Below are 56,332 nucleotides of genomic sequence, written 5' to 3'. Positions count from 1 at the left end.
ATGCGACCCAGGGCTGGCACAAGCTGGTGGCTGATGAAGCCGAACTGGCTGGTCTGCCCGACAGCGTGCGTGCCGCTGCCCGCCAGATGGCCGAGCTCAAGGGCAAAGAGGGGTGGTTGTTCACCCTGGATATCCCCTCTTACCTGCCGGTGATGATGTATGCCGACAACCGCGAGCTGCGCGCCGAGATGTACGAAGCCTTCACCACTCGTGCCTCCGATCAGGGCCCCAATGCGGGCAAGTGGGACAACTCCGCCATCATGAGCGAGCTGCTCACCCTGCGCCGCGAACTGGCCCAGCTGCTGGGCTTTGCCAACTATGCCGAGCTCTCCCTGGCCACCAAGATGGCGGACAAGACCGAACAGGTGGTGAGCTTCCTCACCGACCTGGCGGCCAAATCCCTGCCACAAGGCAAGGCCGAGCTGGAGGAGATCCGCGCCTTCGCCGCCGAGCAGCATGGTCAGAGCGAGCTGGCCGCCTGGGATCTCGCCTACTACGCCGAGAAGCTCAAGCAGCACAAGTTCTCCATCTCCGATGAGCAGCTGCGCCCCTACTTCCCCGCCAGCAAGGTGGTGAAGGGGCTGTTCGAGGTGGTGAAGCGGGTGTTCGGCATGAAGGTGCGCGAGCGCCTCGGCATCGACACCTGGCACCCGGACGTGCGCTTCTACGATATCTTCGATGCTGACGACGAGCTGCGCGGCAGCTTCTATCTCGACCTCTACGCCCGCGAGCACAAGCAGGGCGGGGCCTGGATGGATGTCTGTCTGGGTCGTCGCTACCGTCAGGATGGTTCGCTGCAAAAGCCGGTGGCCTACCTGACCTGCAACTTCAACGGCCCGGTGGATGGCAAACCGGCGCTGTTTACCCACAACGAAGTGGTCACCCTGTTCCATGAGTTTGGCCACGGCATCCACCACATGCTGACCCGCATCGATGTGGCCGGTGTCGCCGGTATCAACGGCGTGGCCTGGGATGCGGTAGAGCTGCCGAGCCAGTTCCTCGAGAACTGGTGCTGGGAGTCTGAGGCGCTGGCCTTTATCTCCGGCCACTACGAGACCGGCGAGCCGTTGCCTGCCGATCTGCTGGAGAAGATGCTGACCGCCCGCAACTTCCAGGCGGCGATGCAGATGCTGCGCCAGCTGGAGTTCGCCCTGTTCGACTTCCGTCTCCATCAGGAGTTTGATCCGGCCAATCCGGCACAGCTTCCGGCGCTGCTGGATGAGGTGCGCAGTCAGGTAGCTGTGATGACGCCGCCAGCGTTCAACCGCTTCCAGCACAGCTTCTCCCACATCTTCGCGGGCGGCTATGCGGCGGGCTACTACAGCTACAAGTGGGCCGAGGTGCTCTCTGCCGATGCCTTCTCCCGCTTCGAGGAGGAGGGGATCTTCAACCCGGCCACCGGCCAATCCTTCCTGAAGAATATTCTGGAGAAGGGGGGCTCGAAGGAGCCGATGGAGCTGTTCCGAGCCTTCCGTGGCCGTGAGCCCAAGGTGGATGCACTGCTGCGACATAGCGGGATCGCCGCCTGAGATTCCTGACCCGCCGTCTGTGTGAGTTTCAAGCAGGTACACTGTTTTGCGGCATAGTGGGATCGAGTCGTGATTTCTGCGACAAAAAGGGACCTTTTGGTCCCTTTTTTCAAGGCTTTTTAATATCTTGCTGATTGCATATTTGCACTGCTCACAGCTCTTCAGTAGAGTCGTGTTCTAACCTTCAAGGAGAGAAAGCCACTTGCCATGAGGCGAGCACTCGATTCCGTCTATCAAATCATCTCAAGTCTGGCTCATTCGAGCGGCCAGGGATATTTCGATACCTTTGTGAGTGAAATCGCCGCTGCTGTGATGGCTGATGTCGTCCTGATCGCCAGCAGGGAATCAAATGCTACCCACCTGACGGTTCAAGCTGCCCATCCCTCCTCTCTTGACCCCGATACCCTGACACTGCCAATCACTGACTCTCCCGATGCCGTTACCTGGCAGGAGGGGGAAGCCTGGTTCAGCGATCGTCTGTTGCAGCTGTTCCCCGCGATGCCGCTTGCCGATGCGTGGCAAGCCCAGGCCTACGCCGGGATCGCCCTCAAGGATGCGGATGGCGAGACCATAGGTATCTGCTGCCTGCTCTATCGTCAGCCGCAGGCCAATATGACCAAGGTGATGGGGCTGCTCCGGTTGCTGGGGCCGCTGGCCGGTCGCGAACTGGCGCTGATGCTGCAACGCCAGCTGCCGCAACTCTTGCCTGATACCCCCCATGTGCTGCAGAGCATGCTGTTTCAGGCCCCGGTGGGGATCGGCAAGCTCGATCTCACCGGCCGCATTCTCTGGGCCAACCCGGCCATCGAGAAGATGTTGGGCTATCCCCTCGACGAGCTGCTTCATCGCTCCATCTCCGACATCAATCACCCGGAGGATTGGCAGCGCAGCCTTGAGTGCTACGAAGAGATCCGGCGCGGCGAGCGCAGCAGTTTCACCCAGGAGAAGCGCTACTTCTGCAAGGGGGGCGAGATCCTGTGGGGGCGGGTGACTGTCACCCTGATCCGCGACGAGCAGCAGCAGCCGGACTACCTGATGGTGCTGCTGGAGAATATCGATCCCCTCAAGCGTCATGCGGAGCAGCTCAAGCTCTCTCACCGGGTCTACGACAACCTCTCCGAAGCGATTCTGGTGTGCGATGCCGACAGCCGCATCATCTCGGTCAACCCGGCCTTCGAGCAGATCACCGGCTACAGCAGCGACGAGGTGCGGGGCCAGCGTCCCAGCATGCTCAAGTCCGGGCTGCACGATCAGACCTTCTATGCCGACATGTACCATGCGCTGGAGCGAGTGGGGGTGTGGCGTGGAGAGGTGTGGAACAAGCGCAAGAACGGCAAGCTCTATCCGCAGCAGCTGATGATCAGTACCCTGCGCGAAGCCGGAAAAATCCAGCAATATATCGCCATTTTCAGCGATCTTTCCCAGACCAAGGTGGCCGAGCAGAAGATCGCGACCCAGGCCAACTACGACAACCTTACCAGCCTGCCCAACCGCTGGCTGTTTGGCCGCTGCCTCACCCGCTTCTGCGAGCGGGGCGAGCGCTTCGCGCTCATGGTGCTCGACCTCAACAACTTCAAGGCGGTAAATAACAGCATGGATCACCATGCTGGCGATGCCCTGCTGCGAGAGGTGTCGGATCGACTGGTGAGCCGGGTGCGCACCGAAGATCTGGTGGCCCGCATCGGTGGCGATGAGTTCGCGTTTCTGGTGCCCGGCATCGTCACCCGCCGTCAGGCCGAGGTGTTTGCCAAGCAGGTGATCGGCAGTTTCGCCCGCCCCTTTATGCTGGCTAACCAGCACCTCTATGTGACCGCGACCATCGGCATGACTCTCTGTCCGGTCGACGGCAGCGAGAGCGACGAGCTGCTGCGCAACGCCGAACAGGCGCTGTTTGCGGCCAAGCGGCAGGGACGGTTGCTCGGTGCCTACTGCTCATCCATGCGGGAAGAGGTGCGCCAGCGCCACCAGATGCAGCAGGATCTGGCCGAAGCGATCAAGCTGGAGCAGCTGACCATGGCCTACCAGCCCATTTGGGACAACCGCAGCGGGCGGGTCGCCAAGCTGGAGGCGCTGGTGCGCTGGTATCACCCCCACTGGGGGCAGGTATCCCCTGCCGAGTTTATTCCGCTGGCGGAAGAGGCGGGATTGATTCAGGGGCTGGGTGCGCTGGTATTGTGGCAATCGTGCCGGGATCTGGCGCGGTTGCAGCAATCCGGCTTCCCTGATCTGCAGATGTCGATCAACCGTTCCACCATGGAGTTCCAGACCATCGACCCCGAGGCGAGCGAGTGGCTTAAGGTGATCCAGCACTTCGGGCTCGATCCTGCCGACATCGTCATCGAAATCACCGAATCTCTGCTGATGGAGAGCAGCGATCAGCACAGAGTGCGGATCGATGCCCTGCGCGAGGCGGGCTGCAAGCTGGCCATCGACGATTTCGGTACCGGCTACTCGGCCCTCAACTATCTGCGCACCTTCCCGGTAGATCTGGTCAAGATCGACCGCTCCTTCGTGCGCCATATCCCCTTCAATGAGCAGGATCGGATGCTGCTCGACGGCATCATCAACATAGTGCACAACCTGGGCATGCAGGTGGTGATCGAGGGGGTAGAGACCCGCGAGCAGCTCAACTTCCTCTGCCAGAAAGGGTGCGCTTTCACTCAGGGTTATCTGCTTAGCCGCCCGCTGGCCTATGACGATCTCATTGATTACCTCGCTCTCAACCGTCAGGGGATGAACCTCACTGTCGTGAGCTGATCCACCGCTTCTGTTATCATGGCTGCTTCTGTACGTGCCATGAGTCTGTCTCCTATGCCCCATATTCAGGTTTTCAGTGAAGTCCCCGCCCGTGATGGTGAGCTCGACGCCCTGCGTTTACGCCTTGCCGACGTGGAGTTTCCGGCTCCGTTTGCGCTGGTACTGACTGAAGAGAGACTGGAGCTGCGCAAGCTGGATGAACCCAAGCTGGGGGCCGTCTATGTGGACTTCGTGGAAGGGGCGGTGGCGCATCGCCGCAAGTTTGGCGGCGGTCGCGGTCAGTCCATCGCCAAGGCGGTGGGGCTCAAGGCCGGAGCCACTCCGACCGTGGTGGATGCTACCGCCGGGCTGGGGCGCGATGCCTTCGTGCTCGCCTCCCTCGGTTGCAAGGTGACCCTGATCGAACGCAGCCCCGTGGTCGCTGCCCTGTTGCAGGACGGGCTGGCGCGGGCGGCACAGGATCCCGAGATTGGCCCCTGGGTCAGTGAGCGGATGCTCCTGCTGCAAGGCCCTGCGGTGGACAATCTGCTGGCGCTGCCGGAGCGGCCCGAGGTGATCTACCTCGACCCCATGTTCCCCCACAAGCAGAAGTCAGCGTTGGGGAAAAAGGAGATGCGGGTGTTCCAGTCGCTGGTAGGGCCGGATCTCGATGCGGATGCCTTGTTGCCTGCCGCGCTCAAGATGGCTGATAAGCGGGTGGTGGTGAAGCGGCCGGACTACGCCGGCTGGCTCAACGAACAGAAGCCCAGCATGGCTATCGAGACCAAGAGCAACCGCTTCGATGTCTATGTGATGGCGGCGCTGGCGGCGAGTTAACAGCCGGTGCGAGTTGCGGATGCAAAAAAGGAGGGCCAACGTCATGTTGGCCCTCCTTTTTCGTATAGGATTCAGTTGGTTGGCGCGAAGCGGATCAGCTTTTCTTCCCCTTGCCAGTTCAGGCGCAGGGTCGCCAGTTCTGCCAGACTGAGCCGCTCGCCACTGTGCAGGAGCAGATACTCGACCCCTTCGCTGGCTTCGATAGTGCGGATCTTGTCATCCCATTGGCGATCATCGCGGCTGGTGAGGGTCACCGGCAGTTGCCAGCTGGCAGCAATTTCGAGCCAGTCGTAGAGATCGCAGCTGATGGGTTGATAATCCGGCATGATCGGCTCCAAAAAAGGCAGGTTGCTGAGTCAGGCTTCCTGTACGCGGGTCGGCCAGCCCATCTTCTGCTGGCGTTCCACTTCAACGCGCAGCTCGCTGGCGCGCAGGTAGTGTTCATCCATCCAGCCCTTGGGCAGGGTCAGGGTCAGTGACTCCTCTTCTGCCTGCAGGGTGAAGCTGGGCACTGTGCCCTGAGTACGGCGCATACAGAGGATCAGCGCGATGCGCAGGATACGGGCCAGCCGGATCGCCTGACGACCGGTGACGGCACCCTGTTTCTCCAGTGGTTCCAGCTTGAATTCGTCCCGCTGGTTGAACAGCAGGGCCGACAACAGCTTCTTTTGCGCAGGGGTAAAGCCCGGCATATCGATGTTGTCGATGATGTAGGCGGCGTGTTGCGGCGCCTTCTTGTATTCGATACAGAGGCCGATCTCGTGCAGCAGGGCGGCATAACGCAAGATCGGGCGACCGTAGCGTTTGGAGAGTCGCCAGGCCGGTTGCAGCTGGTTGAACGCCTCGACGGCGGTATCGCGCACCCGTTCGGCGTGCTCTTTATCCAGCTGATAGCGGCTGATCAGGCTGTCGGCGGTGCGATCCCGGGCATCACAGTCGTGATTGTTGCCCAGCAGACCGTAGATCAGTCCTTCACGCAGGGCGCCACCCGCGAGGGTCATGCTCTCGATATCGAGGGTTTCGAAGATGGCAATCAGGATGGCGAGGCCGGAGGGGAACACGGTCAGCCGCTCGGCCGCCAGTCCTTCCAGTTGCAGCCGGTCGAGCTTGCCGCAGGCGATGGCCTGACCCATCAGTTCCTGCAGTTTCGGCAGGGTGACCCGTTCGCTCTTCCCTTGCGCCAGCATGATCTCTTGCAGCGCCTGCACCGTGCCGGAGGCGCCGACACAGGTACGCCAGCCGAGGGCGCGGTAATCTTCCGCCACCTTCTCCAGCACCGCCTTGGCGGCAGCAATCGCCTGCTCGAAACGGGCTTCGGAGAGCTCGCCATCACCAAAGTGATTGTTGAGCCAGGTGACGCAGCCCATGTGCAGGCTGTTGAGCAGTTTTGCTTCGCTATGTTCGCCGATCACCAGTTCGGTACTGGCACCGCCGATGTCGATCACCAGCCGGTTGCCTTCCCCGGCAGAGGTCCAGGAGACCCCTTCATAGATGGTCTTGGCCTCTTCCTCGCCCGAGATGATCTCGATGCTGTGGTTGAGTACCCGTTCCGCTTCGCTGAGGAACTCATCGACGTTGGTGGCAAGCCGCAAGGTTGCGGTGCCCACCACCCGGATATTGTCGGCCGGAATGTCCTGCAACTGTTCGGAGAAGAGACGCAAACAGTCCCAGCCCCGCTCCATGGCGGCACGGCTGAGACGAAATTCCGGATCAAGCCCTGCTGCGAGGCGAACCTTGCGCTTGACCTTGGCGACGGTGCGCAGGGCACCGGCGACCTCGCGCACCACCAGCATATGAAAGCTGTTGGAGCCGAGGTCGATGGCGGCATAGAGAGGCGAGTTGTGCAACGGGCCTGTCCTTAGCTCTTGCGCGGCGGACGACGACGGTTGTTGCTGTTGCCACCGCCCTGACGATCCCGCATGTTGCGGTTCACCGGCTGACGGTTGCGGAACACCCGTTTCGGCGGGGTCACGTCATCCAGCAGCGCTTCGCGATCATATTTGCTGACCGGAATGGCGTGGTGGATGTACTCCTCGATGGCCGGCAGGTTGAAGGCATAGTCTTCACAGGCCAGGCTGATGGAGTGACCGCTCTTGCCGGCACGACCGGTACGACCGATACGGTGTACATAGTCTTCGGCGTCGTCGGGCAGGTCATAGTTGAAGACGTGGGTCACGTCAGGGATGTGCAGACCACGGGCGGCCACGTCGGTGGCGACCAGAATATCGAGCGCACCCTTGGTGAAATCCTCGAGGATCTTCATCCGCTTCTTCTGTGGCACATCACCGGTCAGCAGACCGACGCGATGGCCGTCGTTTTCCAGCCAGGCATGGACGTCTTCACAGACGTGCTTGGTGTTGGCGAAGACGATCGCTTTTTCCGGCCACTCCTCTTCCATCAGGGAGAGCAGCAGCAACATCTTGTCTTCATTGGAGGGGTAGAACAGCTCCTCCTTGATCCGCACGCCGGTCATCTGCTCCGGCTCTACCTGCACATGTTCCGGGTGGTTCATGTGTTCGTAGGCCAGCTCTTGCACGCGCAGGGAGAGGGTGGCTGAGAACAGCATGCTCAGACGCTCGGTCGCGGGCGGCATGCGGCGGAACAGGAAGCGGATGTCCTTGATGAAGCCCAGATCGAACATGCGATCCGCTTCGTCCAGAACCACAACCTGAATGTTGCTCAGATCGATCACCTTGGACTTGAAGTAGTCGATGATGCGGCCGGTGGTGCCGATCAGGATGTCGACGCCCTGCTCCAGCACGGCCAGCTGCTTGTCGTAACCTTCGCCACCGTAGGCGAGGCCGAGTTTCAGGCCGGTAGAGGCGGCGATGCTGTCGGCATCGTTATAGATCTGTACTGCCAGTTCCCGGGTGGGTGCCATGATGATGGCTCTGGGTTGATTAACCAGACGGGGCTTGGTCAGCGGGTGAGTCAGCAAATAGTTGAATGTCGCGGCCAGGAAGGCAATGGTCTTGCCGGTTCCTGTCTGGGCCTGACCGGCGAGGTCATGACCTTCTACCAGCAGTGGCAGAGACAGTGCCTGGATGGGCGTGCAATAGTGAAATCCCTTTGATTCCAGACCAGCCAGAACTTCGGGTTCGAGGCCCATTTGGGCGAATTTGTCGGTCGTTAAGTGTGTTTTGCTCATGGCGGTAGGTTATCAGGTTAGGCTTGCAATAATAAACAGGATCATTTCAAATAGGGCAACTATTGCCTTTGTTGATATGTCAATAAAGCCTTAATTACTGACTGGAGTTGGAGATGAGTGACAAGATTGTTCAGCTGAGCGATGCCAGCTTCGAGGCAGATGTAATCAAAGCCGATGGCGCCGTTCTGGTCGACTTCTGGGCCGAGTGGTGTGGTCCGTGCAAGATGATTGCCCCGATCCTGGAAGAAGTTGCCCAAGAGTACGAAGGTCGCGTGACCGTAGCCAAACTGAACATCGACCATAACTCTGATACTCCGCCCAAGTACGGCATTCGTGGTATCCCGACCCTCTTGCTGTTCAAGAATGGCGAAGTGGCAGCGACCAAGGTCGGTGCACTGTCCAAGACTCAGCTGAAAGAGTTCCTGGACGGCAACCTGTAATAATTAAAGAGGAGCGCATTGCAATAATGCGCTCCTTGTGTTTTATCACCTAGACGCTCATCCCGATTGGTGCTAGTTTATCGCTCGTTTGCTAACCTTTTTGCCTGACTCTTTGCTAACCACAGCCTGGCAATCAAATCCGATCAGCATCAATCCAGCAGACTGTCTCCTCATTTCAATCCTTGCTTACAGACTTTCACCACTATGAATCTGACTGAATTAAAGAACACTCCTGTGTCCGAGCTGGTCAAGCTTGGCGAATCCATGGGGTTGGAAAATCTGGCTCGGGCGCACAAGAAAGATATTATTTTTGCAATCCTCAAGGCGCACGCCAAGGGTGGTGAAGATATCTTTGGCGACGGTGTGCTGGAAATCCTGACCGATGGTTTCGGCTTCCTGCGCAGTGCAGACGGCTCCTATCTGGCAGGCCCTGACGATATCTACGTCTCCCCGAGCCAGATCCGCCGCTTCAACCTGCGTACCGGCGATACCATCTCCGGCAAGATCCGGCCACCGAAAGAGGGCGAACGCTACTTCGCACTGCTCAAGGTCAATGAGGTCAACTACGACCGTCCGGAAAACTCCCGCAACAAGATCCTGTTTGAAAACCTTACCCCCCTGCATGCCAACGAACGTCTGCGTATGGAACGGGGTAATGGCTCTACCGAAGATATTACCGCCCGTGTACTGGACCTGGCTTCCCCCATCGGTAAAGGCCAGCGCGGCCTGATCGTTGCGCCGCCCAAGGCCGGTAAGACCATGCTGCTGCAGAACATCGCCCAGAGCATCGCCTACAACCACCCGGACTGTGAACTGATCGTTCTGCTGATCGACGAGCGTCCGGAAGAAGTGACCGAGATGCAGCGCATGGTGAAAGGTGAAGTGATCGCTTCCACCTTTGACGAGCCGGCTTCCCGTCACGTTCAGGTTGCCGAAATGGTGATCGAGAAGGCCAAGCGTCTGGTCGAGCACAAGAAAGATGTGGTGATCCTGCTGGACTCCATCACCCGTCTGGCCCGTGCCTACAACACCGTTATCCCGTCATCCGGCAAGGTACTGACCGGTGGTGTGGACGCCAACGCCCTGCACCGTCCCAAGCGCTTCTTCGGCGCCGCGCGTAATGTTGAAGAGGGCGGCAGCCTGACCATCATCGCCACCGCACTGATCGATACCGGTTCCAAAATGGACGAGGTTATCTACGAAGAGTTCAAGGGTACCGGCAACATGGAACTGCACCTCTCGCGCAAGATTGCCGAGAAGCGCGTCTATCCGGCCATCGACATCACTCGCTCAGGCACCCGTAAAGAAGAGCTGCTCACCTCAGGTGACGAGCTGCAGAAGATGTGGATCCTGCGCAAGATTGTCCACCCGATGGGCGAGATCGACGGTATCGAATTCCTCATTGACAAGCTGGCGATGACCAAGACCAACGACGAGTTCTTCGACGCCATGCGGCGCCAGCAGAAGTAAGTCCGGTCAGAAAATGACGAAACCGCGGCCCTGGTCGCGGTTTTTGTTTATCTGTTTTCCGGTCGCCCTAGTAGTATGAGATCCCGATGTCACATGGATGGAGACGTCATGAAGCCTGTTTTCTGGTTATTGCTGGGGTTGCTGAGTGCAATGCCAGCCTGCGCGCAAAGTGCTCCGATCGCGGTGGCAGCCGAGACGTTGCAGACTCACCAGCGCTATCTGGCGGGCCGTCTGCAGGAGGGGCAATTTGCAGCCATCGACTCTCTGCTGGCGACCCTGAGTCGCGAGCGGCGGGAGTTCCTGCTGTTGCAGCTGCTGCGGGATATTCCCGCTACCTCCCCTGCATCCCCTGCGTTGCAACAGTGGGTCGAGGCTCAGGCCGACAAGGCACCCGAGTGGCTCATGGAGCAGCAGGTCGACGGTTTTCTGGTGCAGCAACCTGTCTATGATTTTGCCGCTCGCGCCCGCCAGTTGCTGGGGGAGTGGCAGCTGCAATCACTGATGCAGCGCTATCGGCAGCAGCTTGCCCAGGGCAGCTTCCAGCTAAAGTCCATCTACCACAGCAGTAACCCCGATCTCGCCATGCAGCAGCAAGCCCTGTTGCTGGCCCTCGACACCTTGCCGCAACCGATCTGGATGCGGGAGGCGCAAGCGCTGGCCAGCCAGAATATCTATCTGCCCGACAATCACCTGTTGTTCCATCTGTTGCAGCGCACCGGCGAACCGGCGCTCTATAGCATGCTGTGGCGGCGGCCGGCAGATCAGGATGCGCTGCGCGCACTCTCCACCATTAACCGCTTTCATCACGGCAGTGCCGCAAGTGATCTGCTGATTGCCGCCAGTGGCAACGAGGGGTTGAAGGGGGCCGCCCTGCGTCAGCTGAGCGCGCTCTCGCCCTTGCCGCCGCAAGCCCAGAAATACCTGCTGGCGGAACTCTCCAACCGCCAATACGGGGCGCTGGTGGCCGGTCTGTTGATGGAGGTTGACGAGCCCCAACTGCTCTCTGCGCTGGCCAGACGCCTCGGCCAGCGTGATATGCCACCCATTGCACCGAGTCTGCTGCCCGATTCGGGTACACCCGATGGGCAGCCAGGGTTATAATGCGTGACCTCCTGAACCCGGTTGGGAACTTGCATGAAATACAAGGATTTGCGTGATTTCATCGCGCAGCTGGAACAAAACGGACAACTCAAGCGTATCACCCGCGAGATAGATCCCTATCTGGAGATGACCGAGATCAGCGACCGCACCCTGCGTGCGGGTGGCCCGGCTCTGCTGTTCGAAAATCCCAAAGGCCACACCATGCCGGTGCTGACCAACCTGTTCGGTACCCCGGATCGGGTTGCCATGGGCATGGGCCAGCCCGATGTGGGCGCCTTGCGTCAGGTCGGGGTCTGGCTCTCCTATCTCAAGGAGCCCGAGCCGCCCAAGGGATTCAAGGAGCTGATGGAGAAGCTGCCGATCTTCAAGCAGGTGCTCAACATGCCGACCAAGCGACTCTCATCCGCCCCCTGTCAGCAGGTGGTGCAGGAGGGGGATGCGGTCGATCTTGACCAGATCCCGATCCAGCACTGCTGGCCCGGCGATGTGGCGCCACTGGTCACCTGGGGCCTCACCATCACCCGCGGCCCCTACAAGAAGCGGCAGAACCTCGGCATCTATCGCCAGCAGAAGATCGCCAAAAACAAGCTGATTATGCGCTGGCTCGATCACCGTGGCGGTGCCATCGATTTTCGCGAGTGGCAGGAGGCCCATCCCGGTGAGCGATTCCCGGTAGTGGTGGCACTCGGTGCCGATCCGGCGACCATTCTCGGCGCGGTGACGCCTGTGCCGGATACTCTCTCCGAATATGCCTTTGCCGGTCTGCTGCGTGGCAGCCGTACCGAGGTGATCAAGGCCATCAGCTGCGATCTGGAGGTGCCCGCCAGCGCCGAGATCGTGCTGGAAGGCTATCTTGAGCCGGGTGAGATGGCGCCGGAAGGTCCTTATGGCGACCACACTGGCTACTACAACGAGGTGGACGAGTTCCCGGTTTTCACCATCACCCACATCACCAAGCGGCGCGATGCTATCTATCACAGCACCTACACCGGCCGTCCGCCCGATGAACCGGCGGTGCTGGGTCTGGCGCTGAACGAGGTGTTCGTGCCGCTGCTGCAGAAGCAGTTCCCCGAGATTGTGGACTTCTATCTTCCGCCGGAGGGGTGCTCCTACCGGATGGCGGTGGTGACCATCAAGAAGCGTTACCCGGGCCATGCCAAGCGGGTGATGCTGGGGGTCTGGTCCTTCCTGCGTCAGTTCATGTACACCAAGTTCGTGGTGGTGTGTGACGACGACGTCAACGCCCGCGACTGGAAGGATGTGATCTGGGCCATCACCACCCGTATGGACCCGGCACGGGACACCACCTTGATCGAGCACACCCCGATCGACTATCTGGACTTCGCCTCGCCGGTCTCCGGCCTCGGCTCCAAAATGGGGCTGGATGCAACCAACAAGTGGCCGGGCGAGACCAATCGGGAGTGGGGTCAGCCCATAGTTCAGGATGAGGCGGTGAAGCAGAAGGTCGATGCCATCTGGGATGAGCTCAATATCCTCGGATGAGGCAAACATGACAGCTTTGCTGCAAAAAGTGATGCGATCCGCACTGATTTGAGTATTCTCGACTGACGGGGCCAGGGCTGCTGGTCGTCACTCCATAGTGAAACAATGAGCGAAGCGGGCCGAGCGAGCCCGCCACAAGGACAAGAATGCAACGTATCAAATGCCGCGTAGAGGAACTGCGCGAATATGTCGACACCATCTGGCATGTGGCCCTGACGCCGCAGCAAGCGATCAGCTTCAAGCCGGGCCAGTATCTGCTGGTGGTGATGAGCGATTCGGACAAGCGCCCCTTCTCCATCGCCAACTCGCCGACCCGCCCGGGCGTGCTGGAGCTGCAGATCGGCGCCACTCCCGAGAACGCCTACGCCGGTCAGGTGCTGGCCCGCATGCGCGAGCAGGGGGAGATCGAGGTCGAATTGCCGGCTGGCAAGGCGTTCCTGCGCGATGAATCCCCCCGTCCACTGATCCTGATGGCGGGCGGCACCGGTTTCTCTTACGCCCGCTCCATCCTGGAGTACCTGATCGACACGGGCAGCAAGCGCCCGGTGTTCTTCTACTGGGGGGTGCGTCAGGCTCACTGGCTCTATGAGCTGGAGCAGATGCAGCAGTGGGAGCGTGACTATGCGCCGCTCACCTTTATCCCGGTGGTGCAGGAGCCTGACGCTGACTGGACCGGCAAGAGCGGCCTGGTGCACAAGGCGATCATGGATGATTTCGTCAGTCTCCACGACTACGACATCTATGTCGCCGGCCGTTTCGAGATGGCGGGTGCCGCGCGGGAGGAGTTCAAGATCCTTGGCGCCGAGCCGGAGCGCATCTTCGGTGACGCCTACGAATTTATCTGACGGGATCCCCGTCTGGATGACGCAGCCCCCGGTTTTGCCGGGGGCTTTTGTTTTTGTGGCTGCCGCAGTGCCTGATCGTACCGAATGGTTGGATTATTGCGGCGTTATCCCATTATTTTTCAATATTTTGGCTATGAATGGCTACTAATCGAGCCTAGCTGATGGCATCTTTGTGGGGGATTGACAAGAGCATCCATAGAGCAAGCACAAGGAGGCGCAGTGTTGAGTGAAGAGGGCAGGGCATCTGCGGAGGATGACAGGGGAGAGACCGGCTCTGTCGAGCGGGTCGCAACGCAGATCCCGTCCCCTCATGGCGGTGAAATGGCCCGTTTGCAGGCAGAAATCGCCGCTTTGCAGCATGCAAACGGTCTGTTGCAGGAGAAGCTCAATGCCGCCCTCGATGGCACCGGCATCTGTCTCTGGCAGGGCACTATTCCTACCGGCGAGCTGCGAGTCTTCAATCTGCAGAACTTTCAGGCCGGTGACATGGCCCCTCATTTCGATCAGTGGAGCGCCAAGCTCCATCCCGACGATCGCGCCCATGCCATGGGCAGCTACTTTGCCCACCTTGAGGGTAAAACCCCCTTCTATGAAGCCGAATACCGCACCATCAATCCGCAAGGCGAGGTCACCTGGCTGTGGGATAGGGGACGGGTCGTCGATCGGGATGGATATGGCAAGCCGCTGCGGATCATGGGCTCCCATATCGATATCACCCAGCGCAAGGCTTATGAGCAGCGACTGGCGGAGCGCGCCAACAGCGACGCGCTGACCGGCTTGCTCAACCGGCAGGGGTTTGGCAAGGCGTTTGCCCAGCTACAGCCGCAAGGGGCGGGGGCGCTGCTCTTTATCGATCTGGATGATTTCAAAGGGATCAACGACCAGCTGGGGCACGCTTGCGGCGATCTGGTGTTGCAGCAGATGGCGGATTGGCTGCGCCTTATTATGCCTGGCTCGGCGCTATGTGGCCGTTACGGCGGCGACGAGTTTGTGGTGCATCTGCATCGGGATGTGTCGAGCCATGGCCTGGCACAACTGGCCGACGCCCTGATCAGCCGGATGCACGGCTATGTGCCCAAACCCGGTTGCCCGCAACGGGTGGGGCTGAGTATCGGCATCGCCCTTTGGGGGGAGGAGCCATTGAGCTTCCGACAGGCATTGGAGGTGGCCGACCGTGCCATGTATGAGGCCAAGGCACGCGGCAAGCGGGCCTGGTATCTGCTTCAGGTGTGATGTTTTTTACAGGTTCAATACAAAGCAAAAACCCCAGCCGAGCTGGGGTTTTTGTTATTCGCCTTTGGCGCCGAGCTGCTGCTCGAGCTGAGCCAGCTTGCTTTCGAGGGCGGCCAGTTTTTCACGGGTACGCAGCAGCACCTTGGTCTGCACGTCGAACTCTTCGCGGCTGACCAGATCCAGCTTGCCCAGCTGGGCTTGCAGTACCTGACGCATCTTCTTCTCGGCCTCTTCACCCATGCTGCGAATGCCGGGCGGCAGGGAGTTGTGCACCTGCTTGGCGATCTCTTCCAGTTTCTTCGGGTCGATCATGATGTCCTCCTTAAGCGTTGGTGGACATTCTACCGACAATTCCCTCACTTTGCCGAGATCGCGGCGGCTTTTTAGTCGTGATGGTGCCCGCTGGCTGGTCGGGTCTGGTGATGGGGCTACAACTGCTACCCTTGCGCCCCTTTGTTAACCTGAAACCATGACATGCACCACAAAGCTGAGCCAGAACTGTCCGGCATGAGTCTTATTTGGTGTTGGTTTTATGTTAACGTTTTGCAGTCGAGGTCGTGATGACCCCGTTGGCTTGTGATGGATAACAACCTTATAAAAAGAGAATAAAAAATGAAGAAGAAGCTAATTTATGCAGCTGTTGTCAGCGCCCTGCTGGCCGGATGTGGTGGAGATGACAACAAGGGAGACACCACCAGCTCCCTCGACTACGTCCTGAGTGGTGCCAACGGGGTGCGCCCGAGCGTGCTGGCCCCCCGTGCTAGCGACGGTACCCTGAAGTTTTCGACAGAAACTGCTGATCTGTCGAACCCGGTATCTGCCCTATCCACCCTGGATGGCTGGTCAACCACCCAACCCGTCCAGCTGGTACCGGCGACCGTGACCGGTGTCTCTGTGCCGGCACCGGCGGCCAGCGAGTATGCTTCTGCCGTTGCGCCCCTCTACCTGCTCGAGCTCACGCTGGATCCGGTCACTCTGCAACCCAACGGAGTCAAGGGCGGCAAGCCACTGGTTTATGGGACCGACTTTGTGGTCACTGGCGGGGACGGCAAGCTCAATCTGGTTCCGCTCAAGCCGCTCAATCCCTCTTCTTACTACATGATAGTGGCGACCGATGCCCTCAAGGACAGTCGCGGCACACCGCTCAAGGCGGGAGGCGATTACAGCAGCTTCAAATCGACAGCTGGCGCAACTACTCAGGAGCAGACCATCAACGGCCTGATCTCGCTGCAGGAAGGTCTGTTCAAAGCGGCCACCGGGATCACCAGCGATCGGGTGATCTTCTCCGACTGGTTTGCCACCCAATCTGGTGCCGATGTGCTGCTGGCAGTGAAAAGTGCCGCCGCTTCGGTGCTGAAGAGCCCGAGCCTGGACGCCGCGGTGCTGTGGAAACAGGATGCCAAGGGCAACACCAGCCTGCCAGCAACCTATACCATCAACGGTCTTAATGGCGGGGTGGATTTTCTGACCCAGCTGGCGAATGAGCCATTCTTGCCGCAGGATCAGAAAGATGCACTGACAGCCGCCTTTGGTGTTGGTACGCCGCTTAACGGGGTTGCCCAGCTGACCAAGGTTTATACCGGCACCGTCAAGCTCCCTTACTTCCTCTCTACCCCGGCGATAGCTGGTTCATGGGACAAGGCCAAGACCCAATCCTGGCACGGCGCCATTCCCAGCCTCTATGCCATCGCCAACGCGCTGAAAGCGGGCGATACCGAGGTGATCGGTGGGCTGGTCGGGGCGGGTGTGGACCCGGCATTGCTGGGTGAGCTGATAGCCGACCCGAGCCGTCAGAGTGAACTGCTGACCGAGGCAAGCAAGCTGATCGGGGTGACCCTCACCTCTGGTGGCAAGCCGCTGGATGCCGAGCGCAATATCGGCCGTTTCAACCCGTTGCCGACCCTGACCGAAGTACAATCGGTACCGCTGCGGATCTTCGCCGCCGCACCGCTCAATAACATCACCGATGTGATCATCTATCAGCACGGGGTTACCTCCATCAAGGAGAACGCCTATGCGCTGGCGCTGGGCCAAATCGGCGCCGGTGCCACAGCCAGCAAGAGCGTCGCTGTGGTAGTGATCGATCACCCACTGCACGGCGAACGTGGCTACGCCTTGAGCGGCAGCATGGATACCGTCACCACCTCCGAGAACCCGACTCCCTACCTGAATCTGGGCTATCTGACGGTGGCGCGGGACAACCTGAAGCAGAGCGTGGCGGATCTGCTGGGGCTGCGACTGGCTGTCGGCCTGGCCAATGCCAAGGGGCTGGGTGGCCAATTGGGTGGTGCCGGTCTGAAAGTTCACTTCCTCGGTCACTCACTCGGTGCCATTACCGGGGCCAATCTGCTGGCTGTCGCCAACCAGACCACCGGCAGTGCTCAGGCTGATGCCCTGTTCAAGTTCGATACCGGTGGTCTGGCGATGCCGGGTGGCGGCATCGCGCCGTTGTTGCTCAACTCGCCGAGCTTCGGGCCGACCATCAAGATGAGCGTGCTCACCTCGGGCAGTCCGGCGCTGAAAGCGGGCTTTACCGCCTATGCACCGAATTGCAAAACGGCTGCCGCCACTTGCTTCGTCAACGAGTTCCTGCCCAGTCTGGATGCCGCCACGCAGGCGGGTGCGGCGAGCACCTTGCAGAGCTATACCTTTGCCGCCCAGTCAGTGCTGGACTCTGCGGACCCGATCAATCTGGGCAGTGGCGTCGCCAAGAGCTTCCCGCTGTTCGCCACCGAAATTGTTGGCGATGGTGCGCTCAGCTTGCCGGATCAGGTGATCCCCAACAGCATCGCCTCTGCGCCGCTGGGTGGCACCGAGCCGCTGATCCGGGTGCTGGGTTTGCAAGAGCTGAAAGGGTCCGGCGTGCTCCCGGCGGGTCACCATGCTGCGCGCTTCCTGAAAGGGGGCCATAGCTCGCTGCTGGCTCCTGACGAGAACTTCGATCAGGCTGGCGCGGTCACCACCGAGATCCAGACCCAGTTCGCCAGCTTCTTTATGAGTGGCGGTGCGGCGGTCAAGGTAACCGATGACACCCTGATCAAGCAGTAACTGCCTATCGCGTAAAAAAACGCCGCCCTTCGGGGCGGCGTTCTCGTTTCTGCAACTGCTGAAAAATCAGGTCGGCTGGTGGTTGCGATCCAGCCAGCCTTGCAGCAGGCCGACCAGCAGACCGGTCAGGTGGGCGATGTTGGCGGTGCTGGTGCCGAGCATGTCGAAGAAGCCGAGCACCATCCAGAACAGCATAAAGCCCATCAGTGCCGGTGGCAGAGTCAGGCCACAGGCCGGTTGCAGCTTGCTGCGCAGCCAGCAGTAGCCGAGCAGGGCATAGACCACGCCGGAGAGGCCGCCAAACAGCGGGCCGCTGGCGAAGAACTCGGCGATATTGGGCAGGGCGGCGCCCACCAGCAGCAGGATCAGCAGCTTGCCGCTGCCAAGGCGCTGCTCGATCTGACCGCCGAGATACCACCACCACAGCAAGTTGAACACCAGATGGAGCACCGAGAAGTGGATCAGGGCGGGGGTGAAATAACGCCATACCTGCCAGTCGGTGAACTGGGCCAGCGTCGGGTGGAATGCCAGTTCATCGTAGATTGGCAGGCCGATGGCCTCGATCCCGTAGATGGCGAGACAGGCGATGATCACCACCAGCGTCAGTGGCCCCGCCTGATGAAGGAAATCGGTGATGGGGTCCGTCATCCCCTTGCTGTAGTCGATGCGGGCATCGGCGCGGCCGGATTGCCAGGAGGCTTCCATGTAGCGCGGGTGGCCAGGCTCGGCCAGAAAACGCTTCACCTCCAGCTGGGCCTGAGCGAGGCGTTGCTCGTCCGCCAGCCAGATGGTGACCCCCAGCTCGGACTGGGTCAGCTCGCAGGAGATGCCCAGGGTCGCCAGATAGTCCACCAGCGCCTGTGCCATGCGGGCGTTGTCGAGCACCAGCAGCTGGATCATGACTCGCCTGCCTCGATAGGAAACTCCCGGCGCCACGCCTCGAAACCGCCATCCAGACTGTAGACCTCGTCATAACCCTGTTGCAGCAGGTATTGGGCCGCCCCCTGACTGCTGTTGCCGTGGTAGCACATCACGATGACCGGGGTATCGAAATCCACTTCATTCATAAAGCGCACCAGGGTGCCGTTGGTGAGGTGGAAGGCACCGACCGCGTGGGCCGCTTCAAAGGACTGCGGGTCGCGAATATCCACCAGACGGGCTTCACCCGCGCTCAGTTTCTGGTGGGCATCATGGGCATTGATATGGGCAAACTGGTCCATCGGGATGTCCTGCGAATAGGTTGATTACGGGCCAGTGTACCGCAAGCTTGGGCGCAAACTAACCCCACAAAAGATAAGGGAGCCAGCGGCTCCCTTGTTGATATGGCATGCGGGTCAGTGGGTTAACCGCCCAGATAGGCCTGCCGCACTGCCGGGTTGGCCAGCAGGGCGGCGCCCGTGTCTTGCAGCACCACGTGGCCGTTCTCCAGCACATAGCCGCGGTCGGCCAGCTTGAGCGCCTGGTTGGCGTTCTGCTCCACCAGAAAGATGGTCATCCCCTTCTGCCGCAGCTGCTCTATGGTGTCGAAGATCTGCTGGATGACGATGGGGGCCAGCCCCAGCGAGGGTTCATCCAGCAGCAGCAGGCGCGGTTTGCTCATCAGGGCGCGGCCGATGGCCAGCATCTGTTGCTCGCCGCCGGACATGGTGCCTGCCCGCTGTTCCAGTCGCTCATGCAGGCGCGGGAACAGGGTGAACACCTGATCCAGCAGGCCATGCTGCTCGGCCTTGTCGACGAAGAAGGCGCCCATCAGCAGGTTCTCCTCCACCGTCAGGCGGGCGAAGATGCGACGCCCCTCCGGCACCACGGCGATATCTTTGCGCATGATGCGGGCGGTGGTGAGGGAGCTGATCTGTTCCCCCTCAAACCAGATGGAGCCGCTGCTGGGCTTGGGCTCGCCGCAGAGGGTCATCAGCAGGGTGGTCTTGCCTGCGCCGTTGGCGCCGATCAGGGTGACGATTTCCCCCTCTTTCACCTCGACGCTGACATCGTGCAGTGCCTGAATTTTGCCGTAGTGGGTCGATACGTTGCGAAGTTCTAACATCTTTTTGTCCTTACGACTCGCCCAGATAGGCCTTGATCACTGCCGGGTTGTTGCGGATCTCATCCGGCTTGCCGTGGGCCAGCGGGGTGCCCTGGCTGACCACGAAGATGCGGTTGGAGATGCCCATCACCAGCTTCATATCGTGTTCGATCAGCAGCACCGAGACCCCGAATTCGTCCCGCAGGCTCATGATCAGCTCATCCAGCTCGTCGGTCTCCTTCGGGTTGAGACCGGCGGCCGGTTCGTCCAGCATCAGCAGCTCGGGGCGGGTCGCCATGCAGCGGGCGATCTCGAGCCGGCGCTGCTGACCGTAGGCCAGATTACCGGCGGCGCGGTTGGCAAGATCCTTGAGGCCCACTTTATCCAGCCAGAAGGCGGCCCGCTCCAGCCCCTCCTGCTCGGCACGGCGGAAGGCCGGGGTCTTGAACAGGCCGGCGATAAAGCTGGTGTTGAGGTGCTGGTGCTGGGCAACCAGCAGGTTCTCCACCGCCGTCATCTCCTTGAACAGCCGCACGTGCTGGAAGGTGCGCACAATCCCCTTGCGGGCGATGAGGTGGCCGGGCAGCCCCTGGATCTCCTCACCCTTGTAGCGGATGGTGCCGCCGCTCGGGCTGTAGAAGCCGGTCAGGCAGTTGAATATGGTGGTCTTGCCCGCGCCGTTGGGGCCGATGATGGAGATCACCTCGCCCTTGTCGATATCCAGTTTGACCCCGTTGACGGCTAGCAGGCCCCCGAAGCGCATCGACAGATCAGAGACTTCCATTAACTTCTGATGTGTACTCATTTCTTCAACTCCAGATGCGGACGGGTCATCGGCAGCAATCCCTGTGGCCGCCAGATCATCATGAACACCATCAAGAGGCCGAACATCAGCATGCGGTACTCGTTGAATTCGCGGGCCAGCTCCGGCAGCACCGTCATCACGATGGCAGCCAGCACCACCCCGATCTGCGAGCCCATACCACCCAGCACCACAATCGCCAGCACTATGGCCGACTCGATAAAGACGAAGGATTCCGGGCTGATAAAGCCCTGCCGCGAGGCAAAGAAGCTGCCTGCGAAACCGGCAAAGGTGGCGCCTATGGTGAAGGCGGTCAGCTTGATAATGGTGGGGTTGAGCCCCAGCGATTTGCAGGCGATCTCGTCTTCCCGCAGCGCTTCCCAGGCGCGGCCAAGGGGCATGCGCAGCAGGCGGTTGATGACGAACAGGGTCACCACCACCAGCACCAGCGCCATCAGGTAGAGGAAGATCACCTTGTGGTTGGCGTTGTAGGTAATGCCGAAGAAGTTGTGGAAGGTATCAAAGCCCCCATCCTTGACGGTGCGGTTGAACTCCAGCCCCCCCAGCGTCGGCTTGGGAATGCCGGAGATCCCGTTCGGGCCGCCGGTCAGGGTGGTCATGTTGTTGAGCAGGATACGGATGATCTCGCCAAAACCCAGGGTGACGATGGCCAGATAGTCCCCCCGCAGCCGCAGCACCGGGAAACCGAGCAGGAAGCCGAAGGTGGCGGCCATTAGCCCGGCGATGGGCAGGCACTCCCAGAAGCTCAGTCCGAAGTAGGTGTTGAGCAGGGCATAGCTGTAGGCACCGACCGCGTAGAAGCCGACATAGCCGAGATCGAGCAGGCCGGCGAGGCCGACCACCACGTTCAGCCCCAGCCCCAGCATGATGTAAATCAGGGTGAGGGTGGCGAGATCGATGGCGCCGCGAGAGGCCATAAACGGCCACAGGACGGCAAACAGCAGCACCAGCACGGCGGTGAGGTTATAGAGCTTGGGTGCCTCTTCCGGGCTCGGCAGCACCAGCTTGGTGAAGCCGACCGAGAAGCCGCTGATGGAGGCCTGAAACAGCTTGGCAATCTGGCCGCGCAGCATCTGGAACCAGAAAACAATGGTGGCTCCCCCCAGCAGCCAGGCCAGCGACACATCGAGGCGGCTCACTACCTGCAGGCTGGAGCCATCGGTCTCCAGCTTGAAGCCGAGCAGCCAGAAGGAGAGCACCAGCAACACCAGGCTGGCGATACAGGCGTGGATAAATTGATGTTTCATCACACTTTCTCCACTTCCGGACGACCCAGGATGCCAGTGGGCATAAAGAGCAGCACAAAAATGAGCAGGGCAAACGCCATCACATCCTTGTACTCGGTGCTGAGATAACCGGCGGTGAGCGCTTCAACCACCCCCAGCAGCAGGCCGCCCAGTACGGCGCCCGGAATGCTGCCGATACCGCCCAATACTGCGGCAGTGAAGGCCTTCAGACCGGCCATAAAGCCGAGGTAGGGGTTGATGACGCCGTAATACATGCCGAGCAGAACCCCGGCGACGGCGGCCAGCGCGGCCCCCAGCACGAAGGTGATGGAGATGACCACGTGGGTGTCGATCCCCAGCAGGTTGGCCATCTTGATATCTTCCGAACAGGCGCGGCAGGCGCGGCCCATGCGGGAGCGGCCGATGAACTGGGTCAGCGCCAGCATGGTGATGAAAGTCACCACGAAGATGATCAGCTGCATATAGGAGAGGCTGGCCTGAAAGCCATCCTCACCCCCCAGGGTCCAGCCACCGGAGATCAGGCTGGGCATGGCGATATCCCGCGAGCCCTGCGCCATCCGCATCATGTTCTGCAGGAAGATCGACATGCCGATGGCGGAGATGAGGGGGATCAGCCGGTTGCCACCGCGCAGTGGCCGGTAGGCGACCCGCTCGATGCTCCAGCCATAGGTGCCGGTGATGATGATACTGACCAGGAAGGCGCCTCCCAGCAGTAGAAAGGTGCTGTCGATGCCCATCATCATGAGCCCCGCCATCACCATAAAAGCGACATAGGAGCCGATCATGTACACCTCGCCGTGGGCGAAGTTGATCATGCCGATGATGCCATAGACCATGGTGTAGCCAATGGCGATCAACGCATAGGTGCTGCCTATGGTTAATCCGTTCAGCAGTTGCTGAACCAGATAGAGGAGGTGTTCGGACATACTGCGTTCCCTGTACTTGCCCGCAAAGAGAGGAGGGGGTGAGCGTACTCACCCCCGATCGGCAGATTATTTGACTTGGCTGGAAGTACCGTCAGCGTGCCACTGGAACACACCGAATTCGAAGCCTTTCAGGTCACCGTTCGGTGCCCAGGTCAGGGGGCCCATTACGGTATCGATAGGTGCGGCCTTGATGGCGGCGGCAACGGCAGCCGGGTCATCTTCACCCGCCTTGGCGATACCGGCTGCCAGGGTTTGCACCGCGGCATAGGTAGTCCAGACGAACGGGCCGGATGAGTCCTGACCCTTGGCCTTGAACGCAGCGACCAGCGGGGCGTTGGCAGGTACCAGATCGTATTTGTTCGGCAGGGTCACCAGCAGGCCTTCGGAAGCCGGGCCACCGATGGCGGAGATATCCTTGTTACCCACCCCTTCCGGGCCCATGAACTTGGCTTTCAGCCCCTTCTCGCCAGCCTGACGCAGGATCAGACCCAGCTCAGGGTGATAGCCGCCGTAGTAGACGAAATCGACGTTCTCTTTCTGCAGCTTGGCGAGCAGGGCGGAGAAGTCCTTGTCACCGGCGGTGATCCCTTCAAAGGCCACCACTTTCACGCCAGCCTTGTCGAGCGCGGCTTTGACGCTGGAAGCGATCCCTTCACCGTACTGCTTCTTGTCGTGGATGACAGCGACGCGCTGGGGTTTGACCTGCTCGATGATGTACTTGGCAGCAGTCGGGCCCTGATCGCTATCCAGGCCGATGGTGCGCAGGGTCAGCTGGTAACCGCGTTCGGTGATCTTGGGGTTGGTGGAGGCGGGGGTGACCATCAGGATCCCCTCGTCTTCATAGATGTCGGAGGCGGGCAGGGTGTTGTCGGAGCAGAGGTGGCCGACCACGAACTTGACGCCGTCGTTCACCACCTTGTTGGCAACGGCCACCGCCTGTTTGGGATCGCAGGCATCGTCATAGACGACCGCTTCGATCTGCTTGCCATTGATGCCGCCAGCCTTGTTGATCTGCTCTACCGCCATCTTGCCGCCGGTGAACTGCATGTCCCCGTACTGGGCAACCGGGCCGGTGACCGGGCCTGCGATACCTATCTTGATGGTGTCTGCCGCGTGGGCGATGGAGATCGATCCAAACAGAGCCAAAGAAACCGCTGCGCCAACTGTGATTTTGCTCAACTTATGCATTGATTCGTCCCTTAATCAGTGGATTGTTTCATTTCCGTGTGCCATTCCGGATCTACATCCCGTGCATCCGGTTATAGGTATGGTTCTATCATTCCTCACGGGGCAATAACAAGCTGTTAAAGATACTAACCAGAGGGGGTTGGATGGATGAATTTTGAAATAAATGACCTGTTATTTTCATCTAATCAGAGTTTAATTTTGATTTGTTGACTTAACATCTTGGTAACGAGAGGCGATTCTGACAAACGCCAGAGGATTAATCTGGCGATATTTTACTCTGACAGCGCTCCCATTTTGACCAGAATCCATTTGCGCAAACAGAAATGAGCGCCTAAATTAGCCGGCATTGACAATTCCGTGGCAGAGCTCGTTAAAACCAAGCCTTTATTCGGGAAATCTGCTAATGTTCCGCCTTTGACAGTCAGGAGACAGAGATGGCCACTATCAAGGATGTCGCCTCGCGCGCAGGCGTATCCATCTCCACCGTCTCACATGTGCTCAACCACACTCGGCGGGTCAGCGAAGACGCGACCCAGAAAGTGATTGAGGCGGTGGCAGAACTCAACTACGCGCCCAACTCGGTAGCGCGCAGTCTTAAAATAAATTCGACCAAGACCATTGGTATGCTGGTGACCACCAGCGTAAACCCCTTCTTCGCAGAAGTGGTGCAAGGGGTTGAAGCGTACTGCTTCGAACAGGGCTACAGCCTGATCCTCTGCAACACCGAAAACCAGCCGCCTCGCCAACAGCATTACCTGAGAATGCTGATGGAAAAACGGGTGGATGGCCTGCTGGTATTGGGTACCGATATCGACACCCCGTTGCGCGACATGCTGCGCATCCACAAGAACGTGCCGCAGGTGGTACTGGATTGGGGAACGGAGTGCGATTTCGCCAACGTCATCAACGACAACGCCCGCATCGGCGCCCGCATGGCCGTACGCCATCTGCTGGAGCTGGGGCACCGCGACATCGTCTGCATCACTGGCCAGCTCTCCAAGCCGACCACCCAGCAGCGACTGGACGGGGTACGTGATGCGCTGGGCGAACACGGTCTGACCCTCAAAGATGAACAGATCTTTGAAGGGGATTACGAGAGCCAGAGCGGTTTCGATGCCATGCAGCGCATCCTGACCCTGCAGCCTCGCCCGACCGCGGTGTTTGCCTTCGACGATCCCATGGCGATCGGCGCCATCTGCGCTGCCTGGGAAGCCGGGATCAAGGTACCGGACGATATCTCCATCATCGGCTACGACGATGTGGAGATGGCGCGCTTCTCCAGCCCGCCGCTAACCACCATCCGTCACCCTAAGGCCGAACTGGGCCAGCTGGCGGTGAAGCATCTGGTCAGCCGGATCCGCAACAAGGAGCTGGAAGTGGAGTCGATGACGGTACAGCCCGAGCTGATTGTCCGTCGCTCGGTCAAACCGCTGCGTTAATCCGCACCCGTTGCCAAAACGAAAAACCCCCTCTGTCACGAGGGGGTTTTTGTTTTCGCAGGCTGGAGTACAAGAGGTTTTTCCCCAAGCAACTCTGCTTATCCTCACTTCTGTCAGAAGCAGGAATGGTTATTTTTGTGTGTTGTATTTCGGTGAGTAGGGGCCATACAGGATGCCATTAGGCATACCTGCGCTTAGCAGTCTGAAACTGGTTATCCCTGCGATATCATGGCCCTTGTCCATCACTGTGTTGGTGATCTGGTCAACGACGGCGACGACCAGCATGCCAACCAGGCTACCACCACCATTGGACTTTTGCTCTGCGCTTGAAGCGCGGGCTGTACCTTCCCATATGGTTTTGCCGTTACGCAGGTCCACCAATTTTGCTTTCGCTGTCACGGCTGTTTCACTCGAGACCACCATATAGCTGGTGCCATATTCGGTGATGTCCAGATAGAGCGCGGTATCAGCACCAAAAATCTGATGCAGTTTGCTGATGGGCAAAGAGTGGATATCTTCCGCAACAGTCATGCCGTTCTGACGGAAGGTTTCGTTGGTCAATGAGACCGGGAAAACATAATAGCCAGACTCGGCCAGTGGCATGGTGCTCTGGGAGAGCAGGCTATTGCTGGCTTTAACATCTGGACTGTGGTTTACGGGAGGCAAAACCAGAATAGATGTAGGGTGACTTTCCCGAAATGCTGTGTAGTCATACGCAGCTTGTTGGGATGCGCAACCAGCCAGTAGCAGTGAGCCCATGATGGAAATCAGTAACTTTTTCATTTGGCTGCTCCTTGCTTCTGGGTGAGCAGAAAATTAATGAAAGTGGTTGATTCTGGGAAGAGTTGCTTCTCTTTCTCGAAGTGTTCCAGTGCGAGGTTGTCACGCCCCTGCTGGGCATAAAGCATGGCCAGATGAGCATGGAAACCGGGCGGCACCTTTTCCCCTTTGCCATTGGCTTCTTGCAGGTTTTTCTCAAGCCGATCGATCTGTTCACCGTTATCTTTTTCTTCAAGGTTCTGGTAGACAGAATCCTGATATTCACCCCAGTTGTACAGGGGCTTGGGTGGAGTCGCACAACCGTAGCTGAAGAGGGCAAAAGCCAGACAGAGTCCTTGACGCATTTTGTTCATTGATTCCCCCTTAGCGAGCCGGTTGCCAGGCACCGTTCTGGATGCCAGAGACCAGATTGTTTACGGCTTCACGAATCGCTAGGTCGAGCACCTTGCCATTGAGTGTGGAGTCATAATCGGCCGTGCCACCAAAACCGATAACTTCGCGGTTGGAAAGCTCGAATTCGCCTGCCCCTTGTGACGAGAAAACAACTTCTGACGTTTTGACATCGACGATGTTGAGGTTGACTTTGGCATAGGCGATCTGCGATTTACCCCTGCCGAGAATGCCAAACAGCTGATGATCTCCCACCGCTTTTCGACCAAATTCAGTGACATCGCCTGTGACGACGTAATCGGCGCCTTTCAGCGTCTGAGTCTCTTTCTTGAGCCCTGCTTCCGCTTGCAACTCTTCCATGTTGGCTCTGTCCAGAACACTGAAACGGCCAGTTTGTTGCAGGTGGGTGATCAGGATTGTCTTGGCCTGGCTACCCAGGCGGTCGTTACCATCGGAGAATATACCGCGCATGTAGCTTGAGCGATTATCAAACTTGCCCACAGAAATGGGGCTGCGAGTGCCTTGGTATTGGGTCTGGTAAGAGGTCACTTTGGCAACTTCAAGTGTTCGGGAGGATTCGCTTGCACAACCCGCAAGTGTCAAGCTTGCTGCGATAGTCACAGCAACAATGTGATACTTTGTCATGACAGCCTTATTAAGTTTATGATTATTAATGTTTTTTGTGGGGCCTGTATCGTATACCAATGAAGCTCCCAACGGAACCGTTTCAGCTGGAAGCCTTAATAAAACTCCTTGTTGTGCTTTGGTAACCAAGGTGGGGGATTAAAGGGGGATCTCCAAATTTTGCAGTGTGATCGTTGTGTTGGACTGAAAACTGTCAGTTGTATGCACTAAGACCCAATTCCAGCCCATATGATAAACATTCCCCCCGTTTGACCCACCTCGTATTTTGCCTGTTAATCGTTTGATCAATATCAACAAAGGGTTAAGTTCTGATGGACTCCCGACTTAACCGTTCCATCCTGTAGGTTGGGTATGACTGTCAAGGATGGTGTCTTATGTTCCCCCCTCGCAAGCTGGGTCACCAGATCACGCTGCTGGCAATTGGCGGCATCGTATTGCTCGCCGTGGTGCTGCTTACCTTTAATCTGTTTGAAAATCGCCAGCGGGCGCTCGCGGCCGAGCAGGCTGCACTGCGGAGCCAGCTCCAGAACGTGGAAGCGGTGATCAAAAACACCAGCCATGAAACCGTGCTGGCGGCGACTCTGATCGCCCAGCGGCCGGATGCAGCCAAGGCGGTGGCCGACAAGGATTGGCAGACCCTCGCCAATCTGTTTGATCCGCTCTGGCCCGCTATCAAGGCACAGGGGATCGAGCAGTTCCAGTTCCACTTGCCGCCAGCCACTTCCCTCTATCGGGTACACAAGCCTGAAAAACACGGTGATGACCTCTCTGCCATTCGCCCCACTGTGGTTGAGGTGAATCGCGAGCATCATGCCGTTGGCGGGCTGGAGATTGGCGTGGCTGGTACCGGTTTGCGCGGGGTCGTGCCGGTCACCTTCAACGGGCAGCCGGTCGGTTCGGTGGAGTTTGGTCGTGCCCTGGATGAAAAGCTGTTTGGCCAACTGCTGGACAAGCAGGTGCAGCTCGCCATCTATCTGTTTGAGCAGGGCAAACTGGTGACGCTGGTTGGCACATCCCGGCTTGGTGAGGCGATGGAGTGGTATCAGCCGGTACTGGCCGGTGAGGAACGTTTCGTCAATATGACGCAACAGGGGAGTGATTTGCTGGTGATGGCGGCCCCCCTGCGCGATTACTCCGGCAAGGCGGTCGGTATCATCGAGTTGACCCGGGATCACAGTCTGGTCGCGGCCGATCTGGCGCGTCAGGGCTGGCAGATGGCGATCATCTCTCTGGTAGGGGCTCTGGTGATTGCCATGGTGATGGCGCTTGCACTCAATCGCATCAATCGACCGCTGCTCGACAGCGTCAAGGCGCTGGAGGCGCTGGCCAATGGCTCCGGCGATCTCGGCAGCAAGCTGCCGGTGGCGGGGCCGGAGGAGATCCGCCGGCTCGGGTCGGCGTTCAATGGCTTTGTTGCCAAGATCCGCGACACCATCAGCCAGCTCACCGCCACTCTGGGCGAACTGGCTGGCGAGAGCGAGCGGCTGTCGCGCAGTGCGGCGGGCAACCTTGGCAGCATGACGCGCCAGCAGGAGCAGACCACCCAGCTCGCCACCGCCATGACCGAGATGACCAGCACGGTACACGAGGTGGCCAACAACACGGCACAGGCGGCCGAAGCGGCCAACGAAGCGGACAATCAGGCGGTCACCGGCGATGAGGTGGTGCAGCAGAGCGTCAACATGATCGAACAGCTGGCGGAGGAGATCGCCAGTGCGGGCAACACGGTGAAAGAGGTTGCCAAGGCCAGCGAGCAGATTGGCTCGGTGCTTGCGGTGATCCAGTCCATCGCCGAGCAGACCAATCTGCTGGCCCTCAACGCCGCCATTGAGGCGGCCCGGGCCGGTGAACAGGGGCGCGGTTTTGCGGTGGTGGCCGACGAGGTGCGCTCGCTGGCCGGGCGCACCCAGCACTCCACCGCCGAGATCCGCGGCACCATAGAGCAGTTGCAGCGGGCGGTGGGCACCACGGTGACCATGATCGAACACAGCGTCTCGCGGGCGGGGGAGTCGGTGGAGCGGGCCAATCAGGCGGGGGAAGCCCTCGGCCGGATCAAGGGGGCGGTCAACAGCATTCGCGACATGAACACCCAGATCGCCGCCGCTTCGGAGGAGCAATCCTCGGTGAGCGACGAGATCACCCGCAATATCGTCAGCGTCCACGAGATCTCCCAGGCCACTACGCTGGTGGCGCGGGATACCGCCCATATCGCCAGCCATGTGGCGACCCTGGTGGACAAGCTGGGGGATCTGGCCGGACAGTTCCAGGATGGTTCCAACGTGCGGATGGTGCTGAGTCGCGCCCGCGCCGCTCATATGGGCTGGAAGACCCGGGTGCGTGCCTATCTGGATGGGCAGGAGGGGCTGTCGCGCAGCGAGGCGGTCAGTGACAAGGAGTGCCGCCTTGGTCACTGGTACTTCAGCGAAGGGCAGGCATGCTGCGGCGATCAACCCGCCTTCAGGGCGATGGCCGCCCCCCACGCCAGATTGCATCAGGTGATCCAGCAGATTATCGAGCTGAAAAATCAGCACAAGCATGAAGAGGCTGAGGCGCTCTACCGCGAGATCGAGCAGAACTCAGAGCAGGTAGTGGGCTGCATCGATCAGCTGCTGCGGGAGATGACCAAACCGGAGCGTTAATGACGAGCGGGCCGGATAGCCAAAGGGCTGACAGTGATGTCAGCCCTTTTTCATGGTGCGGGTCAGGGGCGAGGTTACTGCTCCGGACGCAGATCCTGATAACGGGCGGCGGTGATGAACTGGCCGAAGGTTTCACACCAGACGATCACGCTGCTGTAGCGGGCCGGATCGATCGTGGCGGGCAGCTGCACGATAAAGTTGTCGAAGGTCTTCACCGGCCCGACTCGCACCATCTGATCCTTGAGGCGGGCAAAATCGGCTTCGGTCTCGACAAACTCGGGGGAGAGGTAGAGCTGGTAGTCCGGCCCGGGGGCCAGCTTGCCCATCAGGCTGACGGCATCCGGCCCTATGCTCACCTTGCCCTCCCCCCAGTGCAGCCGATCGCTGTCTTTCAGATCCCGGCGAAAGGTGCCGTGGAATCTCGCTTGCTGCTGGCTGGCCGCGACCTGCTCGGTATCAGGGGCGGGTGGCGCGATCAGGATCGGCAGGGTGTAGACACCGGCGGCAAAGCCTGCCGCCGCGACCAGCAGATGGGTACCCAGCAGCAGGGCCATGGTTTTGCGTTTCATGATATCTCGGTCGTTGATGAATTGATGGCAAAACCATACCAGTCCGGGGGCCCGCTGCCCAGTTTGCTCAGGCCATAGGTATAGTTATCCATCTATGGTGACGTGGGGTGTGATCACGCCAATGGCTCAAGGCCGGATGGTGCCGTCCTGCCCTTTGTTAATCTCGCTGGCGGCGTGCACCAGCTGTTCCAGCTGGTGGTGGATCTGGGTGCGATCCAGCTGCTGCAAGGGCTGACGACTCCACAGTACCGGTGTCAGGCTCTCGGTATCGAAACCCAGTACCGGCTTGCACGGGTCCTGACTGAAGAGGTTCTGGGCGGCGGCCTGAGCGCTGGTGGCCGCGTCGAGGCGGGTAAACATCAGCAGATAGTCGGCCGGGTGTTCGGTCAGGTGACAGGTCAGTTCGCCGATCTGCAGGCTGGTGACGCTCTCCTCCTGTTGCGGCGCAGGCAGGGAGAGGGAGAGAAACAGCTGGTGGATGGCGGCGTGATAAAGAGAGTTCATTGATGGCTCCAGATTGATGATGGCGCCATTAGAGCAGGTCACCGCCAGCGGCACTGTTAATGGTGGCTCTCTTTTTTTAGCTTTTTGGTCAGCGAGATAGCGCACTGCGCTCAGTACAAAAATCGCGACCAATCCCGATAGTCCCTGTTGATGGCCCCTCCTAGACTGGCGGCGAAACATCACAAGAAGATAATCATCATGCAGATTCAAGCAAACACCGTCGGCACACAGGCCGTCGCTCACCACAGTGATGCAACCACAGGGGTTGGCCGGATGGGCCAGCTGGAGGTGCGTCAGGTCGCCACCGGACAAGATGCGATCTTGCTGGGCAACCGCAGCGAACCGCAGAAAGGGCAGGGGCTGCTCTCGCGATTGGGGGCCCAACTGGCCCGCCCGTTTGTGGCCATCAAAGAGTGGATCGGCAACCTGCTGGGGAGCGGCAAGAGTGCCGCTGCGCCGAAGACTCAGGTAGCAGAAAACCTCTCCATGGCGGATCAGAAACGTCTTTTTTTGCAAAAGGCACTGCCCTATACCCTGAGCGCGCTCGACAAGACAAGCGAGCTGAAAAGTATCAATGCTGAACAACTGCGCAAGGACCACACCACGCTGGCGACTGGCAACGGTGCTCTGCGTTCCTTGGTCACTGCCCTGAGCGGTATTCGTGATGGATCAAAAATCGAGGCAACCACTCATCAGGCCGCCCGCCTGCTTGAACTGAATTTGGGCGGGATTGCTCTGCAGCAATGGGGTACCACGGGCAGGCAGGCCAGCGAATGGGTGAGCTCTGCCACGCAGGATCAACTCGGTGAGGTTGCTGCCGGATTGAACGACCTGATGCATGAGGTTGCCCAATTACGCTATGCCGTCGAGAGCGAAGTTAAAGGTGAGCCTGCCGACAAGGTGCTGGCTGAGGGCTTGCAGAATCAATTTGGCCTGGAGGCTGAACAATATCTGGGTGAACAGCCCCACGGTCTTTACAGCGATGCTGAAGTCATGGCGCTTGGGCTCTACACCAATGGTGAGTACCAGCACCTGAATCGCTCGCTGCGTCAGGAAAAGCAGCTGGATGCAGGGCAAGCGTTGATCGATCAGGGCATGTCTGCTGCTTTTGAAAAAAGCACTCCCGCCGAGCAGTTGGTCAAGACCTTCCGCGGTACCCACGGTGGCGATGCGTTCAGCGGGGTGACAGAGGGGCAAGTCGGTCATGATGCCGCTTATTTCTCTACCTCCCGGGATCCCAAAGTAGCCATCAACTTTGGTGGTTCAGGCACTATTTCCACGGTATTTGGCCGCTCGGGGATCGATGTCAGCGACATATCCGTTGAAGGGGATGAGCAGGAGATCCTCTATAACAAGGCGACGGATATGCGGGTGTTGCTGAGTGCCAAAGATGAGCGGGGAGTCACCAGGCGGGTACTGGAAGAGGCCAAGCTGGGGGAAGAAAGTGGCCATAGCAAGGGGCTGCTGGATGCGTTGGATTTGGCAAGAGGGTCGGGCGGTGCCGACAAGCCGCAAGAGGTTGATATCCGTCTGAAGATGCGCGGCCTCGATCTGGCGTGACCAGATAGCACGAAAACTGATACCAATGGACACCCTCGGGTGTCCGTTTTTTATTCTGGCGGGAGTGGGCTATAGGGGCTCAGTGCAAGTTGGTGGCTCTCTCTTTTTTTAGGTTGTCGGTCAGCGAGATAGCACGCTGCGCTCAGTACAAAAATCGCGACCAATCCCGATAGTCCCTGTTGATGGCCTCTCCTAGACTGGCGGCGAAACATCACAAGAAGACAATCATCATGCAGATTCAAGCAAACACCGTCGGCACACAGGCCGTCGCTCACCACAGTGATGCAACCACAGGGGTTGGCCAGATGGGCCAGCTGGAGGCGCGTCAGGTCGCCACCGGACAAGATGCGATCTTGCTGGGCAACCGCAGCGAACCGCAGAAAGGGCAGGGGCTGCTCTCGCGATTGGGGGCCCAACTGGCCCGTCCGTTCGTGGCCATCAAAGAGTGGATTGGCAACCTGCTGGGGAGCGGCAAGAGTGCCGCTGCGCCGAAGGCGCAAACCGCCACGTCCCCCGAGGATCTTCAGCGTCTGATGAAGCAGGCTGCATTTGGTAGCTCGCTGGGTGGCTTTGCCAAGGCGGACGTGTTGAACAACATCGCCGCCGAACAACTGGGCAAGGAGCACGCCACTCTGGCGACCGGCAACGGCCCACTGCGCTCGCTCTGCACCGCGTTGCAGGCCGTTGTCATCGGCTCCGAGCAGCCGCAGCTTCGTGAGTTGGCTGCCGGGCTGCTGGCTCGCCCCATCGCTGGTATCCCGCTCCAGCAGTGGGGCACTGTGGGAGGCAATGTGACCGAGCTGCTCGCCAGCGCCACCCCCGAACTGCTGCAGGAGGCGATGAGCCAGCTGCACACCGCGATGGGTGAAGTGGCCGACCTGCAGCGGGCCGTCAAGGTTGAAATCGCTGGCGAACTGGCGCAAAGCGCGACCACCACTGCGGAGGCGACGTCCGCCCAAAGCGGTGAGAGCAAAGGGGCTGCTCGCGAACAGGTCGCCATGGGCCGCCAGACTCCGGCCACCGGTTACAAGCTGGCGCTGGATCTTATCAGCTATCAGGCCAGCTACCTGCTGCGGGATCAAACTTCGACCGAGGTGACCCTGAGCAGCAGCGATCTCAACGCCCTGCATCAACACATTGCCGATGGCTCCATCAACAGTTCCCACATGGCCAAGTTGCAGACCCGCGGCGATCTGCAAACCCTGCGTACTCTGGCGCTCTCTCTGGCCAGCGGCAGCGACGCCAAGGGATCTTCCCTTGGTCATGCCCTCGACAGTCTCGCCTCGGCGCGCCCCAACCAGCGGTTGGTGCTGGGCGGCCTGATGCAGTTTGCCGGTCAGACCGATCAGGCGTGGGTTGACCATACTGCTGGCAAGCCGGAGGATCGGCTCGATGCCGGGGCGCGGCTGCGCTTTGACACCGGCCATATGCAGGCGGAGCTGGGGCGTCTCGGCGACAGCGAGGCACGGCAGGTGCTGCAACAGCTGGAAGGGGCTTTTGGTGATCGGGCCAGGGCTATCTGCGACTTCGCGGTGGCTCAGGTCTCCGGCTTTGCCGATAGCGAAAGCAGCCCTGAGGCCGTGCTGGTCTCCCGCCTGACCCGCATGGGCAATCTGGTGGGCAGCCTGACCGATGCGCTCAAGGAGCGGCTGCAACTGCCTGGGTCCGCCCGTGGCGAGCCGACCATGATCGACTCCGCTAGCCAGCTGACACCGCTCGAACTGGCTGCGCTGGCTCATATCGGCGTCGATGAGAGCTATCTGTAAACCGTCAGCACACAGCCCCTCGGGGCAAGGTGATATGACATAAAAACGGACACCCTCGGGTGTCCGTTTTCTTATTCTGGCGGGTATAGGATGAGGAGAGCAGGGCAGGCCGATTTGCTTACAGGCTGGCGAAATCCACTTCGGGCAGGTTTTCAAAGCCGGGGCGGGCAAACAGATAGCCCTGCATCAGGCTGACGCCCATCTCCTGCAGGCAGGCCATCTCTTCGCGGCTCTCGATCCCCTCCGCCAGCGGGGTGATCTGCAACTCGGCAAACAGCGCCAGAGAGTGGCGCAATATGGCTTGCCGGGTCGGGTCCTGGTCGATGCCGCGCAGCAGGTGCATATCGAGTTTGACGATGTTGGGGTGAAAATCGGCCAGCAGGTTGAGGCCCGAGTAACCGGCGCCAAAGTCATCGATCGCCGTCTTGAAGCCGAGCGCCTGATAGTGATCGACGATGCCGCGAAGATGCTGGCTATTCTGCACCTGCTCCACCTCGGTCAGCTCGAACATGATCTGCTCGATGGGGAAGAGGTGCTCGCGGGCCGCCTGCAGGGTGGTGCGAATGCAGCGCTCCGGGCGGTAGACCGCATTGGGCAGAAAGTTGATGCTCAGCATCCCCTTCATACCGAGCCGTGCCGCCAGCGCGATGGCCTTGATCCGGCACAGCTGGTCGAAGCGGTAGCGGTTGTCGTCATTGACCAGGGCAATCACGCTCTGCGCCGGTTCGTTGTTGATCCCCCGCACCAGTGCCTCGTAACCGAAGATGGTGCGCTGGCTGCAATCGACGATGGGCTGAAAGGCCATGGTGAAGTCGAAGTCGAGATCTGCTTTCTCCTGACACAGCTGGCAGATGGCGGGGGACGGGGCGGCAGGTATATCCATGACTTTCCTCTTGGGCGTGGCGGCGCTGGGCACTGTCTCAAATGATAACAGCTCATTACCCCCCTGTAGGTTCGATTAGCGAAGCGTAATCGGACGAACGAGAGGCTTTGATTACGGTTGTGGCCGTGCAATAGAGGCGGCCAGCCGTAGGTGAGAATTTGGTTTTGATGGCGGGAGAATCCATTTACGCGAATGTCCGATTACGCCTGACGGCTAATCGAACCTACGGTCCTAAAGTAGCGTAAACAAGACACCGGTTTGAGGCCGGTGTCAGGTGATAACTAGATCTGTACATACGAGGTGAAGGCTATTTTCCTGTAGTAAATTCCTGTATATCAAGAAAGGTGGTTTCTTGTTGTTTTTGGTGTTCTTCCAAAATAGCTCTACTTCTTTTTGCTTGAATATTCCCCCAAAGAAGGAAACTAGGTGATGTTAATGTTGACAGTACAATGGCTAAGGCTATTTGCCAAAATGAAAATGCTATCTCTGGTAAATAACCAAGACAGGACAACAAAAGCATTATTGCTGAAGTTATTAACAGGCCAACAATTTTTGCAATTTGAGATAGTTTTTCTAAACGCTGAAGTTGCTCATTCTTTTTCTCTGCAAATTTTTGTGCGCATCGACTATCTTTATAATTAACACCTAAATTCAGCTCAAGATTTTTCTCAAGTTCATCGGATATTTTTTTCAAGCGCTCAACGGCTTGATTTCTCAGGCTATCCCACATGGAAAAAACAAGATTAAGACCAACCGCGACTTCAAATAATGAGGAAAAGTTACTAAGCAAATATAGCGTTGATGTGCTAGCTTGGCTCATTTTTTGAACTCTCCACCATTGAGAATAAAGTCCTTTAATCCATTAAAATAGTTATTTAATAGTTCAGAACTATTTACATCAAAAAAATTAACATATAGAGACTCTGTGAAATCTGGTGATGTAAAATCACCTACAATAAGAGTCTCGTTATCTCCTAGTAGTAAACTTTTCATTTTATGAGGTTTCCCTTCCTCAAGAGTACTTATCATTTTTTGATTAATAGAGAGGATCTCTATCTTACTTTTATTCTCTTTATGGTAGATGGTAGATGATTTCACTCTCTCTTTTTCATTCGTTATGATTGATATTTTTGCATCTTTTTCAGATAAGAAGTCAACAATGTTTCTTTCTACATCGCTATGTGTAAGTGAATTAAACAGAGTGTTTGGGTTTTCATTATTAAATATCAGCACTGATTTTATATGTTTATCACTTCTATTGAATGTCAAACTAATTGCTAATTTTAAAGCATCAACACTTTCAATTCTGATTGGTAGATTTTTGTTTTCTATAGAGCAATTCTTCATCATTGCAAGTCGCTCAGGATTACCCATTTCTATTACCTGCTCATTGAGTTATTAACACCACAATCATATCAGAATTTAGTACGATAAAAGAATAGTGAAAATTAGAACATTCTCATTTTTCATCGTATGTAAGAGCCAAAATCGATTATATCTTAAGTGCGCATGTAGCGATCATTTTCCTTAAATTGTGGTTCTATTGCATTTCTAATCGCTGTGTATTCAATAAAAAAACGGCGCCTTAACGGCGCCGTTTTTTATATCACTCACCCAACCAACATCACTGCAGCAGGGAGATATCCGCGACTTGCAGGAACAGGTTGCGCAGGTTGTTCAGCAGTGCCAGACGGTTGGCCTTGAGGGCCTCGTCGTCGGCCATCACCATCACTTCATTGAAGAAGGTGTCGACCGGCTCGCGCAGGGCGGCCAGACGGGTGAGGGCAGCCTGATAGTCACCGGCGGCGAACAGCGGGGCCAGTTCGGCTTGCAGTTCGGCAACCTGGGTAGCCAGCGCCTTCTCGGCGGCATCGACCAGCAGTTCCGGTTTGACGGCAGTGGGTAATGGAACCTCGACCTTGGCCAGAATGTTGCTCACGCGCTTGTTGGCGGCAGCCAGGGCCAGTGCGGCATCCAGCGTGCGGAAGTGGCTGACGGCCTTGACGCGACGATCGAAGTCGAGCGGACGGGTCGGGCGGCGGGCCAGTACGGCCAGCACCACGTCGGCACCGATGCCTTCGTCCTGATAGGCGGCGCGGAAGCGGCCCAGCATAAAGTCGACCACGTCGGTGACGACGGTTTTGTTGGTCAGCTTGTCGCCGTAGACGCGTACCGCTTCTTCAACCAGTTCAACCAGATCCAGATCCAGCTGCTTCTCGGTCATGATGCGCAGGGCACCGATGGCGGCGCGACGCAGGGCAAACGGGTCCTTGTCACCCTTCGGCAGCATGCCGATGCCGAAGATACCGGCCAGGGTGTCGAACTTGTCGGCCAGCGCGACGGCGCAGGCAACCAGACCGGACGGCAGGGCATCACCGGCAAAGCGCGGCATGTACTGCTCGTTGAGGGCCACGGCCACTGCTTCGTCTTCGCCATCGTGACGGGCGTAGTGCATCCCCATGACACCCTGGGTGTCGGTGAACTCGCCGACCATGTTGGTCATCAGGTCACACTTGGAGAGCAGACCGGCACGCTTGGCCTGAGCCACGTCGGCACCGATGCGCTCGGCGATAAAGCCGGCGACGGTCTCGATACGCTCGACCTTGGCCTTGACGGTGCCCAGCTGTTGCTGGAACAGCACGGTTTCAAGGCGCGGCAGGCGGGAGGCCAGGGTCTGCTTGAGGTCGGTCTTGAAGAAGAACTCGGCGTCAGAGAGACGGGGGCGAACCACCTTCTCGTTGCCGCTGATGATCTGGCTCGGGTCTTTGGACTCGATGTTGGTGACGAAGATGAACTTCGGCAGCAGCTTGCCGCTCTTGTCGTAGACCGGGAAGTACTTCTGGTCACCCTTCATGGTGTGCACCAGCGCTTCAGCCGGCACGGCCAGGAACTTCTCTTCGAAGTTGGCGGTCAGCACCACCGGCCACTCGACCAGTGCGGTCACTTCTTCCAGCAGGGCGTCGTCCAGATCGGCCACGCCACCGAAGGCGGCAGCAGCCGCTTCGACGTCAGCCTTGATCTTGGCCTTGCGCGCCATAAAGTCGGCAATCACCATGCCGCGCTCCTGCAGGATCTGCGGGTACTGGCTGGCGTTGTCGATGGTGAATTCGCTCTCGCCCATAAAGCGGTGACCGCGAAGGGTGCGGGCAGAGTCGATACCCAGAATGTGGGCGGGAACCAGCTCGCCATCCAGCAGCAGGGTCACGGTGAAGACCGGACGCACGAACTGGATGGTCTTGTCGCCCCAGCGCATCATTTTCGGGATCGGCAGTTTGGCCAGTGCGGAGGCGACCAGTTCGCCCAGCAGCTCTTTCGCCGGACGGCCTTCGACCTTGGCGGTGTGAACCAGCCACTCACCCTTGTCGGTGACCAGACGCTCGGCCTGCTCAACGGTGATGCCGTTGCCACGGGCCCAGCCTTCGGCAGCCTTGGTCGGTTTGCCTTCGGCATCGAACGCCTGAGCCACGGCCGGGCCGCGCTTCTCGACGCTCTTGCTCGGCTGTTCGCCAGCCAGCTCGCTTACCTTCAGCGCCAGGCGGCGCGGTGAAGCAAACCACTCGACGTCGCCAAAGGCCAGATCGGCCTTGGTCAGTTCGGCTTTGAAGTTGTCGGCAAAGGCTTCGGCCAGGGAGCGCAGGGCTTTGGGCGGCAGCTCAGCAGTACCGATCTCTACCAGAAATGTATGTTGTGCCATGTCCGTTCCTTAACCTTGCTTGTTCTCACTGCGCTGACACATAGGGAAGCCCAGCGCTTCGCGGGAGGCGTAGTATGCCTCTGCCACGGCCTTGGTCAGGGTGCGAATGCGCAGGATGTAGCGCTGACGCTCGGTGACCGAGATGGCCTTGCGGGCATCCAGCAGGTTGAAGGAGTGAGCGGCTTTGAGGATGCGCTCGTAGGCAGGCAGCGGCAGCGGTTTTTCCAGTGCCAGCAGATTCTGGGCTTCCTTCTCGTACTGCTCGAAGCAGTGGAACAGGAACTCCACATCGGCGTGTTCGAAGTTGTAGGTGGATTGCTCCACTTCGTTCTGGTGGAACACGTCGCCGTAGGTGGTCTTGCCCAGCGGGCCGTCAGACCAGACCAGATCGTAGACGCTGTCCACGCCCTGAATGTACATGGCCAGACGCTCGAGACCGTAGGTGATCTCTCCGGTGACCGGCTTGCACTCGAGGCCGCCAACCTGCTGGAAGTAGGTGAACTGGGTCACTTCCATGCCGTTCAGCCACACTTCCCAACCCAGACCCCAGGCACCCAGAGTCGGGTTTTCCCAGTTGTCTTCCACGAAGCGGATGTCGTGGATTTCAGGGTCCATGCCCAGCTCTTTCAGGGAGCCCAGATAGAGTTCCTGAATGTTGTCGGGGGAAGGCTTGATGATCACCTGGAACTGGTAGTAGTGCTGCAGGCGGTTCGGGTTTTCACCGTAGCGGCCGTCAGTCGGACGGCGGGACGGTTGCACGTAAGCGCAGGCGATGGGCTCCGGGCCCAGGGCACGCAGACAGGTCATGGGGTGGGAAGTACCGGCACCCACTTCCATATCCAGCGGCTGAATGATGGTACAGCCCTGGCGGGACCAATAGTCCTGCAGCTGCAGGATCAGGCCCTGAAAGGTTTTGACATCGAATTTTTGCATAATTTTTTTCGCGCGAAGTGAAAATCAGAGCAAGATTTGCTGAATGTGAACCGAGGGAGTATACCGTCTGGCATGGTCGGATAATAGGCGAAATTGCAGCGGATTCGCGGGATGGTGCTGCGCTGTGGCTGGTCGGGCGGGATGACCGGTATATGATGTGAGCAGTGCCGCCTGCAGAGTGGGCAGGGTCGGGCACACCGCTGAAATAACGAGGGAGAGGAAATGGAACTGCGCTGCGCCTGGGTGACCAAAGACCCGGAATACATTGAATACCATGACAAACAGTGGGGCAGGCCGGTCTATGACTCGCGCGAGCTGTTTGCCAAGCTCTGCCTCGACGGCCAGCAGGCGGGGTTGTCGTGGATCACCATCCTCAAGCGCACCAAGAGCTATTACCGCGCCTATGCCGACTTTGATCCGGTGCAGATTGCCCGGTTCGACGAGCAGGATGTGGAGCGGTTGATGCAGGACACCGGCATTATCCGCAACCGGCTCAAGGTGCAGTCGATCATCAGAAATGCCCGCGCTTATCTGGCGTTGCAGGAGCAGGGGATCGACTTCTCCGACTACCTGTGGGGCTTTGTTGGCGGCGCCCCCATCGTCAACCAGCGGCAGGGCAATGGCGATATTCCGGCGACCTCGCCGGAGTCGGATGCCATGTCGAAAGCGCTCAAGAAGCTCGGCTTCAACTTCGTCGGCAGCACCATCTGTTACGCCTTTATGCAGGCGGTGGGAATGGTGAACGATCATCTGGTCAGCTGTCCTTGCCACGCCGAGTGTCAGTTGCCGCGCTGACAACCCTTCGATTGCCCAAAAAAACATCACTCTCGCCATCTGTTCAGGCTTGCGTCAGACAATGGCGTGCCAGCGCGTTACAATCCGGCCCCCGGCATGGTGCCGGATTGTTTTCACAGAGGTTTTTTCATGCGAGCCAAGATCCTGGTGCCAGCTCTGGCACTGACCGTTGCCCTGAGCGGCTGTACCACCAACCCCTACACAGGTGAATCCCAGACCTCCAAAGGTGCCTGGGGCGCGCTGGCTGGCGCCGCTGCCGGTGCGGCCGTAGGTGCGCTCTCCTCCAGCAAGGGTGACCGCAAGAAGGGCATCCTTACCGGCGTTGCTGCCGGCGCGGCGCTGGGTGGCGGTATCGGCTACTACATGGACGTGCAGGAAGCCAAGCTGCGCGAGAAGCTGCAGGGCACCGGCGTCAGCGTGACCCGCAATGGCAATGAGCTGATCCTCAACATGCCGAACAACGTGACCTTCGACAGCTCCAGCTCCCAGCTGAAAGCGGCCGGTGCCAACACCCTCTCCGGTGTGGCCATGGTGGTTGCCGAGTTCGACAAGACCCGCCTGAACGTGGTCGGTCACACCGACAGCACAGGTTCCCGCGAGCTGAACATGAAGCTCTCCCGCGATCGTGCCGATGCCGTTGCCGCTCAGCTGATTGGTCAGGGCGTAGCAGGCAGCCGCATCTCCACCACCGGCGTGGGCCCGGATCAGCCGGTTGCTACCAACAGCACCGCCGCTGGCAAAGCCCAGAACCGTCGCGTGACCATTACCCTGACCCCGACCGCCTAAGTCGCTTAGGTTTCGGTAACGAAAAGGCCCCGCCAGTGATGGCGGGGCCTTTCTATTGGAGCCGTTGCTGGCAATGGCGCCCTGTTGTTTGCTCCATTTTCCCTTGTGGGAGAGGGGGCGGGGATAAGCGCCTCTTAGACAGCTGCAGTCAGCTGCACTTCCACCTTGTAGCCTTCGTGGGCCAGACGGGCCTGTACACAGGCGCGTACGGGGGCTGTGCCAGCCGGGATCCAGGCATCCCACTGCTCGTTGAAGGCAGCGATGTCACCAATGTCTTTGAGATAGATATTGGCCATCAGGATCTTGTCGACGCCGGAGCCGTTGCCTTCCAGCAGGCGCTGCAGGCTTGCCAGCACTTCGCGGGTCTGCTGGTGGATGTCGGCCTCTTCGCTGACGGGCACTTCCACCACGTAGAGGGTGCCATTGTGAATGACCACGTCTGACCAACGCTGGGTGGTGCCGATTCGGGTAATGGTTGTCATGGAGTGCTCCGGTACGGGGGCTTATTGACCCTTGCGGATCAGGTAGCGGTAGGGGGCCTGCTCTGTCTCGCTGGCGACCAGGGTGTGATCCATAAAGCGGCAGAAACTGGGGATGTCGCGGGTGGTTGAAGGATCGTCGGCACTGACCAGCAGGGTCTCGCCATCCGCCATCAGCCGCACTTTCTTGCGAACCATCATAACGGGTTCCGGGCAACGAAGCCCGATTGCGTCCAACTCGTGGGTTGCGCCGCAGAATAAATCACTCATCTATTATCAACCTTCAACCTATTCGGCTGCCAATGATACTCAGGGCTAAAAAATAATCAAACAAACGCCCCATTAACCAGCATATGTAACCGAAATGTTATTCGGCCCTATCCAGCTTGCGCCGGACGAGTAATATAAAAATTGAACCATATTCAACAAGGAGGTGAATATGCAGGTCTCCTACGGCAGATTACAAGCCTATGCAGGCATGGGGTTCTTGTCCTTCGCCATGATAGTGATGGGCAGCCCGATCGGGAACACCGGTACCTGGTTCGGCTCCATGGTGATGGTCGGGTTGGGGCTCTGGATCGAGCTCAGCGATTACTATGACGAGGATGAGGACGAGAACGATCAATCCTGAATCGGATGACGATTCAACAACAAAGGCGGAGCAATTCCGCCTTTGTCATTTCTGCCGTTTGGTAATGTGCCCGAATCAGCGGGTCGAGCGCATCGCCCGCTCCAGATGCAGCGCCGTCTGCTCCGGGTTGGCCTTGGGGTCGTTGAAGAAGTTGCTCAGCACATCGAGGATCGCCTGCCGCATATTGGTCGGCGTCGCCATCCCTTCCGCCATGCTGGGCAGCAGGTTGTCCTGCTTTTCCGCCAGCAGGAAATCCTGATAGGAACGGACGGCGCAGCGGTCGAACTTGCTCATGTCGGGATTGGTCAGAGCTGGAATAGACCCCTTCACCCGATTGAACTCCTCCTGGAATTGCGGCGTCATCAGCAGCTGGGCCAGATCCCCCTGCGCCTGCAACTGGGCCGGATCCCGCTGTTTGAACATGGCGATGGAGTCGAGGTTATAGCTGAACAGTCCGGCGCTGCCCGGGCTCGGCAGGCAGGCGATATCCTCACCCGGCCGGTAGTTACCGGCACTCAGTTCACCCTTCACCCAGTCGCCCATCACCTGCATGGCGGCGCCACCGCTCTCCAGCAGATTGGTGGCCTGATGCCACTTCAGACCGGCGTATTTTTGCGGCACATAGGCGCGCAGCTGCTGGAAACGGGTCAACACCTGCACCATGTCGGGGCCGGTCAGGGTGGCGCTGTCCTGCTCGAGGAACGCCTTGCGATAGAATTCTTTACCGCCCTCACCGAGCGCCACCGTTTCAAACAACACTGCCAGCTGCCAGGGCTCGTTGCCAATGGCGAGCGGGGTGATGCCCCGTTTTTTAAGCTGGTCGGCGACGGTGACAAACTGGGCCCAGTCGGTGGGCGGAGTCAGCTTATTGCGCTCGAAGATCTTGCGGTTGAGCCACAGCCAGTTGACCCGGTGGATGCCGGTGGGCACCGCCATCAGGGCGCCATTCTGGCTGAGGGTGGCACGCACCATGGGCGGCATCTGGCTGTACCAGCCGAGGTGCTCGGCCATAGGGGTGAGATCGCGCAAAAAGCCGAGCCCGGCCCACTCCTTGAGCTCGTAACCCTTCAGGTGGGCCGCTTCGGGCGGGTTGGCCGCCAGCGCCCGGCTCTTCAATACCGTCATGGCGCTCTTGCCGCCGCCGCCCTGTACCGCGAAGTCGTTCCACTGGTTGCCCTGTTTGGTCCACTCGGATTTGAGCACTTCGACCGCTTTCGCTTCGCCGCCGGACGTCCACCAGTGCAGCACTTCCACCTGGGAGGCGGCAACGGGAGCAGAGAGCAGGGCGATGACAGAAAAAGACAACCACTTCATAAGGTTACTGCCTTGGTAGGGAGAGCGTGGCCTGCAGGCCACCTTGCGGACGGTTTTCCAGCACCAGATCGCCACCGTGGGCGTGGGCTATGTTGCGGGCGATGCCAAGGCCGAGGCCGGTGCCAGCCTGATCGGTACTGAGCCGGTAATAGGGTTCGAAGATACGCTCGAACTGATCGTCCGGCAGGCCGGGGCCCTCATCCATGATGAAGAGGATCAGCATCTCCTCGTCATCCATGATGATGATGCGCACCCGCTGGCCGTACTTGATGCCGTTGTCTACCAGATTGCCGATGCAGCGCTTGAGCGCCAGCAGCTTGCCGCGGTAGGGCCACTTGCAGTGCCCTTCGATGGTCAGCCGCTCGTCGTGCAGGTTCATCGACTCCGCCATCTGCTCCAGCAGGGCATTGATGTCGATCTCCTCGATATTCTCGTGAATATCTGTCTCTTTGACCGTCTGCAGCGCCCCCTTCACCATCAGCTCCAGTTCGTCGAGATCCTTGTTGAACTTGGCGATTTGCACCTCGTCGTCGAGCAGTTCGACCCGCAGTCGCAGTCGGGTGATGGGGGTCTTGAGGTCGTGGGAAATCGAGCTGAACAGCCGCTCTCTATCATCGATATAACGGCGGATGCGGTGTTGCATGATGTTGAAGGCACGGGTCGCCGCTACGATCTCGGAGGCACCCTCCTCCTTGAGCGAGGGTTGATCGATATCCTTGCCCAGATTGACCGCCGCCTTGGCGAGACGGCGCAGCGGGCGGGTCTGCCAGCGCACCAGCATAAAGGTGAAGAAGCAGAGGAACACCGTCATCAGGGCGATAAAGCGCACCTGATTGCTCGGCATCACGGTATCGTCGAGGGTCATGTAGGGGGCGGGCAGCAGGGCCGCCAGATAGAGCCACTCCCCTTTTTCAATCTCGATCTGGGTCACCAGTACCGGTGGATTGAGCGGCTCCAGCGACAGGGTGTAGCGGGCCCAGGAGGAGGGGAGATCCGCCAGCAGGGTGTCGTTGTTGAAGACGTGGAGGTCATCGGGTCGGGAGAAATCCACCTTGATCGCCATGGCGTCGGAGAGCTTGCGGGTCAGCACTCCCTGCACCTCCTCCAGCACCTGCGTCTTGCGCTCGCTGTCGGGGATGGCGTTGATGTGGATCTCTTCCTCATTGAGCGAGACGAAGAAGCGGCTGCCCCCCATGTTGCGCAGCTGGTCCAGCGCGATATGGCGATACTGCAGCGGCAGGGATTTGAAGAAACTGACGGTGGAAGCGGCAGACATGGCGAGGTTGCGGGTGGTGCTGAGCATCCCCTCCAGCTCCCGCTTCTGGATCTGCTGCATCCAGATGCCGGTCAGAATGGTCTGGGAGAGCAGGATGGCCAGCAACAGCAGCAGGATCATCCGTGACAACAGGGAGCGGGGCACCAGCGCCCCCCAGGACCACTTGTTGCTCATGGCAGTTCGTGCACCTCGGCGATCAGCATGTAGCCGCTACCGCGGATGGTTTTGATGATGCGCGGGCTCTTGCCGTTGTCGCCCAGCTTCTGGCGCAGACGGCTGATCTGTACGTCGATGCCGCGCTCCATCGGCAGACTTTCGCGGCCGCGGGTGGCATCCGAGATGGTGTCGCGATCCAGCACCACGCCGGGCTGTTGCAGGAACATGCCGAGCAGCATGGCATCGCTGCCGGAGAGGTCCAGCAGGCTGCCATCCTCGTGGGTCAGCTGGTGGCTCAGGGTGTCGAGGGTCCACTCGGCAAAACGCAGACGGCGGCTCGGCTCTTTCTCTTTTTCCGGCTGGCGGAATTCGGCGCGGCGCAGCAGCGCCTTGATGCGGGCCTGCAGTTCGCGGGGGCTGAACGGCTTGGCGATATAGTCGTCGGCGCCGAGTTCCAGGCCGATCACCCGGTCCGCTTCGTCGGAGGCGGCGGTCAGCATGATGATGGGCACCTGGGAGTCACGACGGATCTGCTGGCAGAGGGTAAAACCGTCCTCGCCGGGCATCATGATGTCCAGAATAATCAGGTCCGGGCTGTGCTGGGCGAGTTGCTGGCGCATCTCGTTGCCCTCCGCCGCCGTCAATACCTGAAAGCCCGCCCGGGTCAGGTACTCATTGAGCAGCTCGCGGATCTCTTGGTCGTCATCGACGATCAGCAGTTGTTTGCTCATTGACATATGTATGTGCATCCACCCATTTTTTTGTGCAGATTGAACCTGTCGGGGGAGTAAAAAGCAAGCAAGCCCCCTATCTAATGTGAGGTTTAAGGCAATAACAGCCTATTGATAAGATTAAAACGAAAAAAGGCCGACCCAAACGGGACGGCCAACAGACAGCTTCTGACCACTGACGAGCACCCCGTGTGGCGATCGTCACAGACTTGAAAAGGGGCCAGTCAGACTGGCCCCGAAAAGGGACAACTCTCAGTAGTGCATCCCGTCGATCCGGCTGGTTATCACACCCGTTCAAACACGGTGGCGATGCCCTGACCCAGACCGATACACATGGTGGCAACCCCCAGGGTGGCATCCTTCTCCTCCATCAGATTGATGAGGGTGGTGGAGATGCGGGCACCGGAGCAGCCGAGGGGGTGGCCCAGCGCAATGGCGCCGCCGTTCAGGTTTACCTTCTCGTCTACCAGATCCTGCAGACCCAAATCCTTCACGCAAGGCAGGGACTGGGCGGCAAACGCCTCGTTCAGCTCGAACAGGTCGATATCACCGACAGTCAGACCGGCACGTTTGAGCGCCTTCTGGGTGGCCGGTACCGGGCCGTAACCCATGATGGCGGCGTCACAGCCGGCGATGGCCATGGCGCGTACCTTGGCGCGCGGCGTGAGGCCGAGGGCCTTGGCGCGATCCGCGCTCATCACCAGCATGGCGGCTGCGCCATCGGACAGGGCCGAGGAGCTGCCGGCGGTGACGGTGCCGTTGACCGGGTCAAACACCGGCCGCAGCTGGCTCAGAGTTTCGACCGTGGTCTCCGGACGGATCACCTCGTCGTAGTCGTAGAAGAAGCGGGCGCCGCTGGCGTCATGGCCTTCCAGCCCGACGATCTCCTTGGCAAAACGTCCTTCCACGGTGGCGGCGTGGGCACGGCGGTGGGAGCGGGCGGCAAACTCGTCCTGCTGCTGGCGGCTGATGCCGTGCAGCTTGCCGAGCATCTCGGCGGTCAACCCCATCATGCCGGAGGCTTTCGCCACCGACTTGGCCATGCCGGGGTGGAAGTCAACGCCGTGGCTCATCGGCACGTGGCCCATGTGCTCGACGCCGCCGATGATGAAGATATCCCCATCACCCACCTGAATGGCGCGGGAGGCGTCGTGCAGCGCCTGCATGGAGGAGCCACACAGGCGGTTGACGGTAACCGCCCCTACCTGCTTCGGAATACCGGCCAGCAGCGCGGCGTTGCGGGCGATGTTGAAGCCCTGCTCCAGGGTCTGCTGTACGCAGCCCCAGTAGATATCCTCGATCTCGTTCGGGTCGAGGTTGGGGTTGCGCAGCAGGATGGATTTCATCAGGTGCGCGGACAGATCTTCTGCACGCACGTTGCGGAAGGCGCCGCCCTTGGACCGGCCCATCGGGGTCCGGATACAGTCGACAATGACTACGTCTTTCATGAATGGATCTCCTTTCCGCAATCAGTAGAAGGTTTTGCCCTGGGCGGCCATCTCGCGTAAGCGGTCGCTGACGCGGTAGAGCGGGCCCAAATCGGCATACTGGTCGGCCATGGCCACGTAGCGATCCAGACCGATAGTGTCCAGATAGCGGAACACGCCGCCGCGGAAGGGAGGGAAGCCCAGACCGTAGACCAGCGCGATGTCGGCTTCGGCTGGCGTGGCAACAATGCCCTCTTCCAGACAGAGCACCACCTCGTTGATCATCGGGATCATCATGCGAGCGATGATGGCGTCCTTGTCGAAATCCTGTTTCGGCTTGGCAATGGGGGCCAGCAGCTCGTAGCTAGCGGCGTCGGCCACCTTCTTCGGCTTGCCCTTCTTGTCCTGCTCGTAGGCGTAGAAGCCCTTGCCGTTCTTCTGACCGAAGCGGTTGACCTCGTACATCACGTCGATGGCGGTGCGACCTTCCTTGCTCATGCGTGCCGGGAAACCCTGTGCCATCACGTCGCCGGCGTGGTGGCCGGTGTCGATGCCGACCACATCCAGCAGATAGGCGGGGCCCATGGGCCAGCCAAACTCCTTCTCCATTACCTTGTCGACGGCGGCAAAGTCGGCGCCATCGGCAACCAGTTTGTTGAAGCCGAAGAAGTAGGGGAACAGCACCCGGTTGACGAAGAAGCCCGGGCAGTCGTTGACCACGACCGGCGACTTGCCCATGGCGGCGGCATAGGCCACCACGCGGTTGATGGTTTCGTCGGAGGTCTGCTCGCCGCGTATGATCTCCACCAGTGGCATGCGGTGCACCGGGTTGAAGAAGTGCATGCCGCAGAAGTTCTGCGGGCGCTTCAGCCCCTTGGCCAGCAGGGAGATGGGAATGGTGGAGGTGTTGCTGGCGAGCACGGCGTCTTCGCCGATGATCCCTTCCACTTCGCCCAGTACGGCGGCTTTCACCTTGGGATTCTCGACCACGGCTTCGACCACGATGTCCACGCCTTTGACGTTGTCATAGCTGAGGGTCGGGGTGATGGCAGAGAGCACCTGGCCCATCTTGATGCCGTCGATGCGGCCCTTCTCGAGCTGGCCGTTGAGCAGCTTGGTGGCTTCGCCCATGCCAAGTGCCAGTGCCTTCTCGTTGATATCCTTCATCACCGCCGGAATGCCCTTGCTGGCAGACTGGTAGGCGATGCCGCCCCCCATGATGCCGGCACCCAGTACGGCGGCGTGGCTAGTGGCCTTAGCAGCCTGCTTGGCCGCCTTCTTGGCCAGCGCCTTGATGTGCTGGTCGTTCAGGAAGATACCGACCAGCGCCTTGGCGACATCGGTCTTGGCCAGCTTGATAAAGCCCTGCGCCTCAACGGCCAGCGCCTCGTCACGGCCCATACCTGCGGCGGCCTCGACGGTTTTCACCGCAGTCATCGGCGCCGGATAGTGTTTGCCCGCCACGGCGGCAACCATGCCGGCGGCGGTGGTGAAGCTCATCATGGCTTCCAGTTTGGAGAGGCGCAGCGGGGCTTTCTTGGCGGCGCGACGGCTCTGCCAGTCCAGCTTGCCCGCGATGGCGTCTTTGATCATCTGCAGCGCAGCGCTCTGCAGTGCATCCGGAGCGACCACGGCGTCGATGGCGCCCACTTTGAGGGCGTCATCGGCACGGTAATCCTTGCCGGTGGTGATCCACTCGAGCGCGTTGTCGGCGCCGATTACCCGCGGCAGACGGACGGTGCCGCCAAAGCCCGGCATGATGCCGAGTTTGGTCTCGGGCAAGCCGATTTTGGCGGTGGTGTCAGCCAGACGGAAGTCGGTGGAGAGGATGGTCTCGCAGCCGCCGCCCAAGGCGTGGCCCTTGATGGCGGAGAGGGTCGGGACCGGCAAATCTTCGATGGCATTGAAGATGTCGTTGGCCTTTTTCAGCCAGCCGAGCAGATCTTCTTGCGGCAGATCGAACAGTTCCAGGAATTCGGTAATGTCGGCACCGACGATAAAGGCGTCTTTGCCGGAGGTGAGGATCAGACCTTTTAGTTCACGTTCTTGTTGTAATGCGGCGATCGCTTCGCTCAGGGAGAGCAGGGTAGCGCGATCCAGCTTGTTGACTGAACCCGGGGCATCAAACCTCAGCTCGGCGATGCCGTTTTCGAGGTAGCTGACCGACAGGGTTTCGCCTTGGTAGATCATGAGAGTGTCTCCTTGTTCCCACTCAGTGGGGAGTGGTGCTCCTTAATCCCCAGCAGGGGGCGAGGCTCACTATTGATCCAAAAGGAGACATTTTCAACACCTATTTAAAACATTTGTTTAACAGGTCTCGAGTAAAAGCTCTTCATCACAAAACGGGCAAAAGAGAGGCGCCTTGCGGCGCCCCGGATAGATGTGAGTTTGTTATCAACTGGCCAGTTCCGGCCGGTTGCGATACTGGTTCAGCACCTCGGGATCGACGAGGGCATGGGTATTGTTGACCGGTCGGTTGTGTACCACTTCCCGCACTGCCAGTTCGACGATCTTGCCGGACTTGGTGCGGGGGATGGCATCCACCTGCAGGATGCGGGCGGGCACGTGGCGGGCGGTGCAGTGTTGCTTTATTTGCTGACGAATGCGCTCGCGCAGCGGTTCGTCCAGCCTGTAACCCGCCTTGAGCTTGACGAACAGCACCACCCGCTCGTCCTGCTGCCACTGCTGGCCGATGACAATGCTCTCCTCCACCTCGTCCAGCTGCTCGACATAGCGGTAGATCTCGCTGGTGCCGATGCGCACGCCGCCCGGGTTGAGGGTGGCGTCGGAGCGGCCATAGAACAGAATGCCGCCGGTCGGGGTCAGCTCGATCCAGTCGCCGTGACACCAGATGTTGTCGAACCGTTCGAAGTAGGCGGCGTGGTATTTGTCGCCATTTTCGTCGCCCCAGAAGTAGATGGGCTGAGCCGGGAACGGCTTGGTGCAGACCAGCTCGCCTTTCTCCCCCTGCACCGGCTGACCCGCTTCGTTGAATACCTGCACCGCGAGACCGAGGCCGCGCCCCTGACTCTCGCCGCGATAGACAGGGCTGAGCGGGTTGCCGATGACGAAGCAGGAGCAGATGTCGGTACCGCCGGAGATGGAACTGAGCTGCACATCCTGCTTAATCTGCTGGTAGACGTAGTCAAACCCCTCCGGCGACAGCACGGAGCCGGTGCTGCAGATCAGCCGCAAGTGCGGCAAGTCGTGGCTGTTGATGGGGGCGTAGCCCTGCTTGTGCAGCGCATCAAGATATTTGGCCGAGGTACCGAACAAGCTGACCTGCTCGTCACGGGCCAGATCCCACAGCACGTTGCCATCCGGGTAAAACGGCGAGCCGTCGTAGAGCACCAGGGTGGCGCCGGAGGCGAGGGCGCTTACCAGCCAGTTCCACATCATCCAGCCACAGGTGGTGAAATAGAAGATCCGCTCCCCCGGCTTGATGTCGCAGTGCAGCTGATGCTCTTTCAGATGTTGCAGCAGGGTGCCGCCGATGCCGTGCACGATGCACTTGGGTTTGCCGGTGGTGCCGGATGAATAGAGGATATAGAGCGGGTCGTTGAAAGCCATGGACTCGAACTGGAGGCTGGCGTCCGGCTGGCTCGCCAGCACTTGCTGCCAGTTGTGGCCAAGCTGCAGCGGGTTGCCGAGCAGGGGGATCATCACCGTCTGCTCTATGCTGCCGATCTGGCTGACGACCCCTACTACTTTGTCCTGAATATCGATAGCTTTGCCGTTGTAGCGATAGCCATCCACCGCAAACAGCACCCGCGGCCGAGTCTGGCCGAAGCGCTCTACCACGCTGGCTTCACCGAAGTCGGGGCTGGTGGAGGTCCAGATCGCCCCCAGACTGGTGGTTGCCAGCATGGCAACCACGGTTTCCGGAATATTGGGCAGATAGGCGGCAACCACATCGCCACGACCAATCCCCTGATGACGCAGCCACTGAGCCAGCCGGGCAACCTGATCACTCAGTTCACCCCAGCTCAGGGTGCGGCTTGGGCTACCTTCGATGCGGGAGATGATAGCCGGGCTCTCGTCCTGACGGCGCAGCAGGTTTTCGGCGAAGTTGAGGCGGCTATCGGGGAACCAGCGGGTGCGCTGCATATCCTGACGGTTCTCCGCCACTATGTTGCCGAGCTCGCCCTTGACGCCGCAGTGCTGCCATACCAGCGGCCAGAAACGGGTGGTCTTCTCCACCGACCATTGATAAAGCTGCGGGTAGTTCTGCAACTGCAAGCCGTGGAAACGGTTCACCTCCGCCATAAAACGGTAGAGGTTGGATTGCTGCATCCCGAGCGGATCCGGTTGCCACAGGCAGAGGTTGTCCATGAGTAATCCCTGACTTCATGTATCTACCGGCAGTGTATTGAATTGTTTTTGATTTGTTAATGATTGGTTTTCTGTTGATAACAAACACGTTTGTAACGTATGCGTTACCTCACGAAGCGGCAGCTTGACGGGTCGAGCCGCCAAGCGCTTGATGTTATGCTGCAATCACATTCACCTCGGAGCAGGACGCCATGAGCAGCTACAGCCAACTTTTTGCCCAGCACCTCGATACCTTGCAGCAGCGCACCCGCGACATTCTGCAACAACAGGGGCTTAGCGGACTGGCCATCCACTCCGGCCAGACCCACCGCATCTTCCTCGATGATCAGGATTACCCGTTCAAGGTAAACCCGCACTTCAAGGCCTGGTTGCCGGTGCTGGACAATCCCCACTGCTGGCTGCTGGTGGACGGGGTGAACAAACCGGTATTGCTGTTCTACCGCCCGGTGGATTTCTGGCACAAGGTAGCGGATCTGCCCAATGCCTTCTGGGTCGAGTTCTTCGATATCCGTTTCCTGACCCGGCCGGAACAGGTGGCCGACCATCTGCCTGCCAACAAGCAGGAGTGGGCCTATATGGGGGGCCATCTGGAAGTGGCCGAGCTGCTGGGGCTGACCCAGCCCAATCCCGAGGCGGTGCTCAACTACCTGCACTATCACCGTGCCTACAAGACCCCCTACGAGCTGGAGTGTCTGCGCGAGGCGAACCGGATCGGCGTTCGCGGCCATATCGCCGCCAAGGACTCTTTTATGGCGGGGGCGAGCGAGTTCGAGATCAATCTGGCCTACATGAAGGCGGTCGGGCAGGGGGCCAATGAGGCTCCCTACGGCAATATCGTCGCCATCAACCGCAATGCGGCCATCCTTCACTACACTCATTTGTCTGCCGTGCGGGTGCCCGATGCGGAGCGCCACTCTTTCCTGATCGATGCCGGCGTCGATTTTCACGGTTATGCCTCCGACATCACCCGCACCTGGGCGTGGCGGCGTGGCGAGTTTGCCGATCTGATTGCTGCCCTCGACGAGCAGCAGCAGGAGATCATCAAGGAGATCAAGCCGGGTCGTCGTTACAGCGAGCTGCATCTGCAGATGCACCACAAGCTGGCGCGCCTGCTGCAAGCGACCGAGCTGGTGGACATGTCGGTAGACGAGATGATCAACACCGGGGTGACCAACGTCTTCTTCCCTCACGGCCTCGGCCACTTCCTCGGTTTGCAGGTGCACGATGCGGGCGGTTTCATGCAGGATGAGCGCGGCACTCATCTGGCGGCGCCCGAGCTGTTCCCCTATCTGCGCTGCACCCGGGTGATGGAGGTTGATCAGGTGTTCACCATCGAGCCGGGGCTCTACTTCATCGACAGTTTGCTGGAGCCGCTGCGTCAGGGCGAACAGGGCAAGCGGGTCAACTGGAACAAGGTGGAGGCGCTGCGTCCGTTCGGCGGCATCCGCATCGAAGACAACGTGGTGCTGCACGCCAACGGGGTGGAGAACATGACCAGACAAGCAGGACTCTGATGGCGGCAGCGTACTCCATTCCGGCTGCCCCGCTGGAGTTGACCGAAGAGATAAAGAAGAGTCGCTTCATTACCCTGATCGCCCACACCCCGACCGTCGAGGCGGCCAAGGGGTGGGTCAACGAGATAAAACGCCAACATCCGGCCGCTCGCCACCACTGCTGGGCCTTTGTGGCTGGTGCGCCGCAAGATAGTCAGGTTTATGGCTTCAGCGATGACGGCGAACCTTCCGGTACTGCGGGCAAGCCGATCCTAGCCCAGTTGATGGGCTCGGGGCTCGGTGAAATCTGCGCCGTGGTAGTGCGTTACTACGGCGGCATCCAGCTTGGCACCGGTGGACTGGTCAAAGCCTATGGGGGCGGTGTTGGTGCCGCTCTCAAGCAATTGCCCACCCTGCTCAAGGTGCCGCGCACTCCCTCTCTCATTCACTGCGATTACGGTGACATGGGAACTGTCGAGTCGCTGATCAGTAGCCATAATGGCGAATTGCTGGCGGCGGATTACGGTCAGCAGGTCACCTTGCAGGTGGCGTGGGAGTCCTCGGTTTGGGCTCAGGTGGACCGTGAATTGACCGACCGGACTCATGGGCGGGTATCCCTCAGCCCCTTAGATGGCTAGAATCCATCGCTCTTTAATTGGGGAAAGGGAGCTGTAATGCACATTCTGAGCATTATTCGCATTGTTGGCCTGCTGGTTGCGCTGTTCAGCTCGACCATGCTGTTGCCTGCACTGGTGGCCTTTGGCTATCGGGATGGTGGTGGTGCCGAGTTCGTCAGCTCTTTTCTGATCGCCCTGCTGCTCGGTGTGGTGCTCTGGTTTCCCAATCGCTATCACAAGAAGGAGATGCGCTCGAAAGAGGGTTTCCTCATCGTGGTGCTGTTCTGGACTGTGCTGGGCAGTGTGGGGGCTGTGCCCTTCATCATGAGCGACGTGCCGGACATGTCGGTCTCGGAGGCCTTCTTCGAATCTTTCTCCGGCCTGACCACCACTGGCGCAACGGTACTGACCGGGCTCGATAATCTGCCCAAGGCGTTTCTGTTCTATCGCCAGTTGCTGCAGTGGCTGGGGGGGATGGGGATCATCGTACTGGCGGTGGCCATTCTGCCACTGCTGGGTATCGGGGGCATGCAGCTCTATCGCGCCGAGATCCCGGGGCCGGTGAAGGATACCAAGGTGACGCCGCGTATCGCCGAAACGGCCAAGGCGCTCTGGTTCATCTATCTGCTGCTGACCGCGCTCTGTGCCTTGGCATACTGGCTCGCCGGAATGACGTTGTTCGATGCAGTGTGCCATTCGTTCTCGACTCTGTCGGTCGGTGGCTTCTCCACTCACGATGCCAGCATCGGATTCTTCAACAGTCCGGTCATCAACCTTATTACCGTGGTGTTCCTGCTGCTGGCCAGCGTGAACTTTGCGCTCCACTTTACCGTCTTCTCTCACCGCCCGGTGCGGCTCGGTCGCTACCTTTACGATTCTGAACTCAAGGTTTTTCTGGCCATCCAGGCGACCCTGGTGATGATCTGCTTTGTCGCCTTGCTGACCCACGGACACTACGCCACTTGGCAAGAGGCGCTCAACCATGGCCTGTTCCAAGCGGTCTCTCTGGGTACCACCACCGGCTATAGCACCACGACCTATGCCGACTGGCCCTCGTTCCTGCCCATGCTGCTGATGTTCTCAGCATTTATTGGCTGTTGTGCGGGCAGTACCGGCGGCGGTATCAAGGTGATGCGTTTTATGATCCTGTTCATGCAGGGGATGCGCGAGTTGAAGCGGTTGGTTCACCCCAGAGCCATCTATACCTTGAAGCTGGGGAATAGGGCGGTGCCCGAGCGCATCGTCGAGGCGGTGTGGGGCTACTTCGCCACCTATATTATTCTCTTCTTTATGTTCATGCTGCTGTTGCTGATGACGGGGCTGAACGAAGTGACCGCATTCACCGCTGTGGCTGCGGCTTTCACCAACGTAGGTCCGGGTTTGGGAGAGGTATCAGCCAACTTCGGCAATATCTCGCCAGCGGCCCAGTGGGTACTGGTGTTGGCTATGTTGTTTGGCCGATTGGAAATTTTCACGCTTCTGGTACTGTTTACTCCTGCATTCTGGCGTAGTTGAGGTTGTTATGGACAAGATTCTGGTGCTTTATTCCTCTCGGGATGGCCAAACCCGCAAAATAGTCGATGTCATGCTGGAGCAGATGCCGGGATGCGAAGTGGTGATGCACGACCTGCACACCTTGCCGATGTGCAACCTCAGCAAGTATGCCAAGGTCTTGATCGGCGCCTCTATCCGTTATGGCAACTTCCACCCCAGCCTGTTCAGCTTTATTCACGCTCATCAGGAGCAGTTGGAGGTGGCCAATGCGGCCTTCTTCTGTGTCAACCTGACGGCCCGCAAGCCAGAGAAGCAGACGCCGCAAACCAATGCCTATATGAAGAAGTTCCTGCGCCTCTCTCCCTGGAAGCCGAAAACCCTGGGCGTCTTTGCCGGTGCGCTGCAGTACTCCCGCTATAACTGGTGGCAGACTCGTATCATCCAGCTGATCATGAGGATTACCGGTGGCAGTACCGATACCAGTAAGGACATTGAGTTTACCGATTGGGAAAAGGTACGCAGCTTTGCCCGCGAATTCTGGTCAAAAAGGTAGCAGTGTGATGTGAATTAAGGGTTTTTTGCCCGAAACAGCCCCGCCGATGCGGGGCTTTTGTTTAATAAAGCAACGGTTGAACCGAAAAACTGTAAAAAGTGCCATTTTTTGCAGTTTTCCTCTTGTCATCCCGGCGCGGCTCCCTATAATGCGCCCCTACCAGCACGGCGGAACACGCCGAACTGATGAGCCAGCTTCCTAGCGAAGTGGGCGCCGAAAGAAAAGCGAAAACAACCGCTTGACTTTCGAAGTGAAGGGGCGTAATATGCGCCTCCTCAACGCGACAAGCGTGACGCTCTTTAACAATTTGAATCAAGCAATCTGTGTGGGCACTCACAGCATCGAACAT

General features: G+C 59.2%; 51 protein-coding genes (1 of these 51 cut by a window edge). 21 read left to right on the top strand and 30 right to left on the bottom strand.

The window, feature by feature from the left end:
• The 3 genes from prlC to ACW5XC_RS18240 all read left to right on the top strand — a co-directional run.
• Positions 1-1,529: the 3' portion of an oligopeptidase A gene (prlC, locus tag ACW5XC_RS18250; RefSeq protein WP_042054692.1), read on the top strand. The gene continues 514 nt to the left of window position 1, outside the view; only the last 1,529 of its 2,043 coding nucleotides appear in the window; the start codon falls outside the window, past its left edge; the stop codon is at positions 1,527-1,529.
• 207 nt (positions 1,530-1,736) lie between these two features.
• Complete coding sequence (locus ACW5XC_RS18245; RefSeq protein WP_042054691.1) at positions 1,737-4,286, top strand: putative bifunctional diguanylate cyclase/phosphodiesterase; 2,550 nt, start codon at positions 1,737-1,739, stop codon at positions 4,284-4,286.
• A 54-nt stretch (positions 4,287-4,340) separates the two neighbouring features.
• Positions 4,341-5,102 (top strand): class I SAM-dependent methyltransferase, encoded by a 762-nt coding sequence (locus ACW5XC_RS18240; RefSeq protein WP_408649419.1) that lies wholly within the window; start codon positions 4,341-4,343, stop codon positions 5,100-5,102.
• A gap of 71 nt (positions 5,103-5,173) precedes the next feature.
• Here ACW5XC_RS18240 and ACW5XC_RS18235 read toward each other — a convergent pair whose 3' ends face one another.
• Genes ACW5XC_RS18235 through rhlB form a run of 3 tightly spaced genes read right to left on the bottom strand, consistent with a single transcriptional unit; the run spans position 5,174 to position 8,250 of the window.
• Entirely contained in the window at positions 5,174-5,428 is a 255-nt protein-coding gene (locus tag ACW5XC_RS18235) for a Rho-binding antiterminator (protein WP_042054704.1), read from the bottom strand.
• 30 nt (positions 5,429-5,458) lie between these two features.
• Positions 5,459-6,949, bottom strand: coding sequence for a guanosine-5'-triphosphate,3'-diphosphate diphosphatase (gppA, locus tag ACW5XC_RS18230; protein WP_042054690.1), 1,491 nt, complete (start codon positions 6,947-6,949; stop codon positions 5,459-5,461).
• 11 nt (positions 6,950-6,960) lie between these two features.
• Positions 6,961-8,250, bottom strand: coding sequence for an ATP-dependent RNA helicase RhlB (gene rhlB / locus ACW5XC_RS18225; RefSeq protein WP_005339414.1), 1,290 nt, complete (start codon positions 8,248-8,250; stop codon positions 6,961-6,963).
• 113 nt (positions 8,251-8,363) lie between these two features.
• Here rhlB and trxA point away from each other — a divergent pair, with 113 nt between their 5' ends.
• From trxA to ACW5XC_RS18195, 6 genes are all read left to right on the top strand, one after another.
• On the top strand, positions 8,364-8,690 hold the full coding sequence (trxA, locus tag ACW5XC_RS18220; RefSeq protein WP_005339416.1) for a thioredoxin TrxA: 327 nt from the start codon (positions 8,364-8,366) through the stop codon (positions 8,688-8,690).
• Positions 8,691-8,894: 204 nt separating this feature from the next.
• Positions 8,895-10,160: a transcription termination factor Rho gene (rho, locus tag ACW5XC_RS18215; protein WP_005339417.1), complete on the top strand. Its 1,266-nt coding sequence runs from the start codon at positions 8,895-8,897 to the stop codon at positions 10,158-10,160.
• A 108-nt stretch (positions 10,161-10,268) separates the two neighbouring features.
• Entirely contained in the window at positions 10,269-11,261 is a 993-nt protein-coding gene (locus tag ACW5XC_RS18210; protein WP_042054688.1) for a hypothetical protein, read from the top strand.
• A 33-nt stretch (positions 11,262-11,294) separates the two neighbouring features.
• Positions 11,295-12,764: a 4-hydroxy-3-polyprenylbenzoate decarboxylase gene (ubiD, locus tag ACW5XC_RS18205; RefSeq protein ID WP_042054687.1), complete on the top strand. Its 1,470-nt coding sequence runs from the start codon at positions 11,295-11,297 to the stop codon at positions 12,762-12,764.
• 146 nt (positions 12,765-12,910) lie between these two features.
• Positions 12,911-13,609 (top strand): NAD(P)H-flavin reductase, encoded by a 699-nt coding sequence (gene fre / locus ACW5XC_RS18200; protein ID WP_042054686.1) that lies wholly within the window; start codon positions 12,911-12,913, stop codon positions 13,607-13,609.
• Between the two features lie 219 nt (positions 13,610-13,828).
• Positions 13,829-14,842 (top strand): GGDEF domain-containing protein, encoded by a 1,014-nt coding sequence (locus ACW5XC_RS18195; protein WP_042054685.1) that lies wholly within the window; start codon positions 13,829-13,831, stop codon positions 14,840-14,842.
• Between the two features lie 54 nt (positions 14,843-14,896).
• On the opposite strand, the gene ubiK is transcribed toward ACW5XC_RS18195, so the two are convergent.
• Positions 14,897-15,154, bottom strand: coding sequence for a ubiquinone biosynthesis accessory factor UbiK (ubiK, locus tag ACW5XC_RS18190; protein ID WP_005339429.1), 258 nt, complete (start codon positions 15,152-15,154; stop codon positions 14,897-14,899).
• A 300-nt stretch (positions 15,155-15,454) separates the two neighbouring features.
• Here ubiK and ACW5XC_RS18185 point away from each other — a divergent pair, with 300 nt between their 5' ends.
• A complete protein-coding gene (locus ACW5XC_RS18185) occupies positions 15,455-17,890 on the top strand; it encodes a VolA/Pla-1 family phospholipase (RefSeq protein ID WP_042054684.1) in 2,436 nt (811 codons plus the stop codon).
• A 66-nt stretch (positions 17,891-17,956) separates the two neighbouring features.
• On the opposite strand, the gene glpG is transcribed toward ACW5XC_RS18185, so the two are convergent.
• The 7 genes from glpG to ACW5XC_RS18150 all read right to left on the bottom strand — a co-directional run bounded on the left by glpG (position 17,957) and on the right by ACW5XC_RS18150 (position 24,097).
• On the bottom strand, positions 17,957-18,790 hold the full coding sequence (gene glpG, locus ACW5XC_RS18180; RefSeq protein WP_042054683.1) for a rhomboid family intramembrane serine protease GlpG: 834 nt from the start codon (positions 18,788-18,790) through the stop codon (positions 17,957-17,959).
• Entirely contained in the window at positions 18,787-19,110 is a 324-nt protein-coding gene (glpE, locus tag ACW5XC_RS18175; RefSeq protein WP_042054682.1) for a thiosulfate sulfurtransferase GlpE, read from the bottom strand. The genes glpG and glpE overlap by 4 nt, the downstream gene beginning before the upstream one ends.
• Before the next feature lie 122 nt (positions 19,111-19,232).
• Complete coding sequence (locus ACW5XC_RS18170) at positions 19,233-19,934, bottom strand: ABC transporter ATP-binding protein (RefSeq protein WP_005339433.1); 702 nt, start codon at positions 19,932-19,934, stop codon at positions 19,233-19,235.
• Positions 19,935-19,944: 10 nt separating this feature from the next.
• Positions 19,945-20,718: a high-affinity branched-chain amino acid ABC transporter ATP-binding protein LivG gene (gene livG / locus ACW5XC_RS18165; RefSeq protein WP_005357323.1), complete on the bottom strand. Its 774-nt coding sequence runs from the start codon at positions 20,716-20,718 to the stop codon at positions 19,945-19,947.
• On the bottom strand, positions 20,715-21,983 hold the full coding sequence (locus ACW5XC_RS18160; protein WP_042054681.1) for a high-affinity branched-chain amino acid ABC transporter permease LivM: 1,269 nt from the start codon (positions 21,981-21,983) through the stop codon (positions 20,715-20,717). Before ACW5XC_RS18160 ends, livG begins: the two co-directional genes overlap by 4 nt.
• Positions 21,983-22,909, bottom strand: a complete 927-nt coding sequence (gene livH, locus ACW5XC_RS18155; protein ID WP_005339439.1) for a high-affinity branched-chain amino acid ABC transporter permease LivH — start codon at positions 22,907-22,909, stop codon at positions 21,983-21,985. Before livH ends, ACW5XC_RS18160 begins: the two co-directional genes overlap by 1 nt.
• Before the next feature lie 66 nt (positions 22,910-22,975).
• Positions 22,976-24,097, bottom strand: coding sequence for a branched-chain amino acid ABC transporter substrate-binding protein (locus ACW5XC_RS18150; protein WP_042054680.1), 1,122 nt, complete (start codon positions 24,095-24,097; stop codon positions 22,976-22,978).
• A gap of 434 nt (positions 24,098-24,531) precedes the next feature.
• Here ACW5XC_RS18150 and ACW5XC_RS18145 point away from each other — a divergent pair, with 434 nt between their 5' ends.
• Complete coding sequence (locus tag ACW5XC_RS18145; RefSeq protein WP_042054678.1) at positions 24,532-25,536, top strand: substrate-binding domain-containing protein; 1,005 nt, start codon at positions 24,532-24,534, stop codon at positions 25,534-25,536.
• 129 nt (positions 25,537-25,665) lie between these two features.
• On the opposite strand, the gene ACW5XC_RS18140 is transcribed toward ACW5XC_RS18145, so the two are convergent.
• The 3 genes from ACW5XC_RS18140 to ACW5XC_RS18130 are packed head-to-tail and all read right to left on the bottom strand — an operon-like array spanning position 25,666 to position 27,351.
• Positions 25,666-26,319, bottom strand: coding sequence for a DUF799 domain-containing protein (locus ACW5XC_RS18140; RefSeq protein ID WP_042054677.1), 654 nt, complete (start codon positions 26,317-26,319; stop codon positions 25,666-25,668).
• Entirely contained in the window at positions 26,316-26,669 is a 354-nt protein-coding gene (locus ACW5XC_RS18135; RefSeq protein WP_050498494.1) for a DUF4810 domain-containing protein, read from the bottom strand. The genes ACW5XC_RS18140 and ACW5XC_RS18135 overlap by 4 nt, the downstream gene beginning before the upstream one ends.
• Positions 26,670-26,679: 10 nt before the next feature.
• Entirely contained in the window at positions 26,680-27,351 is a 672-nt protein-coding gene (locus ACW5XC_RS18130) for a CsgG/HfaB family protein (RefSeq protein ID WP_042054701.1), read from the bottom strand.
• A 374-nt stretch (positions 27,352-27,725) separates the two neighbouring features.
• Between ACW5XC_RS18130 and ACW5XC_RS18125 the strand changes: the two genes are divergently transcribed.
• Complete coding sequence (locus tag ACW5XC_RS18125) at positions 27,726-29,990, top strand: methyl-accepting chemotaxis protein (protein ID WP_042054675.1); 2,265 nt, start codon at positions 27,726-27,728, stop codon at positions 29,988-29,990.
• A gap of 74 nt (positions 29,991-30,064) precedes the next feature.
• Here ACW5XC_RS18125 and ACW5XC_RS18120 read toward each other — a convergent pair whose 3' ends face one another.
• Positions 30,065-30,559, bottom strand: coding sequence for a DM13 domain-containing protein (locus tag ACW5XC_RS18120; protein ID WP_042054674.1), 495 nt, complete (start codon positions 30,557-30,559; stop codon positions 30,065-30,067).
• Positions 30,560-30,685: 126 nt separating this feature from the next.
• A complete protein-coding gene (locus ACW5XC_RS18115; RefSeq protein ID WP_019446305.1) occupies positions 30,686-31,063 on the bottom strand; it encodes a CesT family type III secretion system chaperone in 378 nt (125 codons plus the stop codon).
• A gap of 198 nt (positions 31,064-31,261) precedes the next feature.
• On the opposite strand from ACW5XC_RS18115, the gene ACW5XC_RS18110 reads away from it, so the two are divergent.
• Positions 31,262-32,623: an ADP-ribosyltransferase gene (locus ACW5XC_RS18110; protein ID WP_042054673.1), complete on the top strand. Its 1,362-nt coding sequence runs from the start codon at positions 31,262-31,264 to the stop codon at positions 32,621-32,623.
• Between the two features lie 230 nt (positions 32,624-32,853).
• Positions 32,854-34,389, top strand: coding sequence for an ADP-ribosyltransferase (locus ACW5XC_RS18105; protein ID WP_042054672.1), 1,536 nt, complete (start codon positions 32,854-32,856; stop codon positions 34,387-34,389).
• A 118-nt stretch (positions 34,390-34,507) separates the two neighbouring features.
• Here the strand turns inward: ACW5XC_RS18105 and ACW5XC_RS18100 are convergent, their stop codons facing one another.
• The 5 genes from ACW5XC_RS18100 to glyQ form a co-directional block, all read right to left on the bottom strand.
• On the bottom strand, positions 34,508-35,272 hold the full coding sequence (locus ACW5XC_RS18100) for an EAL domain-containing protein (protein ID WP_042054671.1): 765 nt from the start codon (positions 35,270-35,272) through the stop codon (positions 34,508-34,510).
• Positions 35,273-35,579: 307 nt separating this feature from the next.
• Positions 35,580-36,092 carry a hypothetical protein gene (locus ACW5XC_RS18095; RefSeq protein ID WP_143182627.1) on the bottom strand — a complete coding sequence of 171 codons (513 nt, stop codon included), beginning with the start codon at positions 36,090-36,092 and terminating at the stop codon, positions 35,580-35,582.
• The gene (locus tag ACW5XC_RS18090; protein WP_143182626.1) at positions 36,089-36,646 is read right to left on the bottom strand and encodes a hypothetical protein; all 558 of its coding nucleotides are present in this window, start codon (positions 36,644-36,646) and stop codon (positions 36,089-36,091) included. The genes ACW5XC_RS18095 and ACW5XC_RS18090 overlap by 4 nt, the downstream gene beginning before the upstream one ends.
• Before the next feature lie 250 nt (positions 36,647-36,896).
• Entirely contained in the window at positions 36,897-38,966 is a 2,070-nt protein-coding gene (gene glyS / locus ACW5XC_RS18085; protein WP_042054668.1) for a glycine--tRNA ligase subunit beta, read from the bottom strand.
• Positions 38,967-38,975: 9 nt separating this feature from the next.
• Positions 38,976-39,899, bottom strand: a complete 924-nt coding sequence (glyQ, locus tag ACW5XC_RS18080; protein ID WP_005339464.1) for a glycine--tRNA ligase subunit alpha — start codon at positions 39,897-39,899, stop codon at positions 38,976-38,978.
• A gap of 222 nt (positions 39,900-40,121) precedes the next feature.
• Here glyQ and ACW5XC_RS18075 point away from each other — a divergent pair, with 222 nt between their 5' ends.
• Together ACW5XC_RS18075 and ACW5XC_RS18070 are read left to right on the top strand one after the other, a co-directional pair.
• The gene (locus ACW5XC_RS18075; protein ID WP_042054667.1) at positions 40,122-40,694 is read left to right on the top strand and encodes a DNA-3-methyladenine glycosylase I; all 573 of its coding nucleotides are present in this window, start codon (positions 40,122-40,124) and stop codon (positions 40,692-40,694) included.
• Positions 40,695-40,823: 129 nt separating this feature from the next.
• Entirely contained in the window at positions 40,824-41,480 is a 657-nt protein-coding gene (locus ACW5XC_RS18070) for an OmpA family lipoprotein (RefSeq protein ID WP_042054666.1), read from the top strand.
• 134 nt (positions 41,481-41,614) lie between these two features.
• On the opposite strand, the gene ACW5XC_RS18065 is transcribed toward ACW5XC_RS18070, so the two are convergent.
• Positions 41,615-41,962, bottom strand: coding sequence for a RidA family protein (locus ACW5XC_RS18065; protein ID WP_042054665.1), 348 nt, complete (start codon positions 41,960-41,962; stop codon positions 41,615-41,617).
• Between the two features lie 21 nt (positions 41,963-41,983).
• Positions 41,984-42,229, bottom strand: coding sequence for a sulfurtransferase TusA (gene tusA, locus ACW5XC_RS18060; RefSeq protein ID WP_005339470.1), 246 nt, complete (start codon positions 42,227-42,229; stop codon positions 41,984-41,986).
• Positions 42,230-42,398: 169 nt separating this feature from the next.
• Between tusA and ACW5XC_RS18055 the strand changes: the two genes are divergently transcribed.
• Positions 42,399-42,590 carry a hypothetical protein gene (locus ACW5XC_RS18055; RefSeq protein WP_005339471.1) on the top strand — a complete coding sequence of 64 codons (192 nt, stop codon included), beginning with the start codon at positions 42,399-42,401 and terminating at the stop codon, positions 42,588-42,590.
• A 75-nt stretch (positions 42,591-42,665) separates the two neighbouring features.
• On the opposite strand, the gene ACW5XC_RS18050 is transcribed toward ACW5XC_RS18055, so the two are convergent.
• From ACW5XC_RS18050 to ACW5XC_RS18025, 6 genes are all read right to left on the bottom strand, one after another.
• Positions 42,666-43,904 carry an ABC transporter substrate-binding protein gene (locus tag ACW5XC_RS18050; RefSeq protein WP_042054663.1) on the bottom strand — a complete coding sequence of 413 codons (1,239 nt, stop codon included), beginning with the start codon at positions 43,902-43,904 and terminating at the stop codon, positions 42,666-42,668.
• Between the two features lie 4 nt (positions 43,905-43,908).
• Positions 43,909-45,354, bottom strand: a complete 1,446-nt coding sequence (locus tag ACW5XC_RS18045) for an ATP-binding protein (protein ID WP_042054662.1) — start codon at positions 45,352-45,354, stop codon at positions 43,909-43,911.
• Entirely contained in the window at positions 45,351-46,073 is a 723-nt protein-coding gene (locus tag ACW5XC_RS18040; RefSeq protein WP_042054661.1) for a response regulator, read from the bottom strand. The genes ACW5XC_RS18045 and ACW5XC_RS18040 overlap by 4 nt, the downstream gene beginning before the upstream one ends.
• A 278-nt stretch (positions 46,074-46,351) precedes the next feature.
• Positions 46,352-47,515: an acetyl-CoA C-acyltransferase FadA gene (gene fadA, locus ACW5XC_RS18035; protein ID WP_005342451.1), complete on the bottom strand. Its 1,164-nt coding sequence runs from the start codon at positions 47,513-47,515 to the stop codon at positions 46,352-46,354.
• Between the two features lie 21 nt (positions 47,516-47,536).
• Positions 47,537-49,684, bottom strand: a complete 2,148-nt coding sequence (fadB, locus tag ACW5XC_RS18030; RefSeq protein ID WP_074042697.1) for a fatty acid oxidation complex subunit alpha FadB — start codon at positions 49,682-49,684, stop codon at positions 47,537-47,539.
• A 204-nt stretch (positions 49,685-49,888) separates the two neighbouring features.
• The gene (locus ACW5XC_RS18025) at positions 49,889-51,826 is read right to left on the bottom strand and encodes an acetoacetate--CoA ligase (RefSeq protein WP_042054656.1); all 1,938 of its coding nucleotides are present in this window, start codon (positions 51,824-51,826) and stop codon (positions 49,889-49,891) included.
• 191 nt (positions 51,827-52,017) lie between these two features.
• Here ACW5XC_RS18025 and pepQ point away from each other — a divergent pair, with 191 nt between their 5' ends.
• From pepQ to hemG, 4 genes are read left to right on the top strand one after another with little or no spacing between them, the layout of a single operon-like run.
• Positions 52,018-53,340 (top strand): Xaa-Pro dipeptidase, encoded by a 1,323-nt coding sequence (gene pepQ, locus ACW5XC_RS18020; protein WP_042054655.1) that lies wholly within the window; start codon positions 52,018-52,020, stop codon positions 53,338-53,340.
• Positions 53,340-53,957, top strand: a complete 618-nt coding sequence (locus ACW5XC_RS18015) for a YigZ family protein (protein WP_040069890.1) — start codon at positions 53,340-53,342, stop codon at positions 53,955-53,957. The genes pepQ and ACW5XC_RS18015 overlap by 1 nt, the downstream gene beginning before the upstream one ends.
• Positions 53,958-53,993: 36 nt before the next feature.
• Positions 53,994-55,451 (top strand): TrkH family potassium uptake protein, encoded by a 1,458-nt coding sequence (locus ACW5XC_RS18010; RefSeq protein WP_005339482.1) that lies wholly within the window; start codon positions 53,994-53,996, stop codon positions 55,449-55,451.
• 7 nt (positions 55,452-55,458) lie between these two features.
• Positions 55,459-55,983 (top strand): menaquinone-dependent protoporphyrinogen IX dehydrogenase, encoded by a 525-nt coding sequence (hemG, locus tag ACW5XC_RS18005; protein ID WP_042054653.1) that lies wholly within the window; start codon positions 55,459-55,461, stop codon positions 55,981-55,983.
• Positions 55,984-56,044: 61 nt separating this feature from the next.
• Here hemG and ACW5XC_RS18000 read toward each other — a convergent pair.
• Positions 56,045-56,332, bottom strand: a 288-nt coding sequence (locus tag ACW5XC_RS18000) for a hypothetical protein (protein ID WP_456516101.1), incomplete at its 5' end; no start/stop codon positions are given.

It is taken from the genome of Aeromonas sp. 25-AL00135 (assembly GCF_054052385.1).
This window is presented reverse-complemented; position numbering and strand designations above follow the sequence as displayed.

Excerpts from the sequence above, each read along its gene's own strand:
- ACW5XC_RS18245 (WP_042054691.1), top strand. The coding sequence starts at position 1,737 with ATGAGGCGAGCACTCGATTCCGTCTATCAAATCATCTCAAGTCTGGCT.
- ACW5XC_RS18240 (WP_408649419.1), top strand. The coding sequence starts at position 4,341 with ATGCCCCATATTCAGGTTTTCAGTGAAGTCCCCGCCCGTGATGGTGAG.
- ACW5XC_RS18235 (WP_042054704.1), bottom strand. The coding sequence starts at position 5,428 with ATGCCGGATTATCAACCCATCAGCTGCGATCTCTACGACTGGCTCGAA.
- rhlB (WP_005339414.1), bottom strand. The coding sequence starts at position 8,250 with ATGAGCAAAACACACTTAACGACCGACAAATTCGCCCAAATGGGCCTC.
- trxA (WP_005339416.1), top strand. The coding sequence starts at position 8,364 with ATGAGTGACAAGATTGTTCAGCTGAGCGATGCCAGCTTCGAGGCAGAT.
- rho (WP_005339417.1), top strand. The coding sequence starts at position 8,895 with ATGAATCTGACTGAATTAAAGAACACTCCTGTGTCCGAGCTGGTCAAG.
- ACW5XC_RS18210 (WP_042054688.1), top strand. The coding sequence starts at position 10,269 with ATGAAGCCTGTTTTCTGGTTATTGCTGGGGTTGCTGAGTGCAATGCCA.
- ubiD (WP_042054687.1), top strand. The coding sequence starts at position 11,295 with ATGAAATACAAGGATTTGCGTGATTTCATCGCGCAGCTGGAACAAAAC.
- fre (WP_042054686.1), top strand. The coding sequence starts at position 12,911 with ATGCAACGTATCAAATGCCGCGTAGAGGAACTGCGCGAATATGTCGAC.
- ubiK (WP_005339429.1), bottom strand. The coding sequence starts at position 15,154 with ATGATCGACCCGAAGAAACTGGAAGAGATCGCCAAGCAGGTGCACAAC.
- ACW5XC_RS18185 (WP_042054684.1), top strand. The coding sequence starts at position 15,455 with ATGAAGAAGAAGCTAATTTATGCAGCTGTTGTCAGCGCCCTGCTGGCC.
- glpG (WP_042054683.1), bottom strand. The coding sequence starts at position 18,790 with ATGATCCAGCTGCTGGTGCTCGACAACGCCCGCATGGCACAGGCGCTG.
- glpE (WP_042054682.1), bottom strand. The coding sequence starts at position 19,110 with ATGGACCAGTTTGCCCATATCAATGCCCATGATGCCCACCAGAAACTG.
- ACW5XC_RS18170 (WP_005339433.1), bottom strand. The coding sequence starts at position 19,934 with ATGTTAGAACTTCGCAACGTATCGACCCACTACGGCAAAATTCAGGCA.
- livG (WP_005357323.1), bottom strand. The coding sequence starts at position 20,718 with ATGAGTACACATCAGAAGTTAATGGAAGTCTCTGATCTGTCGATGCGC.
- ACW5XC_RS18160 (WP_042054681.1), bottom strand. The coding sequence starts at position 21,983 with ATGAAACATCAATTTATCCACGCCTGTATCGCCAGCCTGGTGTTGCTG.
- livH (WP_005339439.1), bottom strand. The coding sequence starts at position 22,909 with ATGTCCGAACACCTCCTCTATCTGGTTCAGCAACTGCTGAACGGATTA.
- ACW5XC_RS18150 (WP_042054680.1), bottom strand. The coding sequence starts at position 24,097 with ATGCATAAGTTGAGCAAAATCACAGTTGGCGCAGCGGTTTCTTTGGCT.
- ACW5XC_RS18145 (WP_042054678.1), top strand. The coding sequence starts at position 24,532 with ATGGCCACTATCAAGGATGTCGCCTCGCGCGCAGGCGTATCCATCTCC.
- ACW5XC_RS18140 (WP_042054677.1), bottom strand. The coding sequence starts at position 26,319 with ATGAAAAAGTTACTGATTTCCATCATGGGCTCACTGCTACTGGCTGGT.
- ACW5XC_RS18135 (WP_050498494.1), bottom strand. The coding sequence starts at position 26,669 with ATGAACAAAATGCGTCAAGGACTCTGTCTGGCTTTTGCCCTCTTCAGC.
- ACW5XC_RS18130 (WP_042054701.1), bottom strand. The coding sequence starts at position 27,351 with ATGACAAAGTATCACATTGTTGCTGTGACTATCGCAGCAAGCTTGACA.
- ACW5XC_RS18125 (WP_042054675.1), top strand. The coding sequence starts at position 27,726 with ATGTTCCCCCCTCGCAAGCTGGGTCACCAGATCACGCTGCTGGCAATT.
- ACW5XC_RS18120 (WP_042054674.1), bottom strand. The coding sequence starts at position 30,559 with ATGAAACGCAAAACCATGGCCCTGCTGCTGGGTACCCATCTGCTGGTC.
- ACW5XC_RS18115 (WP_019446305.1), bottom strand. The coding sequence starts at position 31,063 with ATGAACTCTCTTTATCACGCCGCCATCCACCAGCTGTTTCTCTCCCTC.
- ACW5XC_RS18110 (WP_042054673.1), top strand. The coding sequence starts at position 31,262 with ATGCAGATTCAAGCAAACACCGTCGGCACACAGGCCGTCGCTCACCAC.
- ACW5XC_RS18105 (WP_042054672.1), top strand. The coding sequence starts at position 32,854 with ATGCAGATTCAAGCAAACACCGTCGGCACACAGGCCGTCGCTCACCAC.
- ACW5XC_RS18100 (WP_042054671.1), bottom strand. The coding sequence starts at position 35,272 with ATGGATATACCTGCCGCCCCGTCCCCCGCCATCTGCCAGCTGTGTCAG.
- ACW5XC_RS18095 (WP_143182627.1), bottom strand. The coding sequence starts at position 36,092 with ATGAGCCAAGCTAGCACATCAACGCTATATTTGCTTAGTAACTTTTCC.
- ACW5XC_RS18090 (WP_143182626.1), bottom strand. The coding sequence starts at position 36,646 with ATGGGTAATCCTGAGCGACTTGCAATGATGAAGAATTGCTCTATAGAA.
- glyS (WP_042054668.1), bottom strand. The coding sequence starts at position 38,966 with ATGGCACAACATACATTTCTGGTAGAGATCGGTACTGCTGAGCTGCCG.
- glyQ (WP_005339464.1), bottom strand. The coding sequence starts at position 39,899 with ATGCAAAAATTCGATGTCAAAACCTTTCAGGGCCTGATCCTGCAGCTG.
- ACW5XC_RS18075 (WP_042054667.1), top strand. The coding sequence starts at position 40,122 with ATGGAACTGCGCTGCGCCTGGGTGACCAAAGACCCGGAATACATTGAA.
- ACW5XC_RS18070 (WP_042054666.1), top strand. The coding sequence starts at position 40,824 with ATGCGAGCCAAGATCCTGGTGCCAGCTCTGGCACTGACCGTTGCCCTG.
- ACW5XC_RS18065 (WP_042054665.1), bottom strand. The coding sequence starts at position 41,962 with ATGACAACCATTACCCGAATCGGCACCACCCAGCGTTGGTCAGACGTG.
- tusA (WP_005339470.1), bottom strand. The coding sequence starts at position 42,229 with ATGAGTGATTTATTCTGCGGCGCAACCCACGAGTTGGACGCAATCGGG.
- ACW5XC_RS18055 (WP_005339471.1), top strand. The coding sequence starts at position 42,399 with ATGCAGGTCTCCTACGGCAGATTACAAGCCTATGCAGGCATGGGGTTC.
- ACW5XC_RS18050 (WP_042054663.1), bottom strand. The coding sequence starts at position 43,904 with ATGAAGTGGTTGTCTTTTTCTGTCATCGCCCTGCTCTCTGCTCCCGTT.
- ACW5XC_RS18045 (WP_042054662.1), bottom strand. The coding sequence starts at position 45,354 with ATGAGCAACAAGTGGTCCTGGGGGGCGCTGGTGCCCCGCTCCCTGTTG.
- ACW5XC_RS18040 (WP_042054661.1), bottom strand. The coding sequence starts at position 46,073 with ATGTCAATGAGCAAACAACTGCTGATCGTCGATGACGACCAAGAGATC.
- fadA (WP_005342451.1), bottom strand. The coding sequence starts at position 47,515 with ATGAAAGACGTAGTCATTGTCGACTGTATCCGGACCCCGATGGGCCGG.
- fadB (WP_074042697.1), bottom strand. The coding sequence starts at position 49,684 with ATGATCTACCAAGGCGAAACCCTGTCGGTCAGCTACCTCGAAAACGGC.
- ACW5XC_RS18025 (WP_042054656.1), bottom strand. The coding sequence starts at position 51,826 with ATGGACAACCTCTGCCTGTGGCAACCGGATCCGCTCGGGATGCAGCAA.
- pepQ (WP_042054655.1), top strand. The coding sequence starts at position 52,018 with ATGAGCAGCTACAGCCAACTTTTTGCCCAGCACCTCGATACCTTGCAG.
- ACW5XC_RS18015 (WP_040069890.1), top strand. The coding sequence starts at position 53,340 with ATGGCGGCAGCGTACTCCATTCCGGCTGCCCCGCTGGAGTTGACCGAA.
- ACW5XC_RS18010 (WP_005339482.1), top strand. The coding sequence starts at position 53,994 with ATGCACATTCTGAGCATTATTCGCATTGTTGGCCTGCTGGTTGCGCTG.
- hemG (WP_042054653.1), top strand. The coding sequence starts at position 55,459 with ATGGACAAGATTCTGGTGCTTTATTCCTCTCGGGATGGCCAAACCCGC.